This window comes from Enterobacter cloacae complex sp. 2024EL-00214 (genome assembly GCF_043945575.1).
Classification (GTDB): Bacteria; Pseudomonadota; Gammaproteobacteria; order Enterobacterales; family Enterobacteriaceae; genus Enterobacter; species Enterobacter cloacae_P.
This window is the reverse complement of the sequence record NZ_JBIMRC010000002.1, coordinates 57,672-115,342: the sequence shown is the minus strand read 5'-3', so window position 1 is coordinate 115,342 and position 57,671 is coordinate 57,672. Positions and strand designations below refer to the sequence as shown.

The 57,671-nt window shown below is 54.3% G+C and carries 49 protein-coding genes and 1 pseudogene (2 of these 50 cut by a window edge); 34 read left to right on the top strand and 16 right to left on the bottom strand.

The window, feature by feature from the left end; translation table 11 throughout:
• Nucleotides 1-1,097 carry the 5' portion of a mannitol dehydrogenase family protein gene (locus ACHHZ6_RS02875; RefSeq protein WP_182918687.1) on the bottom strand. 370 nt of this gene lie to the left of the window's left edge, so 1,097 of the gene's 1,467 nt are visible here — the first part of the coding sequence; it begins with the start codon at nt 1,095-1,097; its stop codon lies beyond the left edge, outside the window.
• A 204-nt stretch (nt 1,098-1,301) separates the two neighbouring features.
• Here ACHHZ6_RS02875 and uxuA point away from each other — a divergent pair, with 204 nt between their 5' ends.
• The gene (gene uxuA / locus ACHHZ6_RS02870) at nt 1,302-2,492 is read left to right on the top strand and encodes a mannonate dehydratase (protein WP_182918686.1); all 1,191 of its coding nucleotides are present in this window, start codon (nt 1,302-1,304) and stop codon (nt 2,490-2,492) included.
• 33 nt (nt 2,493-2,525) lie between these two features.
• Here the strand turns inward: uxuA and yeiP are convergent, their stop codons facing one another.
• Nucleotides 2,526-3,098 carry an elongation factor P-like protein YeiP gene (gene yeiP / locus ACHHZ6_RS02865; protein ID WP_003859355.1) on the bottom strand — a complete coding sequence of 191 codons (573 nt, stop codon included), beginning with the start codon at nt 3,096-3,098 and terminating at the stop codon, nt 2,526-2,528.
• A gap of 163 nt (nt 3,099-3,261) precedes the next feature.
• Here yeiP and ACHHZ6_RS02860 point away from each other — a divergent pair, with 163 nt between their 5' ends.
• On the top strand, nt 3,262-3,516 hold the full coding sequence (locus ACHHZ6_RS02860) for a YkgJ family cysteine cluster protein (protein ID WP_182272072.1): 255 nt from the start codon (nt 3,262-3,264) through the stop codon (nt 3,514-3,516).
• Here the strand turns inward: ACHHZ6_RS02860 and setB are convergent.
• Entirely contained in the window at nt 3,513-4,694 is a 1,182-nt protein-coding gene (gene setB / locus ACHHZ6_RS02855) for a sugar efflux transporter SetB (RefSeq protein ID WP_395121703.1), read from the bottom strand. The two genes, ACHHZ6_RS02860 and setB, sit on opposite strands and share 4 nt — an antisense overlap.
• Nucleotides 4,695-5,062: 368 nt before the next feature.
• Here setB and fruB point away from each other — a divergent pair, with 368 nt between their 5' ends.
• From fruB to fruA, 3 genes are read left to right on the top strand one after another with little or no spacing between them, the layout of a single operon-like run.
• Nucleotides 5,063-6,193: a fused PTS fructose transporter subunit IIA/HPr protein gene (gene fruB / locus ACHHZ6_RS02850; RefSeq protein ID WP_182918684.1), complete on the top strand. Its 1,131-nt coding sequence runs from the start codon at nt 5,063-5,065 to the stop codon at nt 6,191-6,193.
• A complete protein-coding gene (fruK, locus tag ACHHZ6_RS02845; protein WP_182272069.1) occupies nt 6,193-7,131 on the top strand; it encodes a 1-phosphofructokinase in 939 nt (312 codons plus the stop codon). The genes fruB and fruK overlap by 1 nt, the downstream gene beginning before the upstream one ends.
• A gap of 16 nt (nt 7,132-7,147) precedes the next feature.
• On the top strand, nt 7,148-8,836 hold the full coding sequence (fruA, locus tag ACHHZ6_RS02840; RefSeq protein WP_395121702.1) for a PTS fructose transporter subunit IIBC: 1,689 nt from the start codon (nt 7,148-7,150) through the stop codon (nt 8,834-8,836).
• A gap of 77 nt (nt 8,837-8,913) precedes the next feature.
• Here fruA and nfo read toward each other — a convergent pair whose 3' ends face one another.
• A complete protein-coding gene (gene nfo / locus ACHHZ6_RS02835) occupies nt 8,914-9,771 on the bottom strand; it encodes a deoxyribonuclease IV (RefSeq protein WP_182272067.1) in 858 nt (285 codons plus the stop codon).
• Between the two features lie 64 nt (nt 9,772-9,835).
• On the bottom strand, nt 9,836-10,882 hold the full coding sequence (locus ACHHZ6_RS02830) for a YeiH family protein (protein ID WP_182272066.1): 1,047 nt from the start codon (nt 10,880-10,882) through the stop codon (nt 9,836-9,838).
• A 98-nt stretch (nt 10,883-10,980) separates the two neighbouring features.
• Between ACHHZ6_RS02830 and yieE the strand changes: the two genes are divergently transcribed.
• From yieE to cirA, 3 genes are all read left to right on the top strand, one after another.
• On the top strand, nt 10,981-11,847 hold the full coding sequence (gene yieE / locus ACHHZ6_RS02825) for a DNA-binding transcriptional regulator YeiE (RefSeq protein ID WP_182272065.1): 867 nt from the start codon (nt 10,981-10,983) through the stop codon (nt 11,845-11,847).
• A 160-nt stretch (nt 11,848-12,007) separates the two neighbouring features.
• Nucleotides 12,008-13,477, top strand: a complete 1,470-nt coding sequence (locus ACHHZ6_RS02820) for an amino acid permease (protein ID WP_182272064.1) — start codon at nt 12,008-12,010, stop codon at nt 13,475-13,477.
• 224 nt (nt 13,478-13,701) lie between these two features.
• Nucleotides 13,702-15,672 (top strand): catecholate siderophore receptor CirA, encoded by a 1,971-nt coding sequence (gene cirA, locus ACHHZ6_RS02815; protein ID WP_182272063.1) that lies wholly within the window; start codon nt 13,702-13,704, stop codon nt 15,670-15,672.
• Nucleotides 15,673-15,748: 76 nt separating this feature from the next.
• Here cirA and fghA read toward each other — a convergent pair whose 3' ends face one another.
• Nucleotides 15,749-16,585: an S-formylglutathione hydrolase gene (gene fghA, locus ACHHZ6_RS02810; protein WP_182272061.1), complete on the bottom strand. Its 837-nt coding sequence runs from the start codon at nt 16,583-16,585 to the stop codon at nt 15,749-15,751.
• A gap of 138 nt (nt 16,586-16,723) precedes the next feature.
• Between fghA and ACHHZ6_RS02805 the strand changes: the two genes are divergently transcribed.
• The 7 genes from ACHHZ6_RS02805 to mglC all read left to right on the top strand — a co-directional run bounded on the left by ACHHZ6_RS02805 (nt 16,724) and on the right by mglC (nt 24,916).
• Nucleotides 16,724-17,872: a YbfB/YjiJ family MFS transporter gene (locus tag ACHHZ6_RS02805; protein ID WP_395121701.1), complete on the top strand. Its 1,149-nt coding sequence runs from the start codon at nt 16,724-16,726 to the stop codon at nt 17,870-17,872.
• Nucleotides 17,873-17,974: 102 nt separating this feature from the next.
• Nucleotides 17,975-18,643, top strand: coding sequence for a GTP cyclohydrolase I FolE (gene folE / locus ACHHZ6_RS02800; protein ID WP_182272059.1), 669 nt, complete (start codon nt 17,975-17,977; stop codon nt 18,641-18,643).
• Nucleotides 18,644-18,661: 18 nt separating this feature from the next.
• On the top strand, nt 18,662-19,819 hold the full coding sequence (yeiB, locus tag ACHHZ6_RS02795) for a DUF418 domain-containing protein YeiB (protein WP_395121700.1): 1,158 nt from the start codon (nt 18,662-18,664) through the stop codon (nt 19,817-19,819).
• Between the two features lie 155 nt (nt 19,820-19,974).
• Nucleotides 19,975-20,997 carry an HTH-type transcriptional regulator GalS gene (gene galS, locus ACHHZ6_RS02790; protein WP_182272057.1) on the top strand — a complete coding sequence of 341 codons (1,023 nt, stop codon included), beginning with the start codon at nt 19,975-19,977 and terminating at the stop codon, nt 20,995-20,997.
• 294 nt (nt 20,998-21,291) lie between these two features.
• Nucleotides 21,292-22,290 (top strand): galactose/glucose ABC transporter substrate-binding protein MglB, encoded by a 999-nt coding sequence (mglB, locus tag ACHHZ6_RS02785; protein ID WP_182272056.1) that lies wholly within the window; start codon nt 21,292-21,294, stop codon nt 22,288-22,290.
• 79 nt (nt 22,291-22,369) lie between these two features.
• Nucleotides 22,370-23,890, top strand: a complete 1,521-nt coding sequence (gene mglA, locus ACHHZ6_RS02780) for a galactose/methyl galactoside ABC transporter ATP-binding protein MglA (RefSeq protein ID WP_182272055.1) — start codon at nt 22,370-22,372, stop codon at nt 23,888-23,890.
• 15 nt (nt 23,891-23,905) lie between these two features.
• On the top strand, nt 23,906-24,916 hold the full coding sequence (gene mglC / locus ACHHZ6_RS02775) for a galactose/methyl galactoside ABC transporter permease MglC (RefSeq protein ID WP_182272054.1): 1,011 nt from the start codon (nt 23,906-23,908) through the stop codon (nt 24,914-24,916).
• A gap of 49 nt (nt 24,917-24,965) precedes the next feature.
• On the opposite strand, the gene ACHHZ6_RS02770 is transcribed toward mglC, so the two are convergent.
• From ACHHZ6_RS02770 to ACHHZ6_RS02750, 5 genes are all read right to left on the bottom strand, one after another.
• On the bottom strand, nt 24,966-26,354 hold the full coding sequence (locus ACHHZ6_RS02770; RefSeq protein ID WP_182274546.1) for a glutamine synthetase family protein: 1,389 nt from the start codon (nt 26,352-26,354) through the stop codon (nt 24,966-24,968).
• Between the two features lie 121 nt (nt 26,355-26,475).
• Nucleotides 26,476-27,195 (bottom strand): outer membrane permeability protein SanA, encoded by a 720-nt coding sequence (gene sanA / locus ACHHZ6_RS02765; RefSeq protein WP_196390241.1) that lies wholly within the window; start codon nt 27,193-27,195, stop codon nt 26,476-26,478.
• A 127-nt stretch (nt 27,196-27,322) separates the two neighbouring features.
• Nucleotides 27,323-28,207: a cytidine deaminase gene (gene cdd / locus ACHHZ6_RS02760; RefSeq protein WP_182918679.1), complete on the bottom strand. Its 885-nt coding sequence runs from the start codon at nt 28,205-28,207 to the stop codon at nt 27,323-27,325.
• A 129-nt stretch (nt 28,208-28,336) separates the two neighbouring features.
• Nucleotides 28,337-29,032, bottom strand: a complete 696-nt coding sequence (locus ACHHZ6_RS02755) for a CidB/LrgB family autolysis modulator (RefSeq protein WP_182272051.1) — start codon at nt 29,030-29,032, stop codon at nt 28,337-28,339.
• Complete coding sequence (locus tag ACHHZ6_RS02750; protein WP_182272050.1) at nt 29,029-29,427, bottom strand: CidA/LrgA family protein; 399 nt, start codon at nt 29,425-29,427, stop codon at nt 29,029-29,031. The genes ACHHZ6_RS02755 and ACHHZ6_RS02750 overlap by 4 nt, the downstream gene beginning before the upstream one ends.
• Nucleotides 29,428-29,605: 178 nt before the next feature.
• On the opposite strand from ACHHZ6_RS02750, the gene dusC reads away from it, so the two are divergent.
• The 6 genes and pseudogenes from dusC (at nt 29,606) to mdtQ (ending at nt 38,267) form a co-directional block, all read left to right on the top strand.
• On the top strand, nt 29,606-30,538 hold the full coding sequence (gene dusC / locus ACHHZ6_RS02745) for a tRNA dihydrouridine(16) synthase DusC (protein ID WP_182272049.1): 933 nt from the start codon (nt 29,606-29,608) through the stop codon (nt 30,536-30,538).
• Between the two features lie 352 nt (nt 30,539-30,890).
• Nucleotides 30,891-32,246, top strand: a complete 1,356-nt coding sequence (locus ACHHZ6_RS02740) for a carbohydrate porin (RefSeq protein WP_182272048.1) — start codon at nt 30,891-30,893, stop codon at nt 32,244-32,246.
• A 165-nt stretch (nt 32,247-32,411) separates the two neighbouring features.
• Nucleotides 32,412-33,245 carry a transcriptional antiterminator BglG gene (gene bglG, locus ACHHZ6_RS02735; RefSeq protein ID WP_182272047.1) on the top strand — a complete coding sequence of 278 codons (834 nt, stop codon included), beginning with the start codon at nt 32,412-32,414 and terminating at the stop codon, nt 33,243-33,245.
• A 25-nt stretch (nt 33,246-33,270) separates the two neighbouring features.
• A pseudogene (gene bglF / locus ACHHZ6_RS02730) lies at nt 33,271-35,239 on the top strand (PTS beta-glucoside transporter subunit IIABC).
• 15 nt (nt 35,240-35,254) lie between these two features.
• The gene (locus ACHHZ6_RS02725) at nt 35,255-36,649 is read left to right on the top strand and encodes a glycoside hydrolase family 1 protein (RefSeq protein WP_395121699.1); all 1,395 of its coding nucleotides are present in this window, start codon (nt 35,255-35,257) and stop codon (nt 36,647-36,649) included.
• A gap of 199 nt (nt 36,650-36,848) precedes the next feature.
• Nucleotides 36,849-38,267: a multidrug resistance outer membrane protein MdtQ gene (gene mdtQ, locus ACHHZ6_RS02720; RefSeq protein ID WP_395121698.1), complete on the top strand. Its 1,419-nt coding sequence runs from the start codon at nt 36,849-36,851 to the stop codon at nt 38,265-38,267.
• A gap of 68 nt (nt 38,268-38,335) precedes the next feature.
• Here the strand turns inward: mdtQ and ACHHZ6_RS02715 are convergent, their stop codons facing one another.
• Nucleotides 38,336-38,899 (bottom strand): DedA family protein, encoded by a 564-nt coding sequence (locus ACHHZ6_RS02715; protein ID WP_182918678.1) that lies wholly within the window; start codon nt 38,897-38,899, stop codon nt 38,336-38,338.
• Between the two features lie 165 nt (nt 38,900-39,064).
• Between ACHHZ6_RS02715 and ACHHZ6_RS02710 the strand changes: the two genes are divergently transcribed.
• Nucleotides 39,065-39,652, top strand: coding sequence for a Yip1 family protein (locus tag ACHHZ6_RS02710; protein ID WP_182272043.1), 588 nt, complete (start codon nt 39,065-39,067; stop codon nt 39,650-39,652).
• A gap of 167 nt (nt 39,653-39,819) precedes the next feature.
• Nucleotides 39,820-40,743, top strand: coding sequence for a D-alanyl-D-alanine endopeptidase (gene pbpG, locus ACHHZ6_RS02705; RefSeq protein WP_182918677.1), 924 nt, complete (start codon nt 39,820-39,822; stop codon nt 40,741-40,743).
• Nucleotides 40,744-40,839: 96 nt separating this feature from the next.
• Here the strand turns inward: pbpG and ACHHZ6_RS02700 are convergent, their stop codons facing one another.
• Together ACHHZ6_RS02700 and dld are read right to left on the bottom strand one after the other, a co-directional pair.
• Entirely contained in the window at nt 40,840-41,394 is a 555-nt protein-coding gene (locus ACHHZ6_RS02700) for a GNAT family N-acetyltransferase (RefSeq protein WP_182918676.1), read from the bottom strand.
• Nucleotides 41,395-41,518: 124 nt separating this feature from the next.
• Nucleotides 41,519-43,255: a D-lactate dehydrogenase gene (gene dld, locus ACHHZ6_RS02695; protein ID WP_395121697.1), complete on the bottom strand. Its 1,737-nt coding sequence runs from the start codon at nt 43,253-43,255 to the stop codon at nt 41,519-41,521.
• Between the two features lie 189 nt (nt 43,256-43,444).
• Here dld and bglX point away from each other — a divergent pair, with 189 nt between their 5' ends.
• From bglX to ACHHZ6_RS02655, 8 genes are all read left to right on the top strand, one after another.
• Nucleotides 43,445-45,742, top strand: coding sequence for a beta-glucosidase BglX (gene bglX / locus ACHHZ6_RS02690; RefSeq protein ID WP_182272039.1), 2,298 nt, complete (start codon nt 43,445-43,447; stop codon nt 45,740-45,742).
• A 349-nt stretch (nt 45,743-46,091) separates the two neighbouring features.
• Nucleotides 46,092-47,417 (top strand): glycoside hydrolase family 28 protein, encoded by a 1,326-nt coding sequence (locus ACHHZ6_RS02685; RefSeq protein ID WP_395121696.1) that lies wholly within the window; start codon nt 46,092-46,094, stop codon nt 47,415-47,417.
• A gap of 23 nt (nt 47,418-47,440) precedes the next feature.
• Nucleotides 47,441-49,000, top strand: a complete 1,560-nt coding sequence (locus ACHHZ6_RS02680) for an MFS transporter (RefSeq protein ID WP_182272037.1) — start codon at nt 47,441-47,443, stop codon at nt 48,998-49,000.
• A gap of 1 nt (nt 49,001) precedes the next feature.
• Nucleotides 49,002-50,237 (top strand): MFS transporter, encoded by a 1,236-nt coding sequence (locus ACHHZ6_RS02675; protein ID WP_395121695.1) that lies wholly within the window; start codon nt 49,002-49,004, stop codon nt 50,235-50,237.
• 69 nt (nt 50,238-50,306) lie between these two features.
• Nucleotides 50,307-51,224 carry an ABC transporter substrate-binding protein gene (locus tag ACHHZ6_RS02670; RefSeq protein ID WP_395121694.1) on the top strand — a complete coding sequence of 306 codons (918 nt, stop codon included), beginning with the start codon at nt 50,307-50,309 and terminating at the stop codon, nt 51,222-51,224.
• Nucleotides 51,225-51,236: 12 nt separating this feature from the next.
• On the top strand, nt 51,237-52,394 hold the full coding sequence (locus ACHHZ6_RS02665) for an ABC transporter permease (RefSeq protein WP_395121693.1): 1,158 nt from the start codon (nt 51,237-51,239) through the stop codon (nt 52,392-52,394).
• On the top strand, nt 52,387-53,337 hold the full coding sequence (locus ACHHZ6_RS02660; protein ID WP_182918673.1) for an ABC transporter ATP-binding protein: 951 nt from the start codon (nt 52,387-52,389) through the stop codon (nt 53,335-53,337). Before ACHHZ6_RS02665 ends, ACHHZ6_RS02660 begins: the two co-directional genes overlap by 8 nt.
• The gene (locus tag ACHHZ6_RS02655) at nt 53,321-54,058 is read left to right on the top strand and encodes an ABC transporter permease (RefSeq protein WP_395121692.1); all 738 of its coding nucleotides are present in this window, start codon (nt 53,321-53,323) and stop codon (nt 54,056-54,058) included. The genes ACHHZ6_RS02660 and ACHHZ6_RS02655 overlap by 17 nt, the downstream gene beginning before the upstream one ends.
• On the opposite strand, the gene ACHHZ6_RS02650 is transcribed toward ACHHZ6_RS02655, so the two are convergent.
• Both ACHHZ6_RS02650 and mlrA read right to left on the bottom strand, forming a co-directional pair.
• Complete coding sequence (locus ACHHZ6_RS02650; protein ID WP_182274544.1) at nt 54,033-54,146, bottom strand: protein YohO; 114 nt, start codon at nt 54,144-54,146, stop codon at nt 54,033-54,035. The genes ACHHZ6_RS02655 and ACHHZ6_RS02650 overlap by 26 nt on opposite strands.
• Before the next feature lie 69 nt (nt 54,147-54,215).
• Nucleotides 54,216-54,956 carry an HTH-type transcriptional regulator MlrA gene (gene mlrA / locus ACHHZ6_RS02645; RefSeq protein WP_395121818.1) on the bottom strand — a complete coding sequence of 247 codons (741 nt, stop codon included), beginning with the start codon at nt 54,954-54,956 and terminating at the stop codon, nt 54,216-54,218.
• A 218-nt stretch (nt 54,957-55,174) separates the two neighbouring features.
• On the opposite strand from mlrA, the gene ACHHZ6_RS02640 reads away from it, so the two are divergent.
• The 3 genes in view from ACHHZ6_RS02640 to ACHHZ6_RS02630 are tightly spaced (at most 47 nt apart) and all read left to right on the top strand, a layout consistent with a single transcriptional unit that may run on beyond the window.
• Nucleotides 55,175-56,860, top strand: a complete 1,686-nt coding sequence (locus ACHHZ6_RS02640) for a sensor histidine kinase (protein ID WP_182272033.1) — start codon at nt 55,175-55,177, stop codon at nt 56,858-56,860.
• Entirely contained in the window at nt 56,854-57,573 is a 720-nt protein-coding gene (btsR, locus tag ACHHZ6_RS02635; RefSeq protein WP_182272032.1) for a two-component system response regulator BtsR, read from the top strand. The genes ACHHZ6_RS02640 and btsR overlap by 7 nt, the downstream gene beginning before the upstream one ends.
• A 47-nt stretch (nt 57,574-57,620) precedes the next feature.
• Nucleotides 57,621-57,671 carry the 5' end (the start) of a DUF1456 family protein gene (locus ACHHZ6_RS02630; RefSeq protein ID WP_182272031.1) on the top strand. 420 nt of this gene lie beyond the right edge of the window, so only the first 51 of its 471 coding nucleotides appear in the window; the start codon lies at nt 57,621-57,623; its stop codon lies off the right edge, out of view.

Here is a 57,671-nt window from a genome sequence, read left to right as displayed (position 1 = left end):
GTACGGTGCCGGAGCGCCGGATTGGCAAAACGGTCGAGCAGGCTGTCGGCATACGCGGTGAGGTCGACGCCTGTGATACGTAGTGTGGGGGCTTGTTCATTGAGCATGAGCTGGCGTGCGGCTTCGCGGAAGCTGGCGTCCTGCATACATTCATTAATATGCGGATATCCGGCGAGATAACCCAGATACGCCAGGAAAGAGTGACTGCCGTTGAGCATCCGCAGTTTCATCTGTTCCCACGGTAAAACGTCCTGCACCAGCTGGACGCCCGCCACATCCCATTCCGGGCGTCCGGCGACAAAGTTATCTTCGACTACCCACTGAATAAACGGCTCGCAGCTGATGGCGCACGGATCTTCAACGCCGAGTTCCCGGGTAATTTCCGCAAGCGTTTCATCGGTGGCGGCGGGAACAATTCTGTCGACCATTGTCCCCGGGAAGCTCACGTGTGTGTCAATCCACCCGGCCAGCTCTGAGGAGCGTTTCTGGGCCATGCCGAGTACGGCGTTTTTCACCACGTGGCCGTTGTCAGGGATATTGTCGCAGGACAGAACGGTGAACGGTGCCAGGCCGCGCTCGCGGCGACGATGGAGCGCTTCGACCAGGATCCCCGGCGCAGAATGCGGTTCAGCCGGATTTTCCAGATCGTGAAGAATTCGGGCGTTTTGCATATCCAGCTTTCCGGTTGCGGGGTCGATGCAATAGCCTTTTTCGGTGATGGTGAGCGAAACGATGGCCACCTGGGGTTCGCAAAATTTCTCAATAATGGCGGCCAGCGAGTCCAGCTTTGCGTTCAGACATTCATGCACGGCACCAACAATAATCGGCTGATTTCCCTCCGCTCCTTTCTCCAGCACGGTGAACAGATGATCCTGCGCACGTAGCTGGCTCATCAGCACATCCCCGCTGAAGAGGCTAATCTCACAGATCCCCCAGTCGCCTCCTTTTGCATTTAGCACCCGGTTTGTTAACAACGCCTGATGCGCGCGGTGAAATGCACCAAACCCAAAGTGAACGATACGTGAGCGTAAAAGCTGGCGATCGTAGTGAGGTTGCTGGACGTGGGCAGGAAGCACGGTGGAGGCAATAGTCTTCATGAAATACACACCTGATTAACCATTAATTAACAATGGCAGTGTAAAGTTATATGACAACAAATTAAATTGGTAAGCCGTAAATATCCCCGTTCTGTGAGTTTGATCAATCAACGTGTGGCGGTGTATTGACCCTTCTGGTTAAACATGTATGGTAGTCGTCATCGTGATAGTGAGTATTGGTATAACAACTTAAGAGGTGGGCAAATGGAACAAACCTGGCGTTGGTACGGGCCGAACGATCCAGTTTCTCTTGATGACGTGCGTCAGGCTGGCGCAACGGGTGTCGTCACGGCGCTGCATCATATTCCTAACGGTCAGGTGTGGCCGGTAGACGAAATTCAAAAGCGTCAGGCAGTGCTGGCGGAAAAAGGTTTAACCTGGTCTGTCGTGGAAAGTATTCCGGTTCACGAAGACATCAAAACCCATTCAGGCGAGTATAAAACCTGGATTGCAAACTATCAGCAGAGCATTCGTAACCTGGCGGCCTGTGGCATTGATACGGTTTGCTATAACTTCATGCCAATCCTGGACTGGACGCGTACTGACCTTGAATATCAGATGGCAGACGGTTCAAAAGCGCTGCGTTTTGATCAAATTGCCTTTGCCGCATTTGAGCTGCACATTCTGAAGCGCCCGGGTGCTGAAGCCGATTACACCGCAGAAGAACAACAGCAGGCGCTTGCGTGGTTTAACGCGGCCAGTGAAGCCGATATCGAAAAGCTGACCCGCAATATTATTGCCGGCCTGCCGGGTGCCGAAGAGGGCTACACGCTGGATCAGTTCCGCGCGCGCCTGGCGGAATACGGTGAGATTGATAAAAACCAACTGCGCGAAAACATGGCGCACTTCCTGCGCGCCATCGTGCCGGTGGCAGAAGAGGCGGGCGTTCGCCTGGCCGTACATCCGGACGATCCTCCGCGTCCAATCCTCGGCCTGCCGCGTATCGTGTCCACCATTGAAGATATGCAGTGGCTGAAAGAGACGGTGGATAGCATCTATAACGGCTTTACTATGTGTACCGGTTCTTACGGTGTGCGTGCGGATAACGACCTGGTGCGGATGATTGAAACCTTTGGCGATCGCATCCACTTTACGCATTTGCGGGCAACCTGTCGTGAAGACAACCCAAAAACCTTCCATGAAGCAGCGCACCTGAACGGTGACGTGAATATGGTCGCGGTAGTGGATGCTATTCTGGCGGAAGAGGCACGTCGCAAGCGTGAGGGGGATTTACGTCCTATCCCGTTCCGTCCGGATCACGGGCACCAGATGCTGGACGATCTGCGTAAGAAAACCAACCCGGGCTATTCGGCGATTGGCCGTCTGAAAGGGATGGCAGAAGTGCGCGGCGTTGAACTGGCGCTGAAGATGACGAAGTATCCTGAACTGCTGTAAAAGAAAAACCCGGCGAAAGCCGGGTTTTTCTTTTTAGTCAGCACGACCCATATAGCGTTTTTCTTCGATATGGATGCGGATTTTCTCACCCGCGGACAGGTATTCAGGAACCTGTACAACCAGACCGGTGGTCAGCGTTGCTGGCTTGTTGCGGGCACTTGCAGATGCGCCTTTGATGCCAGGTGCTGTTTCAACGATTTCCAGATCAACAGTCTGCGGCAGTTCCAGCGCCAGCAGAACGCCATCCCAGGTCAGAACCTGCATGTCAGGCATACCGCCTTCAGGAATGAACAGCAGCTCTTCTTCAATCTGATCTTTAGTGAAGATATACGGGGTGTAATCTTCTTTATCCATGAACACGTATTCGTTGCCGTCGATGTAAGAGAAGTCGACATAGCGACGGGTCAGGGTTACGGTATCCACGATATCGTCGCCCTTAAAGCGCTCTTCAACCTTCAGGCCGGTACGAACGTCGGAGAAACGCATTTTGTACAGCGTTGCTGCACCACGGGCGCTAGGGGCCTGAATATCGATATCTTTCACAATCAGCAGTTTGCCGTTGTAATTCAGTACCATACCTTTCTTAATTTCGTTCGCTCTTGGCATTGCAGTAATCCTGTTTACGGGAGGTCAAAAATATCGCGCCAAATTACTCGCGCGCGGCCTTTCAGGCAAGTGGAATTCGTGGCTTTTGCTATCAATACGCAAAAGGTGTTACTGTGCGCGCGATGCCCGATTACGCGGGTATTTGTCACCGAAGAGAGCATTTATGGATTGTCGTCCAGATTGTGGCGCGTGCTGTACTGCACCGTCTATTTCCAGCCCCATTCCAGGAATGCCGGAAGGCAAGCCTGCCAACACCCGCTGTGTTCAGCTCTCTGAAACCAACCTGTGTATGATTTTTGGCTCGCCCCTGCGCCCGAAGGTGTGTTCCGGGCTTCAGCCTACGGGCGAAATGTGCGGCAGCACGCGAGCACAGGCAATGACGTATCTTCTTGAGCTGGAAACGCTCACCGCGCCTTAAACGTCTTTGATCCGTGCCAGACAGCCTATCGTCAGGGTACACATTACCAGAGCAATCCAGAACACCGTGTGATAGTTCCAGATCTCCGCAACCACCCCGGCCATTGAACCTGCAATGATCCAGCCCACGCGGGTGGTATTAGTATAAAGGGTGGTAGCTGAACCTGCCTGACCCGGCATCAGATCCTGGAAGTAGAGCATACCAATCCCGGCCAGTATGCCGATATAAATGGCGTTCAGCAGTTGTAAAGCCAGCAGCAACCCCGGCGTGTGTACCGTCAGCATACCGACATAGAAAAGCAGCCCGGCAACGGCGGCGATACGCATCAAAAAACGCTTCCCGAAGCGCTTCGCATAATAACCCGCAATCAACATGGTCGGGATTTCCAGGCCTGCCGCGGTGCCCATCATGATCCCCGCCAGCTTCTCCGGCAGGTGCAGCTCATCAATAATAAACAACGGCATATTGATGATATAAAGGCTATTCGTGCCCCACATTAGTGTGCAGATAATAAAGAGGAGTAGCGCGTCACGGCGATGGCGACGCGGAGCTTCCAGCGCACCTGTTGCCGCCTTCGGCTCTTTACGCATCGACGGCAGGAAGAACCACACCATTGTGCCACACACCACAAACGCGACAGCTGCGCTCAGGTACATTACCGTAAAGCCAAACCCCATCGCCAGCGCGTAGGCCAGCGGCGGGCCAATCACCCACGCCAGCGACACCTGAGCGCGCAGAATGGAGCTGAACATCACCGCTTCACGTCCGGTGTGGTCGGCATGTTCGCGGGCAAGGGCAAACATCTGCGGGTTCGCGGTTGAGCCAAAGCTGCTCAGGAACACCCCCACAAACAGCAGAATGAAGTAGTTTCGGTTCCAGGCAAACAGGATACAGGCGAACACGCCCAGCAGGCAGCAAAAGACGATCAGGCTTTTACGATCGCCTTTTCTGTCGGAACGGCCAGCCAGAAACTGGCTGACCAGGATGCCGATGATAGCGCTTCCGGTAAAGAAGAAACCCACCATAGCCGGACGGGCGTGGACTTCATTGGTCAGAAACAGACTGAGCGTGGGGGTCTGTAACGCACCGGCGATCCCGGTGAGGAAGGCAACAATCAAAAACGCCGATGACGTCAGATCAAAAGGCTTCGGTGAGGCGGCGGCGGGGGTGTTATGCATGTTCACTATCAGCAGTTCAGAAAGAGAGGCGGAGTTTACGCCGCGAGTCAGAAAATAAACAGAGATCGTGGTTAATTTAGACACGAAAAATCAAAATAGTATTTCAACTTACCCGTTCCAGCTGATGGGTGCTGAAGGTAGCTGAAATGGTGGTGCTGAACGTCAGCAAAAATCAGCTGAATGACAAAGAAATGTGGTGCATCTCTAAATTCTGAAATGAGAAATGTAACTTTCCTTGCAACACTTTGCAGAAAGAGCAAGACTTTTTGAAACGTTTCAGCGCTTTCTTGTTTTGACTGATGGAACAGGTTAGCGCATTTTTTCTCATATGAGCTGAAACGATTCAATTTCAGCAGGAGAGGAGAACCATGTTCCAGTTATCTGTACAGGATATTCATCCGGGCGCACAGGCCGGGAATAAAGAAGAGGCTATTCGCCAGGTTGCTGCTGCCCTCGTGCAGGCGGGCAACGTGGCTGACGGCTACGTTAACGGCATGCTGGCACGCGAGCAGCAAACCTCGACCTTCCTCGGCAATGGCATCGCGATCCCGCACGGTACGACGGACACCCGCGATCAGGTGCTGAAAACCGGCGTTCAGGTTTATCAGTTCCCGCAGGGCGTGCTGTGGGGCGACGGTCAGGTGGCGTACGTGGCCATCGGCATTGCTGCCAGCAGCGACGAGCACTTAGGTTTGCTGCGCCAGCTGACGCACGTACTGAGCGATGATTCGGTTGCTGAGCAGCTGAAATCGGCCACCACGTCTGAAGAGTTGCGTGCCTTGCTGATGGGCGAAAAACAGAGCGAAGCGCTGAAACTGGATAATGAAACACTGACACTGGATGTCGTTGCCTCCGATCTGGTGACGCTGCAGGCGCTGAACGCGGGTCGTCTGAAAGAAGCCGGTGCGGCAGACGCTGCATTTGTGGCAAGTGTGGTTAACGATAAACCGCTGAACCTGGGACAGGGTATCTGGCTGAACGACAGTGCTGAAGGCAACCTGTTCAGTGCTATCGCGGTCAGCCGTGCGGCCAGCGCATTTGACGTAGACGGTGATCGCGCAGCGATGCTCGTGACCGTCGCCATGACGGATGATCAACCGGTTTCCGTGCTGAAACGTCTGAGTGACATGCTGCTGAGCAACAAAGCTGAAAAATTGCTGAACGCTGATGCGGCGACGCTGCTGGCGTTGCTGACCAGCGACGACGCGCTGACGGATGACGTGCTGAATGCTGAGTTTGTCGTGCGTAACGAACACGGCCTGCATGCCCGTCCTGGCACGATGCTGGTTAATACCATTAAACAATTCGAAAGTGAGATCACCGTGGCTAATCTGGATGGCACAGGCAAACCGGCCAATGGGCGTAGCCTGATGAAAGTGGTCGCGCTGGGCGTGAAGAAAGGACACCGCCTGCGTTTTACCGCGCAGGGTGCAGATGCTGAACAGGCGCTGAAAGCGATTGGCGACGCCATCGCGGCGGGTCTGGGGGAGGGCGTATAATGAGCAGACGTGTTGCGACTATTACGCTGAACCCGGCTTATGACCTGGTGGGGTTTTGCCCGGAAATTGAGCGCGGCGAAGTAAACCTCGTGCGTACCACTGGCCTGCATGCTGCAGGCAAAGGGATTAACGTCGCGAAAGTGCTCAAGGATCTCGGTATCGATGTCACCGTAGGCGGATTCCTCGGCAAAGATAACCAGGATGGTTTCCAGCAGCTGTTCAGCGAGCTGGGGATTGCTAACCGTTTTCAGGTCGTTCAGGGCCGTACCCGTATCAACGTCAAACTGACGGAGAAAGACGGTGAAGTGACCGATCTGAACTTCTCTGGCTTCGAAGTGACGCCGTCTGACTGGGAGCGTTTTGTTAACGATTCCCTGACCTGGCTGGGTCAGTTCGACATGGTGTGCGTGAGCGGCAGTCTGCCGTCCGGTGTTAGCCCGGAAGCGTTCACCGACTGGATGACGCGCCTGCGTAGCCAGTGCCCATGTATTATTTTTGACAGTAGCCGTGATGCGCTGGTTGCCGGTCTGAAAGCGGCTCCGTGGCTGGTTAAACCTAATCGCCGCGAGCTGGAGATCTGGGCTGGCCGTAAGCTGCCAGAATTAAAAGACGTGATTGATGCTGCACATGCGCTGCGCGAGCAGGGTATTGCTCATGTGGTGATTTCTCTTGGTGCAGAAGGTGCGTTGTGGGTTAACGCTTCTGGCGAATGGATCGCCAAACCGCCATCGGTAGAGGTTGTCAGCACCGTTGGCGCAGGGGATTCAATGGTTGGTGGCCTGATCTATGGCCTGCTGATGCGCGAATCCAGTGAACATACTTTACGCCTTGCCACCGCCGTTGCTGCCCTGGCCGTGAGCCAGAGCAATGTCGGTATTACCGATCGTACCCAGTTGGCCGCGATGATGGCGCGCGTTGACTTAAAACCTTTTAACTAACAGCAGGAGAGGAATAATGAAAACGCTGCTGATCATTGACTCCGGTCTCGGACAGGCTCGTGCCTATATGGCGAAGACTTTGCTGGGAGCGGCGGCGAACAAAACACATCTGGAGATTACCGATAACCCGGGCGAAGCCGAACTGGCGATTGTTCTGGGCGATAAGCTCCCGGCTGATAGCGCGCTGAACGGCAAAAAAGTGTGGCTGGGCGATATTAATCGCGCAGTTGCGCATCCGGAACTGTTCCTGAGCGAAGCGAAAGGCCATGCGTCTGTCTATAGCGCACCTGTTGCTGCGGCTCCGTCTGCGGCTTCCGGCCCGAAACGCGTTGTGGCGGTAACGGCTTGCCCAACAGGCGTAGCCCATACCTTTATGGCGGCTGAAGCGATTGAAACCGAAGCGAAAAAACGTGGCTGGTGGGTAAAAGTTGAAACGCGCGGTTCCGTGGGCGCGGGTAATGCTATCACCCCTGAAGAAGTGGCTGAGGCCGATCTGGTGATTGTGGCGGCAGACATCGAAGTGGATCTGGCGAAATTCGCCGGTAAGCCGATGTACCGCACCTCTACCGGCCTGGCGCTGAAAAAGACGGCTCAGGAGTTTGATAAAGCACTGGCAGAAGCGAAGCCTTACCAGGCAACCGGTAGCGCTCAGGCGGCGACCGAAGGTAAGAAAGAGTCTGCGGGGGCTTACCGCCACCTGCTGACCGGCGTCTCCTACATGCTGCCGATGGTGGTGGCAGGTGGTCTGTGTATCGCACTTTCCTTCGCATTTGGTATTACGGCGTTTAAAGAACAAGGGACTCTGGCGGCGGCGTTAATGCAGATTGGTGGTGGCTCCGCGTTCGCGCTGATGGTGCCCGTACTGGCAGGTTTTATTGCGTTCTCCATCGCTGACCGTCCTGGCCTGACGCCGGGTCTGATCGGCGGTATGCTGGCAGTGAGCACCGGTTCCGGCTTTATCGGCGGGATTATTGCGGGCTTCCTGGCAGGTTACGTCGCGAAGCTTATCAGCTCGAAGCTGAAACTGCCGCAAAGTATGGAAGCGCTGAAACCGATCCTGATCATCCCGCTGATTTCCAGCCTGGTGGTCGGTCTGGCGATGATTTACCTGATTGGTAAACCGGTTGCGGGTATCCTGGCGGGTCTGACCCACTGGCTGCAAACGATGGGCACGGCGAACGCGGTTCTGCTGGGTGCAATCCTCGGTGGCATGATGTGTACCGATATGGGCGGCCCGGTAAACAAAGCGGCATACGCTTTTGGTGTCGGCCTGTTGAGTACCCAGACCTATGCACCGATGGCGGCCATCATGGCGGCAGGTATGGTGCCACCGCTGGCACTGGGGCTGGCCACTATCGTTGCGCGTCGTAAGTTTGACAAAGCGCAGCAGGAAGGGGGTAAAGCGGCGCTGGTGCTGGGTCTGTGCTTCATCACCGAAGGGGCGATTCCGTTCGCAGCACGTGACCCAATGCGTGTACTGCCTTGCTGTATCGTGGGTGGTGCGGTGACTGGTGCTATCTCGATGGCGATTGGCGCGAAACTGATGGCTCCGCACGGTGGTTTGTTTGTTCTGCTGATCCCTGGCGCAATTACCCCGGTACTGGGTTACCTGATGGCGATTGTTGCCGGTACGCTGGTGGCAGGTCTGTCTTACGCGGTGCTGAAGCGCCCGGAAGCAGAAGCGGTTGCTGCTAAAGCGGCTTAAAAGAAATGAATGTCGGGTAGCGGTGTCGCTTTACCCGACCGACAAAAAAGCCGGGTGCTTATGCAACCCGGCTTTTTTTATGCCATTTGTTCTGTGATTTGCTGCGCTTTCAGCCAGGCGATTTCTTCTGCCCAGATATCCGGATTGATGGTTTCCAGCACCATTGGAATACCGTCAAAGCGGGCGTCCTGCATGATAAAGCGGAAAGCATCATGGCCAATATTGCCCTCACCCAGGCTGTGGTGACGGTCTACACGGCTGCCAAAATCACTCTTTGCGTCGTTTAAGTGCATACCGCGCAGGTATTTAAAACCGACAATGCGTTCAAACTCGGCGAAGGTTTTTTTCGTCTCGTCGCGGGTACGCAGATCATAACCGGCGGCAAAGGCGTGGCAGGTATCAATACATACACCCACGCGGGATTTATCTTCCACGCCGTCGATGATGGCCGCCAGATGTTCGAACTTAAAGCCGAGGTTGCTGCCCTGACCGGCGGTATTTTCAATCACCGCCGTCACGCCTTTGGTTTTATCCAGGGTGATGTTGATGGACTCGGCAATACGAGCCAGACAAGCATCTTCGTCAATCTGCATCAGATGGCTGCCAGGATGGAAGTTCAGCAGCGTTAACCCCAGCTGTTCGCAGCGCTGGATTTCATCAAGAAAGGCTTCACGGGATTTCTCCAGAGCTTCTTCAACCGGATGACCGAGGTTAATCAGGTAGCTGTCGTGGGGAAGGATCTGGCCTGGTCCAAAATGGTATTTCTCACAGGCGGCTTTGAAATCATCAATCACTTCTGTGGTGAGCGGTGCCGCATGCCACTGGCGCTGATTTTTGGTGAACAGGGCGAAAGCGGTCGCCTCGATTTCGGCGGCGCGAATGGCGGCATTTGCAAGGCCACCTGCAGCGCTGACGTGCGCTCCAACATATTTCATAAAAGAACTCCTGTTAACCCTAAATGCTTATGATAGCGGGTTAACAGGAGAAGGATGTAGTGGTTTATGCCATCAGGCTGTGAACCGCGAGGTTAATCGCGCCACCGCCGACAATCAACCAGATGAAGAGTACCAGCGCCATCAGCAACGGCTTCGCACCGGCTTTTTTCAGCGCGCTGACATGAGTGGTTACCCCCAGCGCCGCCATCGCCATCGCCAGCAATACGGTATCCAGCGTGACCAGCATATCGACTACGGATTTCGGCAGCAGGTGGAAAGAGTTAAAGACCGCGACCACGATAAACAGGATCGCAAACCAGGGGATCGTGATTTTGCTTTTCTGGTTACTTCCTGCCGGAGCAAGCTGTTTCACCCGCGCGGCCAGGATAATCAGGAACGGGGCCAGCATCATGACGCGCAGCATTTTGGCAATAACAGCCGCGTTTTCCGCCTCGGGGTTAATGGCGTGACCTGCCGCGACCACCTGCGCCACTTCATGCATGGTCGAACCAATATAGATGCCGTAGGTTTCCGGGCTAAACCAGTGAGCAACCAGCGGGTACATGGCCGGGTAGAGGAAAATCGCCAGCGTACCGAAGATCACCACAGTCGCGACGGCCACTGTCACTTTGCTGGATTCCGCCTTCACGACAGGTTCAGTTGCCAGCACCGCCGCAGCCCCGCAGATACTGCTACCTGCACCAATCAACCAGCTGGTTTGTTTGTCCAGCCCGAACACTTTCTGGCCGATAAAGCACGCCAGTAAGAAGGTACTGGTCAGCGTCAGCACGTCGATGGCTATTCCGCTGATGCCGACATCCGCAATCTGCGAAAAGGTAAGGCGGAAGCCGTAAAGAATAATGCCCAGGCGCAGCAGATGTTGCTTGGCGAAAATCACACCGCCATCGCAGGATTTCCAGATGTGTGGGTAAACGGTGTTGCCGACGACCATGCCGAGCAAAATGGCCAGCGTTAAGGCGCTAAACCCTGCGCCTGCGATGGCCGGAATGCTGCCGCCCCATAATGCCACGCCCGTGACGACGGCGCTAAGCGCCAGACCCGGCACGAAGTGCCACACTGTTCGGTGATTCTGTAGGGTGAGTTCTGTCATAACCTTCTCCTTTCTCTGGCTAAAAGGTTACGGTGCTCTGGTTTAAAAATAAAATTGATTATATATTTATAATCAATCTTTATAAGTGGTAAGCAACCATGCACATTACATTGCGTCAGCTGGAAGTTTTTGCCGAAGTGCTGAAAAGCGGGTCGACGACCCAGGCCTCACTGATGCTGGCTCTCTCTCAGTCTGCGGTCAGCGCCGCCCTGACCGATCTCGAAGGGCAGCTGGGCGTGCAGCTTTTTGACAGGGTAGGGAAGCGTCTGGTGGTCAATGAACACGGTCGCTTGCTTTATCCACGTGCGCTGGCGCTGCTGGAGCAGGCCACTGAAATCGAACAGCTGTTTCGCGAAGACAACGGCGCAATCCGCGTTTATGCCAGTAGCACAATCGGTAACTACATTCTGCCGGAAGTGATTGCCCGCTATCGTCGTGACTTCCCGACCTTGCCGCTGGAGATGAGCGTCGGCAATAGCCAGGATGTGATCAATGCGGTGATCGATTTTCGCGTGGACATTGGTCTCATCGAAGGGCCGTGCCATAACGTGGATATCATTGCTGAACCCTGGCTGGAAGATGAGCTGGTGGTCTTTGCTTCTCCGGCCTCTTCTTTACTGCAGGGGGAGGTGACGCTTGAGCGCCTTTCACAGGCGCAGTGGATCCTGCGTGAGCAAGGTTCCGGCACGCGTGAAATTGTCGATTATGTGTTGCTGTCACATCTGCCTCATTTCCAGCTGGGTATGGAGCTGGGTAACTCTGAGGCAATCAAGCATGCGGTGCGTCATGGCCTGGGGATCAGCTGTCTTTCCCGGCGGGTGATTGCTGAACAGCTTGAAGCCGGTACGCTGGTTGAAATTGCGGTTCCACTGCCAAAGCTGGTACGCACGCTGTGGTGCATCCATCATCGTCAGAAACACCTTTCCAGTTCGCTGCAGCGTTTTTTACGTTATTGCGAGATCTGAGCACTTGCACAAAAGGGGAGAGGGGAAAGACCGAATTCATACTTTGCTTATAATCCTGGCCGAGTCATGAAGCTCTCTTATAACAGAGTATTTCTGCCAGAATGAACGCGTATCGTCTGCTACAATCGCGCCTCATTTATTAGATGGACAGCATTTTCACATGGTTTCAGAAATTAAAACCACAGAAGCGCCCACGTTACGTCGCGCACTTAAAGCGCGCCACCTGACGATGATCGCCATCGGCGGTTCAATCGGTACAGGTCTTTTCGTTGCCTCCGGTGCAACGATTTCAGCAGCTGGCCCGGGCGGGGCTCTTTTCTCTTATATCCTGATTGGCCTGATGGTGTACTTCCTGATGACCAGTCTGGGCGAACTGGCAGCATACATGCCAGTGTCGGGGTCGTTTTCGACCTACGGTCAAAAATACGTTGAAGAAGGTTTCGGTTTCGCACTGGGCTGGAACTACTGGTACAACTGGGCGGTGACTATCGCTGTTGACCTGGTCGCCGCACAGCTGGTGATGACCTGGTGGTTCCCGGATACCCCTGGCTGGATCTGGAGTGCGCTGTTCCTGGTGGTGATCTTCTTGCTGAACTACATCTCCGTGCGTGGCTTTGGTGAAGCAGAGTACTGGTTCTCGCTGATCAAAGTGGCGACGGTCATCATCTTTATCGTCGTTGGTGTGGCGATGATCGTGGGTATTTTCAAAGGTGCAGAGCCTGCGGGCTGGAGCAACTGGACGATAGGTGATGCCCCGTTTGCGGGTGGGCTTTCGGCGATGATTGGCGTGGCGATGATTGTCGGCTTCTCCTTCCAGGGGACAGAGCTTATCGGCATCGCCGCAGGTGAATCTGAAGATCCAGAGAAAAACATTCCGCGCGCGGTGCGTCAGGTGTTCTGGCGTATCCTGCTGTTCTATGTGTTCGCTATTCTGATTATCAGCCTGATCATTCCTTATACCGATCCGAGCCTGCTGCGTAATGATGTGAAAGACATCAGCGTGAGTCCGTTTACGCTGGTCTTCCAGCACGCGGGTCTGCTCTCTGCGGCGGCGGTGATGAACGCCGTTATCCTGACTGCGGTGCTGTCTGCGGGTAACTCCGGTATGTACGCCTCAACCCGTATGCTCTACACCCTGGCGTGCGACGGTAAAGCGCCGCGCATCTTCGCGAAATTGTCCCGTGGCGGCGTACCGCGTAACGCGCTGTATGCTACCACTGTGATTGCGGGTCTGTGCTTCCTGACCTCGATGTTCGGCAACCAGACAGTTTATCTGTGGCTGCTGAACACGTCGGGCATGACGGGCTTCATCGCCTGGCTGGGGATTGCTATCAGCCATTACCGCTTCCGTCGCGGTTATGTGATGCAGGGTCATGACCTTAACAACCTGCCGTATCGTTCAGGCTTCTTCCCGCTGGGACCTATTTTCGCCTTCATTCTGTGCCTGATTATTACCCTGGGGCAGAACTATGAAGCTTTCCTTGCGGACACCATTGACTGGGGTGCAGTAACGGCCACTTACATTGGTATTCCGCTGTTCCTGGTCATCTGGTTTGGCTACAAACTGACGAAAGGAACGCAATTCGTTCGCTACAGTGAAATGGAATTCCCGGAACGATTTAGAAAATAACCGCACTTCCTCTCTTTAGCCCGCTCATTTGAGCGGGCTTTTTTATCTCTGCAGTATGAAGAGCAGATATAATTTTTAACAATTTAATTGATAATAATTATCGTTTGCTTTATCGTTATCTAAAAATACGTTGTCCTCCGACCTGCCGAAGATGCGGGCGGACAGTAAGGCGCTGTGAGCAATCATTATTTGATTTAGTTGTATTTACCTCATGGAGATATGGAATGTTTAGGCTTAATCCCTTCGTCAGGGGAGGACTTTGTGCGTCCGCAATGTCCCTGGCACTGCCCGTCATTGCAGCGGAATCTGGTGACACTCTGGTTGTCACGGCATCCGCGACTGAGCAAAACCTGAAAGACGCACCGGCAAGCATCAGCGTCATTACCCAGGAAGACTTGCAGCGCAAACCCGTCCAGAACCTGAAAGATGTGCTACAGGACGTGCCAGGCGTACAGCTCACAAACGAAGGGGATAACCGTAAAGGGGTAAGTATTCGTGGTCTGGACAGCAGCTACACGCTGATCCTGGTTGACGGTAAACGCGTCAACTCCCGCAATGCGGTGTTCCGCCACAATGATTTTGACCTGAACTGGGTACCGGTCGATGCCATTGAGCGCATCGAAGTGGTACGTGGGCCGATGTCTTCACTCTACGGTTCTGATGCGCTGGGCGGCGTGGTGAACATTATCACCAAAAAAATTGGACAGAAGTGGACGGGAACCCTGAGCGCTGATTCCACCATTCAGGAACACCGCGATCGTGGTGACACATACAACGGCCAGTTCTATACCAGCGGCCCGCTGGTGGACGGCGTACTGGGGCTGAAAGCCTACGGTAGCCTCTCGAAGCGAGAAAAAGACGATCAGCAAAAATCTTCTACCACTGCCACAGGTGAAACGCCACGTATCGAGGGCTTCACCAGCCGTGATGCTAACGTCGAGTTCGCCTGGACACCAACGGAAGAGCATGATTTTACCGCGGGCTATGGTTTTGATCGTCAGGATCGTGACTCTGATTCCCTCGATAAAAACCGTCTTGAGCGCCAGAATTACTCTCTGAGCCACAATGGACGCTGGGGCGTGGGTAATAGCGAGCTGAAAGTCTACGGCGAGAAGGTTGATAACAAAAACCCGGGTAACAGTAACCCGATTACCTCCGAGAGCAACTCGGTTGACGGGAAATATGTGCTGCCACTGGGTGAAATCAACCAGCTCCTGACCTTCGGCGGTGAGTGGCGTCATGACAAGCTGAAAGATCCGGTTAACCTGACGGGTGGCTCCAGCAGCAACACCTCTGCAAGCCAGTACGCGCTCTTCCTCGAAGACGAATGGCGTATCTTTGAGCCGCTGGCGCTGACGACCGGTATCCGTATGGATGACCACGAAACTTACGGCGATCACTGGAGTCCGCGCGCCTATCTGGTCTACAACGCGACCGATACCGTGACGGTAAAAGGGGGCTGGGCAACCGCGTTTAAAGCCCCGTCGCTGCTGCAGCTTAGCCCGGACTGGGTCACCGGTTCGTGCCGTGGAGCCTGTGAAATTGTCGGTAATCCGGATCTAAAACCGGAAACCAGTGAAAGCTTCGAACTTGGCCTGTATTACAGCGGGGAAGAGGGCTGGTTAGAGGGCGTGCAGGCCAGTATTACCACTTTCCAGAACGATGTAGATGACCGTATCAGCATCAGCCGTACGGCTAACGTGAACCAGGCGCAGAGCTACCCGAACTATGTGGGCCTGAACGCTGACGGTGAACCTATTTTCCGTTATTACAACGTCAACAAGGCGCGTATTCGTGGCGTGGAGACAGAGCTGAAGTTCCCGGTGGCTGAAGACTGGAAAGTGACGCTGAACTACACCTACAACGATGGACGGGATATCAGCAACGGTGGCAATAAACCGCTGTCCGAACTGCCGTTCCATACCGCCAACGGTACCGTTGACTGGAAGGCGACCCAGGACTGGTCGTTCTACGTTCAGGGTAACTATACCGGTGAGAAACGTGCGCTTACTGCTGGCGCGGCAACGCCGGGTGGCTATGTGGTCTGGAATACCGGTGCCGCGTGGCAGGCAACGAAGAGCGTGAAGCTGCGCGCGGGCGTGCAAAACCTGCTGGATAAAGATCTGAGCCGCGACGACTACAGCTACACGGAAGATGGCCGCCGTTACTTTGTAGGTGTGGATTATAAGTTCTGATTTACTGACGTACCGTTTTTAATGTTTGTTCCCTCTCCCAGTGGGAGAGGGCCAGGGTAAGGGCATCAGACCGCACTTACCCGAACAAATGCTCCGCATGGAAGCGGAGATGATCCTCAATAAACGACGCAATAAAGTAATAGCTGTGGTCATGCCCCGGCTGAATACGCAGCGTTAGCGGCCAGTCTTTCTGGCGCGCGGCTTCAGCCAGTACCGCGGGTTGTAACTGCCCGGCGAGGAACTGATCTGCATCACCCTGATCGATAAGCGTCGGGATCGCATCTTCCGCCTGGCTTGCCAGCATCAGCACACTGCTATCCCATTCCTGCCATTTTTGGGCATCATTACCCAGATAATGGGTAAATGCTTTCTGCCCCCACGGTACCAGGGTTGGGGTCACAATCGGCGCAAAGGCCGACACGCTGGTGTATTTCCCCGGGTTTTTCAGCGCCATTATTAACGCTCCGTGTCCACCCATTGAATGCCCGCTAATGGCACTTCGGTCACTGACCTCAAATTCAGCCTGAATCAGTGCGGGTAGCTCGTCACGAATGTAATCATACATGCGGTAATGACTCGCCCACGGTTGTTCCGTGGCGTTCAGATAAAACCCTGCACCTTTGCCCAAATCGTATCCGGCATCGTCCGCGACATCATCCCCACGCGGGCTGGTGTCCGGCATCACCAGCGCGATACCCAGTTCGGCGGCAATACGCTGCGCACCCGCTTTGGTGGTGAAGTTTTCATCATTGCAGGTTAAACCTGACAGCCAGAACAGCACAGGAGGCTTCACGTCGCCATTTGTCGGTGGCAGGAAAATGCTGAACGTCATGGCACAGTTCAGTACGGCGGAGTCATGCCGCCAGCGCTGCTGTCGACCTTCAAAACAACGATGCTCTTCGAGCAGTTCCATGCAGGGCTCCTTAATGCGAATTGCTATTCATAAAATCCATAATACAGAGTTTTCATCGACCTGTGAGTAACTTTCACTTCCGCCTGGCGGTCAGATACTGCATCATGATTTTACTTATTTTTAACAATTGGGGCGGTCATGGCGCTGCGTATTGCATTCAGCGGATTTGTGGTTCTGGTGGTGGCAATGGGAATAGGGCGCTTTGCCTTTACGCCCCAGGTACCGCTGATGATGACCGCCGGACAACTCACGCTCACCAGTGCGGGTCTGGTGGCGGCGATGAACTATCTGGGGTATCTGGTAGGCGCATGGGATGCGATGCGCGCTCACCGCTTCGTTGAAACACGCCTCTGGCTGGGGATTTTTGGTGCCGTTGCGCTCACGCTGCTTTCTGCCGCAGCAGATAATGCGATCGTTCACGGTCTGCTGCGCTTTGCTATTGGCTGCATGAGCGGTTGGTCAATGGTGTTGATTGCCGCGTGGACCAACGAACGTCTGGGGCAACTGGGGAAACCGGGTCTCAGCGCCGCGGTGTTTGCCGGACCGGGGGCGGGTATCGCCCTGAGCGGGTTGCTTGCCGTCTGTATTCAGGCGAAGTCGCTGTCTGCCGGGGCAGCATGGCAGATTTATGGCGTGCTGGCGCTGGTGCTCGTCGCACTGGTGGCGCGGTATCTGCCTCGAGCGGGTCAGCTTCATCGGCCTGGAACCGCGCCGGAACCTCTCGTTCTGACGACGAATTTAAAACGTCTGGTCTGGAGCTATAGCCTGGCCGGGTTTGGTTATATCCTGCCGGCGACCTTTTTATCACAAATGGCAGCCGTGCGGTTCCCCGGCAGCCTGTTTGCCCAGTTTGTCTGGCCGATATTCGGTGTTGCATCCGTTGTGGGTATCGCACTCAGTATCGTTTTGCGCCACACTTCAACGTCCAACCGCAGGCTGGCTATCGTGCTGTGGCTGCAGGGAACCGGTGTGCTGGCAGCCTGGCTGTTGCCTGGAATTGGTGGCCTGCTGATTGGTGGGCTGCTGGTGGGGGGCGGTTTTTTGTGCGCCGTACAGCTCTCTTTACTGTATGGTCGGGAACTTGCACCGAATTATACCCGTTATATGGCAGGCCTTCTGACCACTGGCTATGCGATTGGGCAACTGATTGGCCCGATGACCTCGGCGCTGTCGACCTGGCTCACGCATCAGCTGGAGCCAGCGTTAGGGTTGGCTGGTCTGGCATTGTTCGTCGGCGGTGCGTTAGTGTGGAACCGTCAGGCTGAAAGGCAACAACAATTGCAATAATTATCGTCGTGAATACTGGATTATGTGCGTCGCCTCACGCACAATGAACGCACACTTTTGCCACTACGAGGGCGAAAGACGCCACACCTGCAGGAGAAAAGAATGTCATCACTCAGTAAAGAAGCTGCCCTGGTCCATGAAGCGTTGGTTGCGCGCGGCCTTGAAACGCCACTGCGTCCGCCAGTTCATGCAATGGATAATGAAACACGTAAGCGTCTGATTTCCGGGCACATGACCGAGATCATGCAACTGCTGAACCTCGATCTGAGCGACGACAGTCTGATGGAGACGCCGAACCGTATTGCCAAAATGTACGTCGACGAAATTTTCTCCGGTCTTGATTACGCCAACTTCCCGAAAATCACCGTCATCGAAAATAAGATGAAGGTTGATGAGATGGTAACGGTACGCGATATCACACTCACCAGCACCTGTGAGCATCACTTCGTGACCATCGATGGCAAAGCGACGGTGGCTTATATTCCAAAAGATATGGTGATTGGTCTGTCCAAGATCAACCGCATTGTGCAGTTCTTCGCGCAGCGCCCTCAGGTGCAGGAGCGTCTGACGCAGCAGATCCTGACCGCGCTGCAAACGCTGCTGGGCACCAATAACGTGGCGGTATCCATCGACGCGGTTCACTACTGCGTGAAAGCGCGCGGCGTCCGTGATGCCACCAGTGCAACCACCACGACATCGCTGGGCGGTCTGTTTAAATCCAGCCAGAACACCCGCCAGGAGTTCCTGCGCGCCGTGCGTCACCACAACTAATCAGACAGGGCAGGGTACATGGAGCGAAACGTCACGCTCGATTTTGTTCGCGGCGTCGCCATTCTCGGTATCCTGCTGCTTAACATCTGCGCCTTTGGCTTGCCAAAGGCCGCCTATCTCAACCCAGCCTGGTATGGTGAGATTACCCGTAGCGATGCCTGGACATGGGCGATCCTCGATCTCCTCGCGCAGGTGAAATTCCTTACGTTATTTGCACTGCTGTTTGGCGCGGGTCTGCAGCTTCTGCTCAGGTGCGGTACGCGCTGGATCCAGTCACGTCTGACGCTGCTGGTGATCTTCGGATTCATTCACGGTTTACTCTTCTGGGATGGCGATATTCTGCTGGCCTATGGTCTGGTGGGGCTGATCTGCTGGCGGCTTATCCGCGATGCACACAGCGTAAAAAGCCTGTTTAACACCGGTGTGATGCTCTATGTCATGGGCGTTGGCGTACTGGTATTGCTGGGGATGATTTCCGGTGAGGCGACGAACCGCTCATGGATACCGGATGCCGCCAACCTCCAGTATGAACAGTACTGGAAGCTTAAAGGCGGTACTGAAGCCATCAGCAACCGGGCGGATATGCTCGGGGACAACCTTCTTGCGCTGGGCGCACAATACGGCTGGCAGCTGGCGGGAATGATGCTGATGGGGGCGTCGCTGATGCGTACCGGCTGGCTGAAAGGTGAATTCAGTCTTCGCCACTACCGTCTGGTAGGGGCGGGGCTGTTACTGCTCGGCATACTGATCAATCTTCCGGCGGTTATGCTGCAGTGGCATTTGCACTGGAACTACCGCTGGTGTGCTTTCCTGCTTCAGGCTCCCCGGGAACTGAGCGCACCATTCCAGACCATTGGCTACGCGGCGCTGATTTATGGCTTCTGGCCGCAGATCTGCCGCCTGTGGCTGGTGAGCGCCATCGCCTGCGTTGGCCGTATGGCATTAAGCAATTACATTCTGCAGACGCTGATTTGCACCACGCTTTTCTATCAATTTGGCCTGTTTATGAAATTCGACCGGTTTACGCTGTTGGCGTTTGTTATTCCTGTCTGGGTTGTTAACGTGGCATTTTCTGTTATCTGGCTGCGCTATTTCCGCCAGGGGCCACTGGAGTGGGGGTGGCGGCAATTAACCGCACATGCTTCGGGTGTATCATTGACTAATACATCCAGATAACGATCTGGATCACAATCATTAACAAAACGGATGTAAGCGTTTTCATTCGTGTGAGCTTCTTCACGTAGTCCCCTTTCTCTCGCTGCCAAAATAGCCTCCTTGCTAAACACAGGGGGTGTCTGTGAGTTGCTGCAATCCTTTGAAGGATGGTGAATATGATCACCATTCGTGACGTCGCCCGTCAGGCGGGTGTTTCTGTTGCTACCGTCTCCCGTGTGCTGAACAACAGCGCACTGGTCAGCCCTGAAACCCGTGAAACCGTAATGAAAGCTGTCACCCAACTGGGATACCGGCCTAATGCCAATGCGCAGGCGCTTGCGACTCAGGTCAGTGACACCATTGGCGTAGTAGTGATGGATGTCTCGGATGCATTTTTCGGTGCGTTGGTCAAAGCGGTGGATGTTGTCGCCCAGCAGCACCAGAAATATGTGCTGATCGGCAACAGTTACCATGAGGCTGAAAAAGAACGTCATGCTATCGAAGTGCTGATCCGCCAGCGTTGTAATGCCTTGATTGTCCACTCAAAAGCACTGAGCGATGAAGAGCTTGCCGGGTTTATGGAGCAGATCCCGGGTATGGTGCTGATCAACCGAATTGTGCCTGGCTACGCCCACCGCTGCGTCGGGCTGGATAACGTCAGCGGTGCAATGATGGCGACGCGAATGCTCATCAACAATGGTCATCAGCGCATCGGTTTCCTTGCTTCCAGCCACCATATTGAAGATGACGAGATGCGCCGCGAAGGGTGGCAAAACGCGCTGAAAGAGCACGGCATTGTGCCGCCGGAAAGCTGGGTGGGAACCGGAACGCCGGACATGCAGGGCGGTGAGGCCGCGATGGTGGAGTTACTGGGCCGCAATCTGCAACTTTCAGCGGTCTTTGCCTATAACGACAGCATGGCGGCGGGAGCACTTACTGCACTGAAAGATAACGGTATTGCTGTGCCACAGCATTTGTCGTTGATTGGTTTTGATGACATCCCGATTGCCCGTTACACCGACCCACAGCTGACGACGGTGCGTTACCCGATTGCATCCATGGCAAAACTGGCGACTGAGCTGGCGTTACAGGGGGCTGCAGGGCTGCTGGATCCGGGGGCAACGCACTGTTTCATGCCGACTTTAGTGCGTCGCCATTCCGTATCTATTCGGCAAATTGTGGTTCCGATCACTAACTGATTACTTGGCTTGATGTAACCGTTTTCAATCTGTGAGTAAATTCACAGTATCTTAACAAGGTGCTGACTATGATGTCAGCGTTTTAGGGACTGAAACGCTATGTAACGGTGATTAATCACTTTCATCATAGCCAACGTGCCGCAAACAACCAATAAAACGCATTTCTGGAGCGTTACCGAACACGGAAGATAGAAATTTTATAAGTGAACTTCGGCTGTCAGTAACGTTTTATTAACACCTGCCCGCCGACCGTTATTCACAAGAACTACCCTGCATAAAAAAACCGGAGATACCATGAATAAGAAGGTGTTGACTCTGTCTGCTGTTATGGCAAGTATGCTTTTTGGTGCAGCAGCGCACGCTGCGGATACCCGTATTGGCGTGACTATCTATAAATACGACGACAACTTCATGTCTGTTGTGCGTAAAGCTATCGAGAAAGACGCTAAAGCAGCGCCAGACGTTCAGCTGCTGATGAATGACTCCCAGAACGACCAGTCCAAACAGAACGACCAGATTGACGTTCTGCTGGCAAAAGGCGTGAAAGCACTGGCCATCAACCTGGTTGACCCGGCTGCAGCAGGCACAGTTATTGAGAAAGCGCGTGGCCAGAACGTGCCAATCGTCTTCTTCAACAAAGAACCTTCTCGTAAAGCGCTGGATAGCTACGACAAAGCGTACTATGTGGGTACTGACTCCAAAGAGTCCGGTATTATCCAGGGCGATCTGATTGCTAAACACTGGGCGGCTAACCCGAACTGGGACCTGAACAAAGATGGTCAGGTTCAGTTCGTTCTGCTGAAAGGCGAACCAGGCCACCCGGATGCTGAAGCACGTACCACTTACGTTATCAAAGAGCTGAACGACAAAGGTCTGAAAACCCAGCAACTGGCGTTAGATACCGCAATGTGGGATACCGCTCAGGCGAAAGATAAGATGGACGCATGGCTGTCTGGCCCGAACGCTAACAAAATCGAAGTGGTTATCGCCAACAACGATGCGATGGCAATGGGTGCAGTAGAAGCGCTGAAAGCACACAACAAATCTTCCATTCCTGTGTTCGGTGTGGATGCTCTGCCAGAAGCGCTGGCTCTGGTTAAGTCTGGCGCAATGGCCGGTACCGTGCTGAACGATGCCAACAACCAGGCGAAAGCGACCTTCGATCTGGCGAAAAACCTGGCCGACGGTAAAGGTGCAGCTGATGGCACCAACTGGAAAATCGACAACAAAATCGTTCGCGTACCTTACGTGGGCGTAGACCAGTCCAACCTGGCTGAGTTCATCGGCAAATAAGTTAGTCGTCATGTCTTCACTGGGCGCAATTCGTTGCGCCCTTTTATAACGCGATATGCGAGGCCAACAAGGTATAATTATGGTCAGCACAACTACTCAGTCGTCCGGTGAATACTTGTTGGAAATGACAGGTGTCAACAAGTCTTTTCCCGGTGTTAAGGCACTCGATAATGTTAATTTAAAAGTCCGTCCCCACTCTATTCATGCATTAATGGGTGAAAACGGTGCGGGTAAATCAACATTATTAAAATGTCTTTTTGGGATCTATCAAAAAGATTCTGGCAGCATTCTTTTTCAGGGGAAAGAGATCGATTTCCATTCAGCTAAAGAAGCACTGGAAAACGGTATCTCAATGGTTCACCAGGAATTGAACCTGGTACTGCAACGCTCGGTTATGGATAATATGTGGCTGGGGCGTTACCCAACCAAAGGTGTCTTTGTCGATCAAGATAAAATGTATCGTGACACCAAAGCAATTTTCGATGAGCTGGATATTGATATCGATCCACGCGCTCGCGTCGGGACATTATCAGTTTCCCAGATGCAGATGATCGAAATTGCGAAAGCGTTCTCCTATGATGCGAAAATTGTCATCATGGACGAACCGACATCGTCATTAACGGAAAAAGAGGTTAACCACCTTTTTACCATTATTCGCAAACTGAAAGAACGCGGCTGCGGCATTGTATATATCTCCCATAAGATGGAAGAGATCTTCCAGCTGTGTGATGAAATTACCATCCTGCGTGACGGTCAGTGGATTGCCACTCAGCCTCTGGAAGGGCTGGACATGGACAAGATCATTGCCATGATGGTTGGCCGTTCGCTGAATCAGCGTTTCCCGGATCGTGAAAACAAACCGGGTGAGGTGATCCTTGAGGTGCGTAACCTGACCTCGCTGCGTCAGCCATCGATTCGCGACGTCTCCTTCGACCTGCACAAAGGCGAAATTCTGGGGATTGCGGGGCTGGTGGGTGCCAAACGTACCGATATCGTGGAAACCCTGTTTGGTATTCGTGAGAAAGCCGAGGGGACCATTACACTGCACGGTAAGAAAATTAATAACCACAATGCCAACGAAGCCATTAACCACGGTTTTGCGCTGGTGACGGAAGAGCGACGCTCTACCGGTATTTATGCCTATCTCGATATTAACTTTAACTCGTTAATTTCGAATATTCGTAACTACAAAAACAAAATCGGCCTGCTGGATAATTCTCGTATGAAAAGCGATACCCAATGGGTGATCGACTCCATGCGCGTGAAAACGCCTGGCCACCGTACACAAATTGGTTCGCTCTCGGGGGGGAACCAGCAAAAAGTCATTATCGGTCGCTGGTTATTAACTCAGCCTGAAATTCTGATGCTGGATGAACCAACCCGTGGTATTGATGTGGGTGCAAAATTTGAAATTTATCAGCTGATTGCTGAGCTGGCGAAAAAGAATAAAGGGATCATTATTATTTCTTCCGAAATGCCGGAATTGTTAGGGATCACAGATCGTATTCTGGTTATGAGCAATGGTCTCGTTGCCGGTATTGTTGACACCAAAACGACAACGCAAAACGAAATTCTGCGTCTTGCGTCTTTGCACCTTTAAGATCAGGGGCTCCTCATGAGTGCGTTAAATAAAAAAAGTTTTCTCACTTATCTGAAAGAAGGCGGTATTTACGTTGTTCTTTTAGTGTTACTGGCCATCATTATTTTCCAGGATCCTACGTTCTTAAGTCTGCTGAACCTGAGTAACATTCTGACCCAATCTTCCGTGCGTATTATCATCGCACTGGGCGTAGCGGGTCTTATCGTCACCCAGGGTACTGACCTTTCGGCGGGGCGTCAGGTGGGGCTGGCGGCGGTTATCGCGGCAACGATGTTGCAGTCGATGGAAAATGCCAACAAAGTGTTCCCGGAAATGGCGACCATGCCGATTTTCGTGGTGATCCTGATTGTCTGCGTCATCGGTGCGGTAATTGGTCTGATTAACGGCATCATCATTGCTTACCTGAACGTGACGCCATTTATCACCACGTTGGGTACGATGATCATCGTTTACGGTATCAACTCCCTGTACTACGACTTCGTCGGTGCGTCCCCAATCTCGGGTTTTGACAGTGGCTTCTCGACCTTCACGCAAGGGTTTATCGCGCTGGGCAGTTTCCGCCTGTCGTACATCACCTTCTATGCGTTGATTGCAGTGTCCTTCGTCTGGATCCTGTGGAACAAAACTCGCTTCGGTAAAAATATCTTCGCTATCGGTGGTAACCCGGAAGCGGCAAAAGTGTCTGGCGTTAACGTTGCGCTGAACCTGCTGATGATTTATGCCCTGTCCGGCGTGTTCTATGCCTTCGGTGGGATGCTGGAAGCCGGTCGTATCGGTTCTGCAACCAACAACCTTGGTTTTATGTACGAACTGGATGCGATTGCTGCGTGTGTGGTAGGTGGTGTTTCCTTCAGCGGCGGTGTTGGTACCGTGCTTGGCGTGGTAACCGGTGTCATCATCTTCACCGTTATCAACTACGGTCTGACCTACATCGGTGTGAACCCGTACTGGCAGTACATCATCAAAGGCGCAATCATCATCTTCGCGGTTGCCCTGGATTCACTGAAATACGCGCGTAAGAAATAATGGCTTCATGCCTGACCAGGCCCGCTCATTGAGCGGGCTTTTTTGTTTTTCACGTCAGCGCGGATTCTTGTTCGGTGACGATACTTTCAAACCAGTCCAGCTCTGAGAGCTTGCAGGCAACCCACTGTTGGGAAAAGGCTTCGCCAAGGCTGTCGGTGAGATATTGGTTGCGGGAAAATACCTCAATGGCCTGCTGCTGGAACAGCGGCAATACAGGTTCATCCTGTTGCGGTTCAGGTAAATCATCCTCATCGAAATTTTCCAGACCATACAACATGCCCGTGAGGATTGTGGCGACCACCAGATACGGGTTGGCATCCGCACCCGCCAGACGATACTCAATACGACGGTTGTTCTCATCCGAGCAGGGAATACGCAGCGCGGCGGAGCGGGTGTTATAGCCCCAGGAGTTAAATAGTGGCTCATTGAGGTTTTTACGCAGGCGGCGGAAAGCGTTAACACCCGGGGCCAGAATGGCGACGGACGCGGGCATCAGTGCCAGCTGGCCCGCGATACACAGGCGCATCATGCTATTGAGCTCATCCACCGGTGAGGCGAACATGTTTTCGCCGTGAATATTATTCAGGCTGAAATGGAAATGCAGACCGCTGCCGGACTGAAGGCTGAAGGGTTTGGCCATAAAGCTGGCCTGGAGCCCGTGTTTCTCTGCAACGTATCGGGTTAAGCGCCGCAGAGCCAGTACGTTATCGCATACCTCAATAACCCGATGGCTGTGCTTCAGGTTCAACTCGTACTGACCGGGTTCGGCTTCTGCCACGATCCCGGTCAGTGGAATGTGCTGGTGTTGCGCCAGCTGCTCCAGTTCGTCAAACAATGCCGCGTGCGCCGTCGACGTATCCATATGAAAGCAACCCTGATTCTGCGGATCCTGAGAATCTGACCCCGTCAGATAGAACTCAATCTCTGGTGCAATCACCGGGAAAAGCCCATGCTGGTGGAAGCGAGCAAGGACGTTTTGCAATATCACGCGTGGCTCAAGCGGACAGGATTTTCCATCGCTGTCATTCATGGTCAACAGGATCTGCGCGTTATGCTCAGGAGCCTGGGGCGAAGGGCACAGGGAACCGGGAACGGGTACGCAAAGCCGGTCTGGCTCATCATGAAGTGATGCGGCAATCTTTCCTTTTTGATCCATCGAGTAGACCGAAAGGGGAAAATAGCAGCCTTTCTCAAGATTCAGCATGCTTTCCACTGAGAGCCGTTTGCCACGCATAATGCCATTGATGTCGTTCAGGTAAACGTCAATGTGTTTAGTCTGCGGATAACGTGCCAGATAATCCGTCACTTCCGCTGACAAATTCTGTTTCATGGCTGCAATTTTCTCATCGAGATACAGGCCTGAATTGAGAGCGGTCGGGAGCGATAATCCCGGGAAGTTAAAATACGGGCGGATATTTTTCAGGAAAAAAGCATTCATTATTGAGTTCATAGTCATTCTTCAATGAAGCCGTAGCGGCAATGAACTCAGCTTAAAAGGGCGAGAGTAAAGGGCGGATAAAAAGAGTGATGCCCGACGTAAAGAAAGTATAAAAGCGGGGCTATTTTTTCTCTTTTTTCTGCATATCCAGCAGTTGTTCAGGCGTCACTGCCGGGTAACCCTGCGCATCTTCTGGCACTTCATGCATCGCCGGAATTGGCACCAGTGGGCCTAAAAAGCGTGGTTCTCGTTTGAAGATGTACAGGTCAGCCAGCGCACCAAAACGGGCACCGAACTCGCGTACGCGCACGCTCAGCATGTCTTTTGGCGATGGCACCGCGTAGCACTGGGCCTGAATACCCATATGCAACGCAATAAACAATGCCCGTTCGCAGTGGAAGCGCTGGGTAATGATGATGAAATCGTTGGTGTCGAACACTTTACGGGTACGCACGATGGAGTCCAGGGTGCGGAATCCGGCGTAGTCGAGCACGATATCGGCCGGGTCGACCCCTGCGGCAATCAAATCCTTACGCATCGTCACCGGTTCGTTATAGCTTTGCAGCGCGTTATCGCCGCTCAACAGCAGGTAATTCACCTTTCCGCTGTTATAGGCGTTTAGCGCCCCCTGAATACGATAACGGTAATACTGATTGATGACGCCGGTACGGTAATATTTGGCGGTACCGAGTACCACACCAACCTGACGATAGGGGAGATCCTGCAGGTCATCAAAGATGTAGGGCGCTGTTTTCCAGCTTATCCAGCGGTCGAGGCCAAGCACAGTCAACAGCAGTATGCCGAGCAGGACAGACAGGCTGTAAAAAACGCGCTTTAACATGCAGATGGCTCGTACCAAAGGTGAAATTTAACTCAGGCTACTTTACCCGCATGGTTAGCGCAAGAAACAGCGAATCAACTGAGGGGTTTTTCATCACACTGGCGGGCATTCCTGCCCGCCGGAAGGATTACGCAAGCAGCACGCGTTCAATCGATGAACAGCCCAGCGCTTTCAGCGTGGCGGCGGTAGCATCCCACTGAATCAGCGGTGCATCGGCAATTTCTGCCAGAATAGCGCGCTGAATATCCGGGTAGTCATAACCGTTCAGGTTCAGCAGATTCAGTGCGCCCTGCAGCGGTGGCAGCGTTGGGTTAAATGCGGCATTTTCCGCATAGCTGCCGCTGAAGATACGGCCATCACGGCACTGTAGCGCTACGCCACTAGGTGATTTGCTGTACGGGGTGTGGCTCTTGTTGGCGGCGGTGATAGCGGCCTGGCTCAGGTCATCGCCGGACAGGGCGAAGCCGTGATCCTGCTCATCCATCAGCAGCGTTTTGATATCCAGATCTTTCGGGCCGAAAGCGTCAGGCAGGTAATCACCCAGCGTGTGTGGTGCACGACCTGGCAGGTTGATGCGCAATTGCAGTCCGCTGTTCAGCTCGTTCATAAACTGACGACAGTGGCCACAAGGGGTGTAGTTAACGGTAATGGCGCTTAGCGCTTTTTCGCCGCGCAGCCAGGCGTGGCTGATGGCGCTTTGTTCCGCGTGGACAGTTTGCTGCATCGTCGCACCCAGGAACTCCATGTTACCGCCAAAGTACCAGGTTCCGCTTACACCGCGTGCAATCGCCCCTACATTGAAGTGGGAGAGGTCAGCGCGTGCGCAGGCGGCGGCCAGCGGCAGCAGTGCGAAAGCCAGCGCGTCTTCGTCCAGTCCTGTTGCCTGTTGAAGCAGAGTGACCTGCTCAGCCGTCAGCAGGGCGGGGAAATGCTCATCCGCCAGAACCGGGGCCAGGGCTGATTGCAAATTCTCTGCAAGCTGGGCGAAAGCAGCTTGAAAACGTGGATGCATGGCGTTTGCCTCATAAAGGTTAATGGATCGGTAGTGTACGGAGCCATTACGGCTTTATATGTGATCCACTTCTCATTACTTATGCAACTTATGAAAACAAAATGAAATTTGCGCGACGTATCGCAAATTTTAGCCCACAACTGCCAGAATGATCGGGAACAGGAACGGCGCGATCAGAGAGGTCATGATCCCACAGATGACCAGTGCCAGCGAGCTGAATGCCCCTTCCTGATAATCCAGCTCAGCGCAACGTGCGGTACCCAGGGCGTGTGAAGCCGTCCCCATCGCCAGACCACGCGCGGCTTTGGTATGAATGCGCATAGCATTCAACAGGGTATGGCCAAATACCGCACCAAGAATACCCACGAAAATTACGCATACGGCGCTGATGGCCGGTATACCGCCGATGCTGCCGCCCACCGCCATCGCGATTGGCGTGGTGACGGATTTTGGCAGAATAGAGGCGGCAATCTGCGGAGAGGCTCCCATCAACAGTGCGACCGACGTTCCGGTAATCATCGCCACCAGACTCCCCACAAAACAGATAGTAATGATGGACTTCCAGCGGGCACGGATCTGGTGCAACTGTTCATATAAAGGAAAGGCGAGCGCCACAACGGCAGGCTGCAGCAGATCGTTTAAAATCTTGCTCCCGGCAAAGTAGCGTTCGTAAGGAATGCCGGTGAGAAGCAGGAAAGGAATGATCACCACCATCGCCACCAGCAGAGGGTTGAGCAATGGCATTCTGAAACGTACGGCAAGTTTACGCGCGGCGAAGAACACCACCAGGGTTAACGGCAGCGACCACCAGATATTCTCCATCATTGCTTTGTTCCTTTTTGCCCAATCACTTTACGTTCGCCATGCACCAGATGCGAACTCCAGCTCACCACCAGGAAAACCACCAGCGTACTGACCGCGCAGGAGACGACAATGGGGCCGAACTGTGCTTTGAGCAAATCGTAATATTGCATGACCCCGACGCCGATGGGGACAAACAGTAGCGCCATGTAGCGAATGAGAACGAAGCAGCCAGGGTTGACCCACTTTGCAGGCAAAACCTGCAGTGCCAGCAGCACAAACAGGATCAGCATACCGATAATGCTGCCGGGAATGGTGATAGGTAACAGGGACGCGATGAAAATCCCGGCGTACAGACAGGCGTAAATCAGGACGAATGCGCGCAGGTATTGCCAGATAGTATTCAATGATTTGCTCATGGTGAAAGTCCTTGATGAAACGCATTCATCATACAATTAAACCCTGAAATGTGCTACGGATCACATCATGAATTTTGAGCATACCAGACATTCCTGAATGGAACGTCTGACATTGCCACAAATGGACAGTCTTAAGTTTAAATGCAACTATAGCGCGTCTTTTTTTACAGGTACTGATATGCGTGTTTTACTGGCCCCAATGGAAGGCGTGCTCGACTCCCTCGTGCGCGAGCTTCTGACCGAGGTGAATGATTACGATCTCTGCGTGACGGAATTTTTACGCGTGGTCGATATGTTATTGCCGGTAAAATCTTTTCACAGGCTCTGCCCGGAGCTGCACAACCAGAGCCGAACAACATCCGGCACGCTGGTGCGCATTCAGTTGCTGGGCCAGTATCCGCAATGGCTGGCGGAAAATGCTGCCCGTGCGGTGGATCTTGGTTCTTACGGGGTCGATCTCAACTGCGGCTGCCCGTCGAAACTGGTCAACGGCAGCGGCGGTGGGGCAACATTGCTGAAAGATCCTGAGCTGATTTATCGCGGTGCAAAAGCCATGCGTGAAGCTGTACCGTCGCATTTACCGGTGACGGTGAAGGTGCGACTGGGCTGGGACAGCGATGCGCGACAGTTTGAAATAGCCGATGCGGTACAGCAGGCGGGTGCAACAGAGTTAGTCGTGCATGGCCGTACCAAAGAGGATGGTTATAAGGCCGATCGCATCAACTGGCAGGCGATTGGCGAGATCCGCAAACGACTCTCTATTCCCGTGATTGCGAATGGCGAAATCTGGGATTACGAGAGCGCACAGGCCTGTCTGAAAGAGACTGGCTGCGATGCGGTAATGATTGGCCGTGGGGCGTTGAATGTGCCGAATCTCAGCCGGATGGTGAAATATAACGAACCGCGCATGCCGTGGGCTGAGGTGGTGACGCTACTGCAAAAATACAGCCGTCTGGAAAAGCAGGGGGATACCGGCTTGTATCATGTTGCACGTATTAAGCAGTGGCTCAGTTATTTGCGCAAAGAGTACAGCGAAGCGTTAGGATTATTCCAGGAGATCCGTACGTTACAGACTTCCGCGGATATTGCGCGGGTGATTCAGTCAAAATAATAAGCGTTAATTTGCTCACACTTTATTAAAATATAAAACAATGCAGGTTTTCAACGTGGCACGACGGTGTTAAGGTGCCACTGTTTTCAACGCAGGATTGTTACTGGCTAACAGGCAAAACCTAAGCGTTCTACAGCATTAATCGCTGTGGAGTGCTTAGGTTTTTTTTTTGCCTGTAATTTACGCAGGAGAGAAATTTGACTTAATTTTTTTATTGAAATTAATCAGGGCGCATTTTGTGGTTATTGATAACCGCAGGGGCGACTATTACCAAAAATAAATGATATGACAGGAAATAGATAAATTTCCTGCGACCAGTTACGCACTAAATACTCAATCACAGGTTGTTATTATGGCATATAAAAATATTCACTATAAGCTGTGCGCGCTCGCCTTATTGACGATTTCCCCTTTGTCGATGGCTCAGGACTGGAACGGGACGGCGCTAGGATTTGAAGCGCCACCGGATCCAATCCTTGGCGATATGCTCGGTATTCGTAAGATCCTTAACGATAACGGGTTCACCTGGAATCTCGGCTACCTGAATGAAATTGGCTGGAACGGTGGCGGTGGCTATAATCACGATTCTCACGTGGCCTATATCGACCAGTTTGCGCTGACCTTCAACCAGGATCTGGAGCGCTGGACGGGCATTCCGGATGCTCGTATTGAAGGGAATATCGTCAACCGTAACCACAATGACGATCTCACCACCAAACGCGTTCAGGATCCGCGCGTTAACTTTAATGATCTGACTCAGGAAAGCTGGGGCGGGCAATCTATCACCCGTCTGGGCTGGCTGACGTTTGCCCGTAGCTTTGATGACCGACGCCTCACCTGGCGCATCGGGATGATGAACAAAGTACAAACTTTCGACCAGATCATCCCGTGTGACTTCCAGATGCTCTCGCAGTGCGGAGGGAAATCGGCCAACTCGCTAACCTGGAACAACTGGAACGTCCATACCTGGGGTACCACGCTGGAGTATAAGGTAACGCCAACCGTGACCCTGAAAGGCGGTGTGATGGAACAAAACCCGGATGCCTCCAGCCGAAACCATGCGTGGAGCTGGTCGACGAAGGGTAGCAAAGGTGTATTACTGCCGGTTGAGATCGAAGCACGTCCGTTGATAGGTGGTCTGCCTGGAGCATATAACCTGGGCGTGGTGTATACCAATGCACCGCAAACTGACCTTTACCGTGGCGTATCTGGTGGTGCGGGTGCAACCGATCCGGAGGGATACGAGAAGCATAACCGTACATGGTTTATGTACGCCGGGCTTAACCAGCAGCTCACACAACACAAGGACGATCCGAATCGTGGCTTAAGCACCTCCATCAGCATGAGTCTCGCCGATCAGAACTCCAACTATATGCATCAGGTCTACGCCGCCTCGCTACGCTACCGTGGGCTGTTTGATGCTCGTCCGGAAGACTGGATTGGCTTTGGTCTGACCTGGATCGATATGAGCAACCAGTATGCGCGTAACCAGCGTTACATGAATACGCTGAATGGGGTGTCTGACTATAACGATCCGGCGTATCGCCCGGTGCCAGGTCATTCACTGAATGGCGAGTTTTACTATCGCTTCCGTCCTGTGTCGTGGCTTGAGCTGCAGCCAGGTATTCAGTACTGGCACCATCCTGGCGGGGTCGACCGAACTCAGGATGCATGGGTAACCGAGCTAAAAACCGTGGTGACCTTCTGATATAACCGTAGCAAGTACGATCTGCGTCACGTTTTTACTCGCGACAGATTGAGGCTATGAATGAAACTGATAGAGTGCCAGAACTGGATTGTTACTGCTTAGGCAGGCAAAACCTGATTTTCTGGCTTCTGCCGGAGGTCAGGTTTTTTTGTTTCTGGGGTTCCGATGAAAATCGCCAAAATTCTTAATAATAATGTGGTGGTTGTTCAGGATGGGCGCGGGCGCGAACAGGTCGTGATGGGCCGAGGGCTGGCTTTCCAGAAGCGCGTCGGTGAAGAGCTGGATACCACGCTGATTGAAAAGGTGTTTGCGTTACAAAGCGATGAACTGGTTCGTCGGCTGGGGGAGCTGCTTAGCCAGATCCCGCTGGAGGTGATGACCACCTGCGACCTCATCATTGGGCTGGCGTCGCAGCGGCTGGGGAAATTGCAGGAGAGTTTGTATATCACCTTGACTGACCACTGCTACTTTGCGATTGAACGGCAGAAGAAAGCGCTGGCAATCAAAAACGTGCTGTTGTGGGATATCAAACGCCTGTATCCGAAGGAGTTCGAACTGGGGCAGGAGGCGAGGGCCATTATCGCCAAACGCCTGAATGTCGAACTGGCGGAGGATGAGGCCGGGTTTATCGCGCTGCATCTGGTCACCGCGCAACTGAACAGCGAGATGCCGGAAGTGATGCACGTCACCCGGGTCATGCAGGAGATCCTGCAACTGGTGAAGTACCAGCTGCAGCTTGAGTATGATGAAGAATCGCTCAGCTATCAGCGTTTTGTCACCCATCTGAAGTTTTTTGCCCAGCGGATGCTCACTCGAACTGTGGTGGACGATGACGATGTTTCGCTGCATACGGCGGTGAAAGACAACTACGCGAAAGCGTGGAAATGTGCTGAGAAAATCGCGCAGCATCTGAATAAAAGCTATCAGCGTGATCTGACAACTGAAGAAATTATGTTCCTCGCCATTCATATTGAACGGGTGAGAAAAGAGGGGCGTTAAGCCCCACAAACTGGATTGTTACTGCATAACGCAGGCAAAACCTGAGCGCGGCCTTCGAAAGGAGGACGCTCTCGGGTTTTTTTATTTTTATACTCAGTCAACAGGTGTCTGCGGGCATCGGATGTAAGGAAATCGAGATGGAATACCAGGCATTAGCGAAGGATATTCTCGGCCACGTTGGCGGAAAAGAGAACATCGTCAGTCTTGTCCACTGCGCTACCCGGCTTCGCTTCAAACTGAAAGAGAATCAAAAAGCGGATGCGGAAGGGCTGAAGAAAAACCCGGGCGTGATTATGGTGGTTGAAAGCGGTGGTCAGTTCCAGGTGGTTATTGGCAACCATGTGAATAGCGTCTGGAAGGCGGTGCGTAGCGAGGCGGGACTGACGGATGAGACACCCGCAGTGGAAGAGAAGGGCGAAAAAGGGAATCTGCTGGGCCGCCTGATCGACATCGTTTCCGGGATTTTCACGCCGTTTATCGGCATTCTGGCGGCCTCCGGTATCCTGAAAGGGTTGCTGGCGCTGGCCGTCGTCTGTGGCTGGCTGACCCCTGAAAGCGGTACCTATAAAATCTGGTTCGCGGCGAGTGATGCACTGTTCTTCTTCTTCCCTCTGGTGCTGGGCTACACCGCCGGGAAAAAATTTGGCGGCAACCCGTTTATCACTATGGTGATCGGTGGTGCGCTTACCCATCCGATGATGATTGCAGCGTTTAATGCCAGCCAGCAGCCGGGTGCGACTGCCGAGGCATTTCTCGGTATTCCCGTCACCTGGTTCAACTACAGCTCATCGGTGATCCCGATCATTCTCGCCGCGTGGGTGAGTTGCTGGCTGGAAAAACAGAGTACAAAGCTGTTGCCATCGTCGATGAAAAACTTCTTTGCACCGCTCATCTGCTTAGGCGTTACCGTGCCGCTGACCTTCCTGGTGATTGGTCCGCTGGCAACCTGGCTCAGCCAGCTATTGGCAAACGGCTACCAGTGGATTTACGTTCTTGCCCCGTGGATTGCGGGTGCGGCTATTGGCGCACTGTGGCAGGTTTGCGTGATTTTTGGCCTGCACTGGGGGCTGGTACCGCTGATGATTAACAACCTGGCGGTGTTGGGCCATGACTCCATGCTGCCGATGCTGCTGCCAGCGGTGTTTGGTCAGGTGGGGGCTGCGTTTGGGATCTTCCTGCGTACCCGCGATGCTCGCCAGAAAATGCTGGCCGGTTCGTCCGTCACGGCAGGAATTTTTGGGATCACTGAACCGGCGGTGTACGGTGTTAACCTGCCGCTGCGTCGTCCGTTTATCTTTGGCTGTGTGGCTGGAGCCATCGGGGGGGCGATTGTCGGCTTTAGCGATACCCACGTGTACTCCTTTGGTTTCGCCAATATCTTTACCATCGCACAGATGATCCCGCCTGGTGGCGTGAACGCCACGCTGTGGGGCGGCATTATCGGTACCATCGTCGCGCTGGTGCTCAGCTGCGGCCTGACGCTGGTCGCCGGTATGCCAGTGCGTTCAACACAAGATGCCGTGGTGCCTACAACTGTCGGCGATAACGACGTGCTGTCCCCGATGACGGGCACTGTCCTTGCGCTTGACCAGGTGCCGGATACCACCTTTGCCAGCGGACTGCTGGGCAACGGCGCGGCCATTATTCCCTCTGATAACAAGGTCATTGCCCCTTTTGCCGGTGAAGTAGCCTCTCTGTTCCAGACTAAACATGCCATCGGGCTGCTCAGCACCAGCGGTATTGAAGTGTTGATCCATGTTGGGATCGACACCGTGAAGCTTGACGGTAAGCCGTTTACTGCTCATGTGAAAGTGGGTGACAAAGTACAGCCGGGCGACCTACTGCTGGAGTTTGATCGTCAGGCCATTCTTGATGCCGGATACGACCTGGCGACCCCGATTATTATCAGTAACAGCGACGAGTATCGTGAAGTGTCGACCGTGGCGGCAACGTCCGTTCACGCAGGCTCACCGTTACTTAGCGTAAGCCATTAATAACAGGAGAACGTGATGAAAACTTTCCCGGATGATTTTTTATGGGGCGGTGCAGTTGCCGCGAACCAGGTAGAAGGCGCTTATCTGGCGGATGGCAAAGGGCTGTCCACCTCTGACGTCCAGCCGCAGGGGGTCTTTGGTCCGGTGGTGGAGCGTGTGGTGGGTGACAGCGGCATCAAGGATGTCGCCATCGACTTCTATCACCGCTATCCGGAGGACATCAAACTGTTTGCCGAAATGGGCTTTAGTTGTCTGCGTGTCTCGATTGCCTGGACGCGTATCTTCCCGTACGGGGATGAACAACAGCCAAACGAAGCAGGCCTGGCGTTTTACGACAAGCTGTTTGATGAACTGGCGGCGCACAACATCACACCGCTGGTCACCCTGTCGCACTATGAAATGCCGTGGGGACTGGTGAAGCAATATGGTGGCTGGGGCAGCCGTCAGGTCATTGGTTTCTTCGAGCGTTACGCCCGTACCGTATTTGCACGCTACAAAGGGAAGGTGAAGCTGTGGCTGACCTTTAACGAAATCAACATGTCTCTGCATGCCCCCATGACCGGCGTCGGTCTGCCGGGAACCAGCAGTAAGGGCGAGGTGTATCAGGCGATCCACCATCAGCTGGTGGCCAGTGCGCTGGCGGTAAAAGCCTGTCACGAGATTATCCCGGATGCCAAAATTGGCAACATGTTGCTGGGCGGCCTGATGTACCCGCTGACCTGCAAGCCAGAGGATGTGCTGGAAGCGTTGCAGGAAAACCGCGCGTGGCAGTTCTTTGGCGACGTACAGTGTCGTGGTGCGTATCCGGGCTACATGCTGCGCTTCTTCCGCGATAACGGGATTCAGTTGGAGATCACTGATGCCGATCGCGAGGCGCTGAAATCGACCATCGATTTTATCTCGTTCAGCTACTACATGACGGGCTGCGTCACCACCGATGAAGAGCTGAACCAACAGGCGCGCGGCAATATCCTGAGTATGGTGCCGAACCCGCACCTCGCAAGCTCCGAATGGGGTTGGCAGATTGATCCCATCGGTCTGCGTACGCTGCTGAACGTGCTGTGGGATCGCTATCAGAAGCCACTGTTTATCGTTGAAAACGGTCTGGGTGCGAAGGATAAACCGGACGCTGACGGTATAGTGCAGGATGATTACCGCATCAGCTACCTGAACGATCACCTGGTGCAGGTGCGTGAAGCCATTGACGATGGTGTCGAGGTAATGGGGTACACCAGTTGGGGGCCGATCGATCTGGTTAGCGCCTCTAAAGCAGAGCTGTCCAAGCGCTATGGTTTTATTTATGTTGACCGTGATGACAGCGGAAAGGGTACCCTGGCACGTCGCCGTAAGAAAAGTTTCCACTGGTATAAAGAGGTGATCGCAACGAAAGGGGCAGCACTGAAAGGGTAATGAAAATATTAACCCGATGGTGGGTTTATCTCTGTCGGGTTAATAATTGGGTATATAGATAATTATATTTAATTGATTCTTGTGGTGAATATTTTTCTGATTGTTTAAATGTATAACAATTTGCAGATTGCCACGCGTTACTAAAAAAACGAACAGTATCAAGCGTAATTTGCGCCTTTATTTTTGAGTGAATGGCGTAATGAAACGTTCCTTTATTTTATCTCTGAGTGCTCCCCTCGTCTTTATTCTGGCCGCCTGTGCGCCAGAACATTCCACAGTATCGCCTGTTAAAACACAAACCACAGTGGCTTCGGTAAATACGCATTTACGTCGTACTGACTGGCCGAAAAATGAATGGTGGAAAGACTATAACGATCCCGAGCTTAATTCGCTGATTGCGAAAGCATTAAATGATGCGCCGGATATGCAAATTGCCCGGCAGCGCATTACGCTGGCAGAAGCTCAGGCAAAAGCCACGATGGCTGCCGACGGCCCACAAATTGATTTTTCAGCCGATGCGGAACGCCAGAAAATGTCGGCTGAGGGGTTAATGGGGCCATTTGCCATCACCGACCCGGCCGCAGGCACCACCGGGCCGTGGTACACCAACGGGACATTTGGCCTGACTGCTGGCTGGGATCTTGATCTGTGGGGCAAAAACCGTGCGCAGGTTGAAGCCCGTATTGGCAAGGTGAATGCGCAAAATGCAGAGATGGAACAAACGCGTCAACTGCTTGCCAGCAGCGTCGCGCGGCTGTACTGGGAGTGGCAAACTCAGGCCGCCGTGGGAGATGTCCTCGCAGATATCAAACAAGAGCAGGAGAATATTATTGGTGCCGACCGCGAGCTCTACCAGCACGGGATAAACTCCTCCGTGGAAGGGGTCGAAACGGACATTAACGCCAGCAAAACCGAGGAACAGCTGGCGGAAGTAAAGGGAAAAATGAAAGCCGTTGAGGCGCGTCTGGAAGCGTTAACCAACAGCACCTCAATGACGCTCACCCGCCATGCATTACCTGCACCAGAGGCTGCGCTGCCGACGATGCTGGGTTATGAACTGCTGGCGCGTCGACCCGATCTCCAGGCCGCTCACTGGTATATCGAAGCGTCCATGAGCGAGGTGGATGCTGCCAGAGCGGCTTTCTATCCCGATGTGAATCTGATGGCGTTCTTACAACAGGATGCCCTGCATCTGAGCGATCTGTTCCGCTCTTCGGCTCAGCAAATGGGCGTGACAGCCGGACTGACGTTGCCGATTTTTGACAGCGGCAGGCTGAACGCGAACCTGGATATTGCCCAGGCGCAGAATAATCTCTCCATCGCGAACTACAACAAAGCGGTGGTAGATGCCGTCAACCAGGTGGCGCGAACTGCCAGTGAAGTTGAAACCCTGACGGCGAAAAACCAGCACCAGCAGCAGGTCGAAAAAGATGCTGCGCGTGTTGTGGCGCTGGCACAGGCACGCTTTAGCGCCGGTATCATTGCCGGCTCCCGCGTCAGTGAAGCAAAAATCCCGGCGTTCAGGGAACACATCGCCGGGTTGATGCTGCAAGGGCAATATGTGGACGCCACGCTGCAACTGACGTCGGCACTGGGCGGTGGCTACCATCACGGCTAAAGCGCCCATGATCTGTACTTACCTGCTGGTTGATTGTCAGGAGGTGAGTACGACCCGAATAGTGCGCGCTAACGCTTCGAATCCCGGTGTTTCAGCCACAGCCGAACCGCAATGACTGCCACCACCACCAGAATCAACCATGCCCAGTGCTTCACATGCTGGTCGAGAGTATGCAACCACGGACCAATCACTTCTCCACCAACGTAACCTAGCGTGGTAAAGATCAGCGCCCAGGCAACCGCGCCAAAAATATTCAGCGGCAGGAAAATTTTCGGTGGCAAACGGCTCGCGCCAATCAGGATGGGGCCGATTATCCGAAAACCGTACATAAAACGGGTACCAATCACGAACAGGTAAGGGTGACGCTGGATCAGTCTCTGCGCCTGACGGATTTTCTTGCGATGCTTAGGAAAACGCAGCAGGAGTGCGGGCCCGAAACGTAGCCCCAGAAAGTAGAGCAACTGGTCGCCAATCATGCCACCCAGCGCAACTGCAGTCACGACCAGCGGGAAACGCAGCAGCCCCTGATGTGCCGCCACTCCTCCGAGCAGGGTGATGGTTTCACCTTCTGCCACGCTACCGATGACCAACGCGATATACCCATATTGTTCGATCAGACTATTGATATCCATAAACTCAGCCGGGTTTCCTTGCGAATGCCTGCATTTATCATATACCTCATGAATGAATAATGCGGCAATGAAGGCGAAATGGCATTTTTAAGGTTGCTCATAAAATAATCTAAAGCCTGCATTATACTTAAGGTATCGCTGACGGGCCGACAACAAGGGGGCGCTATGAACCATGTCTGGGGACTCTTCTCCCATCCCGACCGTGAAATGCATGTCATCAGAAACGAGAACGAAACGGTCGCGCACCATTACACGCACCATGTGCTGCTGATGGCAGCGGTGCCGGTGATCTGCGCGTTTATCGGTACAACACAAATCGGCTGGAACTTTGGTGATGGCACCGTGGTTCAGCTGTCGTGGTCTACCGGGCTTTACCTTGCCATTATCTTCTACGGCCTGATGCTGGCAGGGGTGGCGGTGATGGGGCGCGTCATTCACTGGATGGCACGTAACTATCCGCAACGTCCGTCCCTGGCGCACTGTATGGTCTTTGCCGGATATGTCGCGACCCCGCTGTTCTTAAGCGGCATTGTTGCGCTCTATCCACTGGTCTGGTTGTGCGCGCTGATCGGTACGATTGCCCTCTTTTACACCGGTTATCTGCTGTATCTGGGGGTTCCAACCTTCCTGAATATCAATAAAGAAGAGGGCCTGAACTTCTCCAGTTCAACGCTGGCTATCGGCGTGCTGGTGCTGGAGGCGTTACTGGCGCTGACGGTGATTCTTTGGGGTTACGGATACCGTCTCTTTTAAGTTCACTGCATTGCTGGCGTAAATGCCAGCAATGCAGCATCTGTTCATGATTCTTCGCTGGCGACATTCCACGGTGACCGCTATGATGCCGGAGCCAGCCTGTGTTTATCCGTTAGCACAGGCGGTGTACGTCATGACGTGCGTGAATAATTATCAGAAATCTCACCATGCTGAAATTCCGAGTCTCTTTACTTAGCCTGGCACTGTTGCTGGGTGCGTCCGTTGCCGTGCCAGCGATCGCCAAAACGCCTGCGGTGACCACTGCTGCTGCCCAACCGCAAATTGCGTCCGGCAGTGCGATGATTGTCGATCTGAATACCAATCAGGTGATCTACGCCAGCCATCCGGATCTGGTGCGACCGATCGCCTCGATTACCAAATTAATGACCGCGATGGTGGTGCTTGATGCCCATCTGCCGCTGGACGAAAAACTGAAAGTGGATATCAGCCACACGCCGGAGATGAAAGGGATTTATTCCCGCGTGCGTCTGAACAGCGAAATCAGCCGTAAGAATATGCTACTGCTGGCGCTGATGGCTTCTGAAAACCGTGCAGCGGCGAGCCTGGCGCACCACTATCCGGGCGGTTATGACGCATTCATTCGTGCAATGAATGCAAAGGCCAAATCACTGGGTATGAGCAATACGCATTATGTGGAACCGACAGGTTTGTCGATTCATAACGTCTCCACGGCGCGTGATTTGACGAAACTGCTGATTGCCAGCAAACAGTATCCGCTGATTGGGCAGCTCAGTACCACGCGTGAAGAGACGGCCACGTTTGCGAACCCGGCGTATACGCTGCCGTTCCGCAATACTAACCATCTGGTCTACCGTGATAACTGGAACATCCAGTTAACGAAAACGGGTTTTACCAATGCGGCGGGTCACTGTCTGGCGATGCGTACCGTATTTAACGGGAAACCGGTGGCGCTGGTGGTGATGGATGCTTTTGGTAAATACACCCACTTCGCGGATGCAAGCCGACTGCGCACCTGGATTGAGACGGGGAAAGCCCAACCGGTTCCGGCCGCGGCACTCAGCTATAAAAAGCAAAAAGCGGAACAGATGGCGACCGCGCAGAACGATTAGGTAAATGCAAAACGGTAACTCAGGTTACCGTTTTTTATGTTTTCTCCCTTTCCCTGTGGGAAACGGCCGGGGTGAGGGCACCAGACCGCACGGCTTTTATTCGGGCAGCGTCCAGTCACCGTCGTTGAGTGGGCGTTGCATAATCAGCGTATCCCGCCAGTCACCTTTTTTGTAGCCGACGCTGCGTAGCTGACCGACAATCTCGAAGCCGTGTTTTTTATGCAGCCGTAATGAGCCCGCATTATTATTTCCGTCGCCCACAACCGCGATCATCTGCCGCCACGGTCCTTGCTCGCAGCGTTCAATCAACGCGTCCATGAGCGCTGAACCAAACCCGCGTCCGGTGGTACTGGCATCCACGTAGATCGATTCTTCAAGGGTATAACGGTAGGCATGTCGTGGACGATACAAGGTCGCATAGCAATACCCCACGACGATGCCACGATACAACGCGACCAGCCACGGTAGGCCGCTCTCGGCGACGTTTTTCATCCGCTGGCGCATTTCATCGATGGTAGGGGGGACTTCCTCGAACGATGCGCGCCCGTGAAGCACATGCCAGGCATAGATGGCCGTAATGGCATGCACATCGTCAGGAAGGGCGTCGCGTACGTCCACTTCGGTTTCAGGGTAAATATCAACAGCCGACATGGTATGCCTGCTCCTCGTCTTACAAAGCCGGAGAAACGGTTCTCCGGCGACAGATATTTACTCTAGTACGTTTGAGGAGCGCTTCACAATCTCTCAAATATGGCTGTAGACGCGATTCAGAGGCTTACGCGTCGTGCTGCTCCGTTTCGGCGCTCTCTTTCCAGTATTTCTTCCGCGTTGTTTTACCAATACCGGGATTCATACTGTTTGTAGGGTCATTCTCGCGATAAAACTGCTTTAATGCATCCGGGGCTTTGTAAAGATGCCCGACGTTGTGTTCCGCAGGATATTGTGCGCCGCGCTCGCGCAGCAGGGTGAGCATCTGTTCTTTCAGTTCATGCGCATCGACGCCTTTTTTGACGATGTAATCCTGGTGGAATACATAGCACATAAAGTGGCCGTAATAGAGTTTGTGTACCAGCTTGCTGTCAATTTCCGGCGGCAGATGTTCAAACCATTCGGTATCGTTGCGTCGCAAGGCAATATCCAGTGCCAGAATATCCTCCACCTCTTCGGAGTGAACCGCCTGGTAACGAATGGCGGCACCCGCTGCGGCGAAGCGGTGCAGGAAGGCTTTGCTGCCTTCTTCCGGCGTACAGGCGAAGAAATCACCTTCGGCGGTTTTGAAGAATTCAGTCAACCAGGTTTGTGCCTCGGTAATGCCATCACCGGCCATTTTCAGCAGCAGGTGGTGCTCATACTTATCGCGCCAGGTCTTCATTCGCTCCGGTAAATGCGCCGGGAAGACATGACCCAGTTTCTGCATAAAGCGGTCGGTGAAATGTGGCTTAAACAGCGACACTTTATCCAGCATCGCGTCGGTGCGGCCCTTCATGGTGAAGAAGAACGGCATCTTGTCGGTACCAAGCTTGTCGATCATCAGGAAGGTGTCTTTGCCGTAACGTTCGGCGATGTCGTAAATATCACGGTGCATATACTCGCCTGCCACTGGCAGGTGGGTGAACTCACCCAGAATATGACGGCGGATTTCGGTCAACACGTCTGGCTGGTTGGTACCGATGTAAAAGACCTGCTGTTTTTTCTCTGCCGGGAAGGTATCAAGGCGGACCGCAAAGACGGCCAGCTTGCCCGCGCAGCCGGAGGATTCGAATAACCGGTCAGGATCGGCGTTATAGCGCGCCGGGGTATCGGCCCCGATATCACGCACGCGGGTGACATAATCATGGTCGTGAGCATACCGTCCATCGTGCTGAACGTCTTCATCCTTCACGCGGTCGTCATCGAGTTTGCTGAGGATCTGCTCTGGCGTTGCCCCCAGATCAATTCCCAAATGGTTGACCAGCGTCAGCTTGCCGTTTTCGTCGATGCGGGCATACAGCGACATCTCGGTGTACGCGGGGCCACGCTGCACCAGCGAACCGCCAGAGTTATTGCAAATCCCGCCAATTACGGAGGCACCAATACAGGATGAACCAATCACCGAATGGGGTTCACGTCCCAGAGGCTTAAGCGCTTTTTCCAGTGAATAGAGGGTCGTCCCGGGGAAGGCCAGTACCTGTTCACCTTTGTCCAGCAGGTGCAGTTTGTCGAGACGCAGGGTGCTGATGATCACGATGTCACGATCGTAATCGTTGCCGTTCGGCGTAGAACCTTCGGTCAGGCCGGTGTTGGCGGCCTGCATCAGAATAATTTTGTCGGCGACGACGCAGGCGCTCAGTACGCGCCACAGTTCCAGCAGCGTGCCGGGGAACACCACCGCCAGCGCGTCGCCCTGGCCGGAGCGAAAACCTTTGCGGTAGCGGGCGGTTTTTGCCGGGTCGGTAAGCAGGTGAGAGTGACCAACCAGGCGCGACAGTTCGTTAATAAAAGTGTTGTTATCGTCAGTTCGAACAGAAGACATCTTCCACTCCTTGTGGTGGGGCAAATTTCTCGTTGTAAAGCATAGCGCGATTAACTGTTAAGCGGTCGAGTATTCACGAGAAAAATCAGAGAATAACCCTGCAAGGTTCAGAGGGTTTGTGGCACACTGCGCTTTTCGCACGGTTTGGCCGAGATCTTCCGGCGGTTATTGATGAGAGAGTAAAACGACATGAAATGGCTATGTTCTGTAGGTGTCGCCGTCAGCCTGGCGCTGCAACCTGCGCTGGCAGAGGATTTGTTTGGTAATCACCCGCTTACGCCTGAAGCCCGGGACGCGTTTGTTACCCAATTGCTTAAGAAGATGACGGTCGATGAGAAGATAGGCCAGCTGCGTCTTATCAGCGTCGGTCCGGATAACCCGAAAGAGGCCATCCGTGAGATGATTAAAGAGAGCCAGGTTGGGGCAATCTTTAACACCGTCACTCGCCAGGATATCCGCAAAATGCAGGATCAGGCGATGGAACTCAGCCGTCTGAAAATTCCTCTGTTCTTCGCCTATGACGTGCTGCACGGTCAGCGTACCGTCTTCCCGATTAGCCTCGGTTTAGCCTCCTCCTTTAACCTTGATGCGGTCAAAACCGTGGGGCGCGTTTCTGCATATGAAGCGGCAGACGACGGCCTGAACATGACCTGGGCTCCGATGGTGGACGTCTCCCGCGATCCGCGCTGGGGCCGCGCCTCAGAAGGTTTCGGGGAAGATACATATTTAACGTCGATAATGGGTAAAACCATGGTGGAAGCGATGCAGGGTAAAAGCCCGGCGGATCGCTACTCTGTCATGACCAGCGTTAAGCACTTTGCGGCCTACGGTGCTGTTGAGGGTGGTAAAGAGTACAACACCGTGGACATGAGCCCACAGCGCCTGTTCAACGACTATATGCCTCCGTACAAAGCGGGCCTGGATGCGGGCAGCGGTGCGGTGATGGTGGCGCTGAACTCACTCAACGGCACGCCTGCGACCTCTGATTCCTGGCTGCTGAAAGATGTACTGCGCGACCAGTGGGGCTTTAAGGGCATCACCGTCTCCGATCACGGCGCTATCAAGGAACTGATCAAACACGGAACGGCTTCCGACCCGGAAGATGCAGTGCGCGTGGCGCTCAAGTCCGGCATCAACATGAGCATGAGTGACGAATACTACAGCAAATACCTGCCGGGGCTGGTGAAGAGCGGTAAGGTAACGATGGCGGAACTGGATGACGCTACCCGTCACGTGCTGAATGTGAAATACGACATGGGGCTGTTTAACGATCCGTACAGTCACCTGGGCGCGAAAGATTCAGACCCGGCAGACACCAACGCTGAAAGCCGCCTGCACCGTAAAGATGCACGTGACGTTGCGCGTGAAAGCCTGGTGCTGCTGAAAAACCGTCTGGAAACGCTGCCGCTGAAAAAGTCCGCTACGATCGCCGTGGTTGGCCCGCTGGCCGACAGCAAGCGTGACGTCATGGGGAGCTGGTCAGCCGCTGGCGTGGCCGATCAATCCGTGACTGTACTGACCGGCATTAAAAACGCGGTCGGTGAAAACGGCAAAGTGGTGTACGCCAAAGGGGCGAACGTCACCAGTGATAAAGACATTGTTGCCTTCCTCAACCAGTACGAAGAGGCGGTGAAAGTGGATCCACGTTCACCGAAAGCGATGATTGACGAAGCGGTTAATGCGGCGAAGCAGTCCGACGTGGTGGTTGCTGTCGTTGGTGAAGCGCAGGGTATGGCGCATGAGGCCTCCAGCCGTACCGACATCACTATTCCGCAGAGTCAGCGCGACCTGATCGCCGCCCTGAAAGCGACCGGTAAGCCGTTGGTGCTGGTGCTGATGAACGGCCGTCCTCTGGCGCTGGTGAAAGAAGATCAGCAGGCAGACGCAATTCTGGAAACCTGGTTTGCCGGTACTGAAGGCGGTAACGCCATTGCCGATGTGCTGTTTGGCGATTACAACCCGTCAGGCAAACTGCCGATGTCCTTCCCGCGCTCTGTGGGGCAGATCCCGGTGTATTACAGCCATCTGAACACTGGTCGTCCGTACAATGCCGACAAACCGAACAAGTACACGTCACGCTACTTCGACGAAGCTAACGGCCCGCTGTACCCGTTTGGTTATGGCCTGAGCTACACCACCTTTAAGGTTTCTGACGTGAAAATGTCAGCACCGACCATGAAGCGTGACGGCAAAGTCACTGCCAGCGTGGAGGTTACCAACACGGGTAAACGCGAAGGGGCAACGGTGATCCAGATGTACGTTCAGGATGTCACTGCGTCCATGAGCCGTCCGGTGAAACAGCTGCGTGGTTTTGAGAAGATTGCCCTCAAGCCTGGCGAAACCCAAACCGTCAGCTTCCCGATCGACGTGGACGCGCTGAAGTTCTGGAACCAGCAGATGAAATACGCTGCGGAGCCTGGCAAATTCAACGTGTTTATCGGCGTGGATTCTGCCCGCGTGAATAAAGGCGAGTTCGAGCTGCAGTAATGTTGTTTCCCTCTCCCTACAAGGAGAGGGTTAGGGTGAGGGGGATACAATCCCCCCATCCCTGATAATCCGCTCAATCCGTGACCCACAACGCAACTTTTCGTCCTTCTCTGGCGAAAAACCCTTCATCCGCGCTTTTTCTTCCATCGAACTACTCTGAAATGTGACATTTTTCACACTTCATTTTTGCATGTCAGCTGAAAACGTGAACAGCATCAAAAGTCCCCTTATTGCCATAACGTCGCCGTGATGGCCTTCACTCTTCATGTAAATATCCCCTGAAAGTACCGCGAGCCACCGCGCAAATGCCCGTTTAATGCCGGTTAGTTCAATTCTGACGGGCAACAACATGAAACTCTCATTAGACAATGTCGATCTTGACCGTAGCGGGGCGTCGCGGGTGACGGCGACACTACAGGGATTAATCGATACGCTGGCACGTGCAGGCGGCGGTACGCTGGTGGTGACGCCAGGCATCTACCTGACGGGGACGCTGGTACTGCCATCTCACTTTACGTTGCACCTGGAAGCGGGCGCGCGTCTGCTTGCCAGCCAGCACGAAGCCGATTACCAGACCGCCGAAACGCAAAGTATGGCGGAGCTTTCACGTATGGCGCTGCTCTACGCCCGTGATGCACATGCTGTAACGCTCAGTGGTGCGGGGTGCATTGACGGTAACGCCACGGCCTGGTTTGCCGAACAGGTCGATGCCCAGGGTTATCGTCAACCGAAAACACATCGCCCTCGCCTGGTGGTATTTGAAGGCTGCGAGCAGGTGCGTATCAGTGACATCACCTTGTATGACTCGCCGATGTGGACTGCCCATCTGGTGAGCTGTAATCACGTCTTTATCCGTAACCTCACTGTCGACAACGATCTCACTCTTTCGAATACCGATGCGCTGGATATCGACAGTTGCCAGCACGTTCATATCAGCGACAGTTACTTCAGTGCCGCTGATGACGGTATCTGTCTGAAAACGACGGACAAAGCCCCTGAGCTGCAGCAGCCAATCTATAACGTCACGGTCAGCAACTGCATTATCCGTTCCAAAAGCTGTGCCATTAAGGTCGGGACAGAGACCTTTGCAGACATTCGCCACGTTGCGGTGACGAATTGCACGATCTTTGAATCCAACCGTGGCATTGGCCTGGTGTCCCGTGATGGTGGCGCATTTAGCCAGATGGTGTTCGGCAACATTCTCTTCGATTGTCGCCACGGCGACCCGTGCCACTGGGGAAAAGCCGATCCCGTTTTCATCTCTCTGCGCCATCGTGCGCCGGACGTCCGGCCGGGGGATATCAGTCAGGTTACCTTCTCCAGCCTGAATGGCGTGGGCGAGGGGGCCATCAATCTGCACAGTGAGATTGACGGTGCGGTTCGCGATATCACTTTCAACGGGCTGACCTTCACTCAGATCCACAGCCCGTCCGGTGAGCAGGGTTGTTACGACGTGCGCCCACCGTGTAACCCGGAACGACCTACCGGCATGGGACTGGACAACGCTTACCGGGTGGATCCGCAGACAGGGCGTGCGCACGGCGTCGGGCGTTACCCGCACGGGCTACCTGCCATCTTTGCTTGCGGTATCTGTGGGCTGCATCTGAATGAGTTACATATCACACGTCCTTCGCCGCTGCCTGCGGACTGGGATGTCGAGAGTATCCGGGTTTAACACGGCCACTTCAGGGGATAACAATGATAAAAAAAGTGCGAGAAATTAAGCTGCGTAACTATGTCTGTTACGGACTGGCAGATGTGATAGGTTCCGGGGCCTTTACGCTGGTCAGTGCCTGGCTACTGTTTTTCCTGACCACGTTTTGCGGCCTGACGCCTATCCAGGCCGGGTCGCTTTTTGCCGTGGCAAGAATTGTCGATGTGATTATGTGCCCGGTGATTGGGTACGTTTCTGATAACTTCCATAAAACCCGGCTCGGGCGACGCTTTGGTCGCCGCCGTTTCTTCCTGCTGGCCAGTATTCCGCTGGTGTCTGTTTACAGTCTGCTGTGGGTGGAAGGGTTTAACTACTGGATGTACCTGCTGTTTTATATTCTGTTTGAGGTCGTCTACACCATGATCATCATTCCTTACGATACCCTGTCGGCGGAGATGACCTCGGATTTCAAAAAGCGCTCAAAGCTCACCAGTGCGCGTATGTACATTGCCCAGTTGGCCGGTTTTGCTGCGGCATTTCTGCCCGGGCGTCTGGTGTCGTATTTCGGCCCCGAATCGTCGGATTCGTTCTTCTACACCGGGGCGATTTTTACCGTGTCGTTTATGATTGTGCTGTTCTTCGTCTACTTCGGTACCTGGGAGCGGTCGCTGGAGGAGATCCAGCAAAACGAGCACCACGACGCGGAAGAGGAAAAAGAGCCGTTTACCACGCGCGTGTTCCATATCTACTACGATTTTGTCTCGACGCTGAAAATCAAAACCTTCCGCTCGCATCTGGGAATGTACCTTGGTGGATCTGTAGCGCAGGACATCTTCAACTCGGTATTTACCTATTTTGTGGTCTTCGCAATGATGACCTCGTCGGTGGTGGCCTCTAACCTGCTGGGGGTGATTAACGGCCTGCAGTTCTTTGGGGTTGGTATTGCAACCTGGTTGACGCTGCGTTTTTCACCGTCCCGTGCGTTTGCTACCCAGGCCACAATGGCGCTGCTGGCCTTTGCGCTGTTTGTCTCGGCTTACCTGAGCGGGGTGGGGGGTATGAGCGTGCTCTATGTCGGTGCGGCGGTTGCGGGCCTGGCGCGCGGCGGGATCTACGCCATTCCGTGGAATAACTACACCTTCGTGGCCGACGTGGATGAGATCCTGACCGGTAGCCGTCGTGAGGGGATCTTCGCCGGGTTTATGAGCCTGCTGCGCAAAGCGTCTCAGGCACTCTCCATTTTCCTGGTCGGGGTGGCGTTACAAATGTCGGGCTTCGTCTCCGGGCAGAGTTCGCAGCCACAGTCGGCTGTCAATATGATCCTGGTAATCATGATTGCCCTGCCGGTTGCCCTGACCCTGTGGGGGATCTGGTCTGCCTTCCAGTTTAAGGTGAACAGCCGCACGCACGCGATCCTGAACGAAGAGGTGGCGCGTCTGAAACTGGGCGGCAGTAAGGCGACCGTGAGCGCCGAAAACCGGGCGGTGATCGAAAGCCTGACCGGCATGCCATACGAAAACTGCTGGGGTGAAAACACCGTCGGCTATCTCAACCGCAAGCGTATGCAGGCGCGTAAGTTCAGCGGCCTGTTGAAGACCCACTGAGATGACAGAGCAGAGCATTATTATTCAGCAGGGCGTATGGGCCCGGCTGGGATTACCCCGGGAACTTTGCTGGGGCTTTATGGGGATTTTCCTGTTTATTACCGGCGCGACGATTGAGCAGAGCTGGCTTGCCTCTTTGCTACAGCAGCGCGGATTTGATGCAGTGCATATCAGCTTACTCTCATCGGTTTTTGGCCTGTGCGTGGCGCTGGTGTCGTGGTTTTCTGGTATCGGCGCAGGCGTGCTGGGGTTACGGCGGCTGATGTGGGCCGCGACGGTGATTTATTTTATCGGCTCGGTTCCGTTCATTGCGTGGGCGCTGCCACAGGGCCATTACCCGCTGATGGTGGCGAGTTATGCGCTGCGTGGGGTGGCGTATCCGCTGTTTGCCTATTCATTTCTGGTGTGGGTCAACCAGCGCTGCGAGCCTGTCATTCTTGGGCGTGCCGTCTCGTGGTTCTGGATCGCCTTTGGTGTGGGGATGACCATTGTCGGGCCGTGGTTCTCCGGCATGATGATCCCGGCGTTTGGCGAAACCACCACGCTGCTCAGCGGCTTTATTTTCGTGGCGCTGGGGGCCGGTTGTGCGCTGGTACTCAACCGTGATCGCCCGCAGTGGCAACGCGAGGGCAACCTGGGGGATGCCCTGGCTGAAGGGCTGCGGGTGCTGGTGCGTGAACCCAGGATGCGCCTGGCGGTACTCGTGAAGACCATCAACGACATCGGCAAGTTTTCACTGGTGATCCTGATGCCCGTTTATTTGCCGCGTTTTGGCTTTAGCATCGCCCAGTGGCTGGCTATCTGGGGGCTGGTGAACGTGATGAATATTTTCGCGAACTACTTCTTTGGCTGGCTGGGCGATACCATCGGCTGGCGAAACACGGTGGTCTGGTTCTCCGGCACGCTGTGCGGGCTGGGGATGCTGGCCGTCTGCTATACCCCGGTGTGGTTCGGCGACAGTGAAACCATGTTGTTTCTGGCGCTGGCTTTATATGCCGTGGGGCTGGGGGCTTTTGGCCCGCTGAGTGCGCTGATCCCCTCACTGCTGCCGCACAACAAAGGGGCGGCGATCTCGTGCCTGAATCTGGGTTCCGGGCTGAGCAATTTCGTCGGGCCGGTGATTGTCACGCTTTGTGTGGCCCCATTGGGTATCGAAGGGACGCTATGGGTGATTGCCATTCTCTACTTCGCCGCCAGCCTGCTTAGCGTGCCGCTGACCCTACCCGAAGAAGGATGAATTCAGGTTTTTAGGCTACGCTTTTCTCTCAAGCCTCTGATAAAGGCCGTAAAAAATGAGGAAAGCTGCATGACGATGACAAAGGGGATGATGGGTTCAGCGCTGCTGCTGGCAGCGCTGAGCTTGCCGTTACAGGCGGCAGAGCCGGTGAAAGTGGGCTCAAAGATTGATACCGAGGGTGCGCTGCTCGGCAATATCATCTTACAGGTGCTCGAAAGCCACGGGGTCAAAACTGTCAATAAAGTCCAGCTCGGCACCACACCCGTGGTGCGTGGCGCTATTACCTCTGGCGAGCTGGATATCTACCCGGAATACACCGGCAACGGGGCGTTCTTCTTCAAAGATGAAACCGACCCGGCCTGGAAAAATGCCAAAGCCGGATATGAAAAAGTCAAAAAACTGGATGCAGAGCAGAACAAGCTGGTCTGGCTGACGCCAGCTCCGGCCAACAACACCTGGACTATTGCGGTGCGTAAAGACATCGCGGAGAAAGGTAAGTTAACCTCGCTTGAAGATCTCAGCCGCTACCTGAAAGAGAAGGGCGAATTTAAGCTTGCGGCGTCTGCTGAGTTTATCGAGCGTCCGGATGCGCTACCTGCTTTTGAAAAAGCCTATAACTTTAAGCTCGACCAGGCTCAGTTGCTCTCTCTGGCGGGCGGCGATACGGCAGTGACCATCAAAGCAGCGGCGCAGAATACCTCTGGGGTTAATGCGGCAATGGCCTATGGCACCGACGGCCCGGTTGCGGCACTGGGGCTGCAAACGCTGACCGATCCGAAAGGCGTTCAGCCGATTTATGCCCCCACGCCGGTGGTGCGCGAAGCGGTGCTGAAAGCCTACCCGGATATTGCCAAATGGTTAAAACCGGTCTTTGAAAAGCTGGATGAAAAAACGCTGCAACAGCTGAACGCCAGCATTGCCGTTGAAGGACTGGATGCCAAAAAAGTGGCGGCTGATTTCCTGAAGCAACAAGGGCTGGTGAAGTAACAGGACAGGGCTGTGCCAATAAAATGTCATAACCGCGTACTGCTGCTGTTGGCCTGCGTGGCCATCGCAGCGGTTGCGTTACCGTTTGTGAATGTTGCACCTAACCGCCTGGTGTCGGGGGAAGGGCGTACGCTCTGGCAGGTCTGGCCGTTTACACCGCTGCTGATGGTAGCGGCGCTGGGTGCGGTTGTCGCGCTATCGCTCTGGCAGGGACGCACCGCGCAGTGGCTGACGCTATTCCTCTGTGAAGGGTTCTTTATTGTACTGTTCTGGTGTGCAGGGCTTGCGGCAACACACATGGCCTCGGCGGAAAGTCCACTGGCGCGCACGTCTGTCGGCAGTGGCCTGTGGCTGTGGCTGGCACTGTGCCTGTTGGCCTGTAGCGATGCCATTCGCCGTCTGATACCGACGTCTGCCTGGCGCTGGGTACTCAATGCGCAAATCTGGTGTATTCCGCTATTGCTGCTGTTCAGCGGCGAACTGAATAACCTCTCGCTGTTAAAAGAATACGCCAACCGTCAGGAGGTGTTTGATGATGCGCTGGCGCAACATCTGACCATCCTCTTCGGCACACTCTTTCCGGCGTTACTGCTGGGAGTACCGCTGGGCATGTGGTGCTATCGCCACCCTTCACGGCAGGGTGTGGTGTTTACCGTGCTCAATGTGATCCAGACCATACCCTCCGTTGCGTTGTTTGGCCTGCTGATTGCACCGCTGGCGGGCCTGGTGAAGTCGTTTCCCGTCCTGGGAGCGATGGGGATAGCCGGAACCGGGTTAACACCGGCCCTGATCGCACTGGTGCTGTATGCGCTGTTACCGCTGGTACGCGGCGTCGTGGCGGGTTTAAACCAGGTCGCGCCGGACGTGCTGGAAAGCGCCCATGCAATGGGGATGAGCGTGCGGCAGTGTTTCTGGCAGATACAGCTGCCACTGGCGTTACCTCTGCTGCTGCGCAGCCTGCGGGTGGTGGCCGTGCAAACCGTTGGCATGGCGGTGATCGCTGCGCTAATCGGCGCGGGTGGTTTTGGTGCGCTGGTGTTTCAGGGATTGTTGAGCAGCGCGCTGGATCTGGTGTTATTAGGCGTGGTTCCCACGATTGCGCTGGCGGTCGTCGTCGACGCGCTGTTTGCCTTATGGCTTGCGTTGCTCAGGGGGAGAGACAATGATTGAATTTCACGATGTCAGTAAAAGCTTCGCGGGGCGTCCGGCGGTGAGCCACCTGAATTTGCATTTCGAGGAGGGCGCTTTTTCCGTGCTGATTGGTACCTCGGGGTCGGGAAAATCAACCACCCTGAAGATGATCAACCGGCTGGTGGAACACGACAGCGGCCTGATTCGCTTCGCCGGGGAAGAGATCCGCAGCCTGCCGGTGCTGGAGCTGCGGCGTCGCATGGGATATGCCATTCAGTCCATCGGCCTGTTTCCTCACTGGACGGTGGCGCAGAACATCGCCACCGTCCTGCAGCTGGAAAAGCGGTCACGTGAAACCATTGCTGACAGGGTTGATGAGCTGATGGCGTTGCTCGGGTTAGAGCCTCTGCTGCGTGACCGCTATCCGCACCAGCTTTCCGGTGGACAACAGCAGCGGGTTGGGGTGGCGCGTGCGCTGGCCGCTAACCCGCAGGTGTTGTTGATGGATGAACCGTTTGGCGCGCTGGATCCGGTCACGCGCGGAGCGCTTCAGGCGGAAATGACCCGCATTCACCGTATTCTGGGGCGCACAATAATCCTGGTGACTCACGATATTGATGAGGCGCTGCGGCTGGCTGACCATCTGGTGTTGATGGATCATGGCGAGGTGGTGCAGCAGGGCACGCCGCTGGAACTGTTGACCCACCCGGCAAACGACTTTGTACGCGAATTTTTTGGCCGCAGCGAGCTGGGCGTCAGGTTGCTCTCCCTGCGAACCGTTGGTGACTATATGCGCCGACAGGAGGCTCCGGTAAGCGGTGAACCGTTACAGGAGCAGATGAACCTGCGGGATGCACTTTCCGCTTTTGTGGCGCGCCAGTGTGAGGTGCTGCCCGTTTCCGATGCCCGGGGCGCACCGTGTGGCACGCTTCATTTTCGCGATCTGTTGTCCGGGGAGGTGATGCGTGAAGGGAATGCGTGATCCGCTGTTCTGGCTGGTGGTGCTCTTTGTTGCCCTCCTTTTTTTGATGCCACACAGCGCGGCATTGTTTAGCACGCTCTTTCCCGGCCTGCCGAGGCCAGTGTATCAGCAGGAGAGTTTTGTTAATCTCGCCCTGGCGCACGCCTGGCTGGTGGCGCTCTCAAGCGTAATGGCCATTGTGCTGGGCGTTGGGGCGGGTATCGCGGTGACACGAACATCGGGCAGGGAGTTTCGCCCGCTGGTGGAGACGATTGCGGCGATCGGACAAACCTTTCCGCCGGTGGCGGTGCTGGCAATTGCGGTGCCGGTGATGGGGTTTGGTCAGCAACCTGCCATTATTGCGCTGATTTTATATGGGGTGCTGCCGATCCTGCAGGGCACGCTGGCCGGTATTGCGGCAGTGCCAGCGTCGGTGCTGAGCGTGGCTGAAGGGATGGGAATGAGCGTCTGGCAGCGGCTGATTAAGGTTGAGCTGCCGCTAGCGGCACCGGTGATCATCGCGGGTGTTCGTACGTCGGTCATTATTAACATCGGGACGGCGACCATCGCCTCAACGGTGGGAGCCAATACGCTGGGAACGCCCATTATTATCGGCTTAAGCGGTTTTAATACGGCCTACATTGTGCAGGGGGCGGTTCTGGTTGCGCTGGCGGCAATCGTGGTTGATCGCATGTTTGAGCGCCTGGCGCTCTGGCTCAGCCGACACCGCCACGAACAATAAACGAATAACCTGCCAGCATTACGCCGCCGATACCGCCCACGGCCATCAGAACAAAAAGGGTAATTACGGCCAGTTTGGTTGCCTTCATCATGTGCTCCTGTTGTTAACGGAACAATTATACGGTGAAGCGCAGCTGTTAATGAACCATTAAATGCCGTTACGGTTCATTTGGGCTTAGTGGGTAAACCGGATAACCATGCTCACGCCATTCCGTCAGCAGCTGTTGCTGCGAGGCGGACGGCACTTCTCCGCACCAGACCAGCAGGGTCTGGCCGTCAAACAACTCGGGCTTCAGCTGAGCCAGCGAGTGTGCCAGGACATCAACGCGCCAGCCCTGCTGAGTGGCGATCCAGGCTTCCAGCCACAGGCGCGTGGTATCGTGAACGTTCCAGCCGACCACCAGTGCATCTTTGCTGTTCTTGCTCCTCGCCGAGGCAAGACAAACGGAGATGTAATTGATGAGCACACCGTCGAGTATGCTGAGCAGCGCCTGCAACGTCGATTGCGGACACTGCAGGCGACGACGGAGCGGGATGAAAAGGTGGGTGATCAACGTTTGCGCAGGATAGTCGCGTCCCTGCTCTTTGATCCACGACCGCAGGCGCTGCAGGTTTCCTGCCTGCAGGAGCCGCAACAGGGTTTCCTGTTGTTCGCGCCAGATATGTTGAGTGTCAGGATCGTCATGGCTGAGCAATGACTTCACTTTCCCGACCTGTACGCCGTTATCGATCCAGCTTTTTATTTCGCGGATCCGGTCGATATCGGCATCATGAAAAAGACGATGTCCACCGTCCGTTCTCTGTGGTTTGAGTAATCCATACCGTCGTTGCCATGCTCGTAGCGTAACGGGATTGATATCACAAAGGAGTGCCACTTCACCTATCGTGTAAAGCGCCATTTTCGCCCCCTGGCTCACGCGTTCCCAGTTTAACTGTAGACCCACTTTGACGAACCAGGAAGGATTGACGATTTTTTGAACGAATAATGTGCGACTGATGCGATGCCCGATAAAAGGTGTGATGATGAACACGATTTACAGCTTTTTTGGAGTGCCTCAAAGAAAGTTTACTGCCTTCAGTGTATGTTACGCGTTTTTAGAATGTGCGGTTTGTGAGTATGTACGAGTTTAATCTGGTGCTGTTGTTGCTTCAGCAGATGTGTGTGTTTCTGGTCATTGCCTGGCTGATGAGTAAAACGCGCCTGTTCATTCCGCTGATGCAGGTCACCGTTCGTCTGCCGCACAAACTGCTCTGCTACGTCACTTTCTCTATTTTCTGCATTATGGGGACGTATTTTGGTCTCCATATCGAAGACTCAATTGCCAATACGCGCGCCATTGGTGCGGTGATGGGTGGCCTGCTCGGTGGCCCCGTCGTCGGGGGGCTGGTCGGGCTAACCGGTGGCCTGCACCGCTATTCGATGGGCGGGATGACGGCGCTCAGCTGTATGATCTCGACAATTGTCGAAGGGTTACTCGGTGGCCTGGTTCACAGTTACATGATCAAACGCGGTCGACCGGATAAAGTTTTCAGCCCGATCACCGCAGGCGCAATTACCTTTGTGGCGGAAATGGCGCAGATGGCGATCATCCTGCTGATTGCCCGACCGTTTGAAGATGCACTCCATCTGGTCAGCAGCATTGCCGCCCCGATGATGGTGACGAATACCGTGGGTGCGGCGCTGTTTATGCGTATTTTGCTCGACAAGCGCGCCATGTTCGAAAAGTACACCTCGGCGTTTTCCGCAACAGCACTGAAGGTTGCCGCCTCAACGGAGGGGATCCTGCGCCAGGGCTTTAACGAAGAAAATAGCATGAAGGTGGCGCAGGTGCTCTATCAGGAGCTGGATATTGGCGCGGTGGCGATAACCGACCGGGAGCGGTTACTGGCCTTTACCGGTACCGGCGACGACCACCATCTGCCGGGCAAACCGATCTCCTCTGCGTATACCCTGCGCGCCATTGAAACCGGTGAAGTGGTCTATGCCGACGGTAACGAAGTCCCTTACCGCTGTTCGCTGCACCCGCAGTGCAAGCTCGGCTCGACGCTGGTCATTCCACTGCGCGGCGAAAACCAGCGGGTAATGGGCACCATTAAACTCTACGAAGCGAAAAACCGCCTGTTCAGCTCCATTAACCGCACGCTGGGGGAGGGGATTGCCCAGCTGCTTTCTGCGCAGATCCTCGCCGGGCAATATGAACGCCAGAAAGCGTTGCTGACGCAGTCGGAAATTAAGCTCCTGCATGCCCAGGTGAACCCGCATTTTCTGTTTAACGCGCTCAATACGCTGAAAGCGGTGATCCGCCGCGACAGCGATCAGGCCGCGCAGCTGGTGCAATTCCTGTCGACATTTTTCCGCAAGAACCTTAAGCGGCCATCAGAAATTGTCACCCTGGCCGATGAGATTGAACACGTTAATGCCTACCTGCAAATTGAGAAAGCGCGATTCCAGTCGCGTTTACAGGTGTCGTTATCCGTTCCTGACGAGCTGGCATATCAGCATTTACCGGCGTTTACCCTGCAACCCATTGTGGAAAATGCCATCAAGCACGGCACGTCCCAACTGCTGGGAACCGGGGTGATCACCATTTCCGCCAGCCGGTTTAACCATCACCTGGTGCTGGATATTGAAGACAATGCCGGGCTTTATGTCCCTGCCGCTTCAGGCGGGTTAGGAATGAGCCTGGTGGATAAACGTCTGCGCGCCCACTTTGGTGATGACTGTGGCATCACTGTTGCCTGTGAGCCAGACCGATTTACCCGTATCACGTTACGACTGCCGCTGGAGGAAAACGCATGCTGAGAGTGCTGATTGTGGATGATGAGCCGCTGGCACGGGAAAACCTGCGCGTCCTGCTGCAGGAGCAGAGTGATATCGAGATTGTGGGGGAGTGTGCAAACGCCATTGAGGCTATTGGTGCCGTTCACAAACTGCACCCGGACGTGCTGTTCCTTGATATTCAGATGCCACGTATCAGTGGGCTGGAAATGGTCGGGATGCTCGACCCGGAACACCGTCCGTACATTGTGTTTCTGACGGCGTTTGATGAATACGCGGTAAAAGCCTTCGAGGAACACGCGTTCGATTACCTGCTGAAGCCGATTGAAGAGAAACGGCTGGAAAAAACGCTGACCCGTTTACGCCAGGAGCGCACCGTGCAGGATGTCACGCTCCTGCCGGAAAACCAGCAGCCGCTGAAATTTATTCCCTGCACCGGACACAGCCGGATTTACCTTCTGCAAATGGACGACGTGGCGTTTGTCAGCAGCCGCCTGAGCGGGGTGTTTGTCACCAGCGCTGAGGGTAACGAAGGGTTTACTGAACTGACGCTGCGCACGCTGGAGAGCCGTACGCCGCTGATCCGTTGCCACCGCCAGTACCTGGTGAACATGGCACACCTGAAAGAGATCCGTCTGGAAGATAACGGCCAGGCCGAGCTGGTGTTGCGTGCCGGACAAACGGTACCCGTCAGCCGCCGCTACCTGAAAAGTTTGAAAGAGGCGATTGGGCTGTAAAACTGGTACACTGCGCGCCATTGCAACATCGACAGTTAAAGGCACTCATGCTTAGTAATGACATTCTTCGTAGCCTGCGCTACACCCTGAAAGCGAAC

Bases quoted from the DNA above. Each gene is read 5' to 3' on its own strand.
- uxuA (WP_182918686.1), top strand. From the start codon at position 1,302: ATGGAACAAACCTGGCGTTGGTACGGGCCGAACGATCCAGTTTCTCTT.
- yeiP (WP_003859355.1), bottom strand. From the start codon at position 3,098: ATGCCAAGAGCGAACGAAATTAAGAAAGGTATGGTACTGAATTACAAC.
- ACHHZ6_RS02860 (WP_182272072.1), top strand. From the start codon at position 3,262: ATGGATTGTCGTCCAGATTGTGGCGCGTGCTGTACTGCACCGTCTATT.
- setB (WP_395121703.1), bottom strand. From the start codon at position 4,694: ATGCATAACACCCCCGCCGCCGCCTCACCGAAGCCTTTTGATCTGACG.
- fruB (WP_182918684.1), top strand. From the start codon at position 5,063: ATGTTCCAGTTATCTGTACAGGATATTCATCCGGGCGCACAGGCCGGG.
- fruK (WP_182272069.1), top strand. From the start codon at position 6,193: ATGAGCAGACGTGTTGCGACTATTACGCTGAACCCGGCTTATGACCTG.
- fruA (WP_395121702.1), top strand. From the start codon at position 7,148: ATGAAAACGCTGCTGATCATTGACTCCGGTCTCGGACAGGCTCGTGCC.
- nfo (WP_182272067.1), bottom strand. From the start codon at position 9,771: ATGAAATATGTTGGAGCGCACGTCAGCGCTGCAGGTGGCCTTGCAAAT.
- ACHHZ6_RS02830 (WP_182272066.1), bottom strand. From the start codon at position 10,882: ATGACAGAACTCACCCTACAGAATCACCGAACAGTGTGGCACTTCGTG.
- yieE (WP_182272065.1), top strand. From the start codon at position 10,981: ATGCACATTACATTGCGTCAGCTGGAAGTTTTTGCCGAAGTGCTGAAA.
- ACHHZ6_RS02820 (WP_182272064.1), top strand. From the start codon at position 12,008: ATGGTTTCAGAAATTAAAACCACAGAAGCGCCCACGTTACGTCGCGCA.
- cirA (WP_182272063.1), top strand. From the start codon at position 13,702: ATGTTTAGGCTTAATCCCTTCGTCAGGGGAGGACTTTGTGCGTCCGCA.
- fghA (WP_182272061.1), bottom strand. From the start codon at position 16,585: ATGGAACTGCTCGAAGAGCATCGTTGTTTTGAAGGTCGACAGCAGCGC.
- ACHHZ6_RS02805 (WP_395121701.1), top strand. From the start codon at position 16,724: ATGGCGCTGCGTATTGCATTCAGCGGATTTGTGGTTCTGGTGGTGGCA.
- folE (WP_182272059.1), top strand. From the start codon at position 17,975: ATGTCATCACTCAGTAAAGAAGCTGCCCTGGTCCATGAAGCGTTGGTT.
- yeiB (WP_395121700.1), top strand. From the start codon at position 18,662: ATGGAGCGAAACGTCACGCTCGATTTTGTTCGCGGCGTCGCCATTCTC.
- galS (WP_182272057.1), top strand. From the start codon at position 19,975: ATGATCACCATTCGTGACGTCGCCCGTCAGGCGGGTGTTTCTGTTGCT.
- mglB (WP_182272056.1), top strand. From the start codon at position 21,292: ATGAATAAGAAGGTGTTGACTCTGTCTGCTGTTATGGCAAGTATGCTT.
- mglA (WP_182272055.1), top strand. From the start codon at position 22,370: ATGGTCAGCACAACTACTCAGTCGTCCGGTGAATACTTGTTGGAAATG.
- mglC (WP_182272054.1), top strand. From the start codon at position 23,906: ATGAGTGCGTTAAATAAAAAAAGTTTTCTCACTTATCTGAAAGAAGGC.
- ACHHZ6_RS02770 (WP_182274546.1), bottom strand. From the start codon at position 26,354: ATGAATGCTTTTTTCCTGAAAAATATCCGCCCGTATTTTAACTTCCCG.
- sanA (WP_196390241.1), bottom strand. From the start codon at position 27,195: ATGTTAAAGCGCGTTTTTTACAGCCTGTCTGTCCTGCTCGGCATACTG.
- cdd (WP_182918679.1), bottom strand. From the start codon at position 28,207: ATGCATCCACGTTTTCAAGCTGCTTTCGCCCAGCTTGCAGAGAATTTG.
- ACHHZ6_RS02755 (WP_182272051.1), bottom strand. From the start codon at position 29,032: ATGATGGAGAATATCTGGTGGTCGCTGCCGTTAACCCTGGTGGTGTTC.
- ACHHZ6_RS02750 (WP_182272050.1), bottom strand. From the start codon at position 29,427: ATGAGCAAATCATTGAATACTATCTGGCAATACCTGCGCGCATTCGTC.
- dusC (WP_182272049.1), top strand. From the start codon at position 29,606: ATGCGTGTTTTACTGGCCCCAATGGAAGGCGTGCTCGACTCCCTCGTG.
- ACHHZ6_RS02740 (WP_182272048.1), top strand. From the start codon at position 30,891: ATGGCATATAAAAATATTCACTATAAGCTGTGCGCGCTCGCCTTATTG.
- bglG (WP_182272047.1), top strand. From the start codon at position 32,412: ATGAAAATCGCCAAAATTCTTAATAATAATGTGGTGGTTGTTCAGGAT.
- ACHHZ6_RS02725 (WP_395121699.1), top strand. From the start codon at position 35,255: ATGAAAACTTTCCCGGATGATTTTTTATGGGGCGGTGCAGTTGCCGCG.
- mdtQ (WP_395121698.1), top strand. From the start codon at position 36,849: ATGAAACGTTCCTTTATTTTATCTCTGAGTGCTCCCCTCGTCTTTATT.
- ACHHZ6_RS02715 (WP_182918678.1), bottom strand. From the start codon at position 38,899: ATGGATATCAATAGTCTGATCGAACAATATGGGTATATCGCGTTGGTC.
- ACHHZ6_RS02710 (WP_182272043.1), top strand. From the start codon at position 39,065: ATGAACCATGTCTGGGGACTCTTCTCCCATCCCGACCGTGAAATGCAT.
- pbpG (WP_182918677.1), top strand. From the start codon at position 39,820: ATGCTGAAATTCCGAGTCTCTTTACTTAGCCTGGCACTGTTGCTGGGT.
- ACHHZ6_RS02700 (WP_182918676.1), bottom strand. From the start codon at position 41,394: ATGTCGGCTGTTGATATTTACCCTGAAACCGAAGTGGACGTACGCGAC.
- dld (WP_395121697.1), bottom strand. From the start codon at position 43,255: ATGTCTTCTGTTCGAACTGACGATAACAACACTTTTATTAACGAACTG.
- bglX (WP_182272039.1), top strand. From the start codon at position 43,445: ATGAAATGGCTATGTTCTGTAGGTGTCGCCGTCAGCCTGGCGCTGCAA.
- ACHHZ6_RS02685 (WP_395121696.1), top strand. From the start codon at position 46,092: ATGAAACTCTCATTAGACAATGTCGATCTTGACCGTAGCGGGGCGTCG.
- ACHHZ6_RS02680 (WP_182272037.1), top strand. From the start codon at position 47,441: ATGATAAAAAAAGTGCGAGAAATTAAGCTGCGTAACTATGTCTGTTAC.
- ACHHZ6_RS02675 (WP_395121695.1), top strand. From the start codon at position 49,002: ATGACAGAGCAGAGCATTATTATTCAGCAGGGCGTATGGGCCCGGCTG.
- ACHHZ6_RS02670 (WP_395121694.1), top strand. From the start codon at position 50,307: ATGACGATGACAAAGGGGATGATGGGTTCAGCGCTGCTGCTGGCAGCG.
- ACHHZ6_RS02660 (WP_182918673.1), top strand. From the start codon at position 52,387: ATGATTGAATTTCACGATGTCAGTAAAAGCTTCGCGGGGCGTCCGGCG.
- ACHHZ6_RS02650 (WP_182274544.1), bottom strand. From the start codon at position 54,146: ATGAAGGCAACCAAACTGGCCGTAATTACCCTTTTTGTTCTGATGGCC.
- mlrA (WP_395121818.1), bottom strand. From the start codon at position 54,956: ATGGCGCTTTACACGATAGGTGAAGTGGCACTCCTTTGTGATATCAAT.
- ACHHZ6_RS02640 (WP_182272033.1), top strand. From the start codon at position 55,175: ATGTACGAGTTTAATCTGGTGCTGTTGTTGCTTCAGCAGATGTGTGTG.
- btsR (WP_182272032.1), top strand. From the start codon at position 56,854: ATGCTGAGAGTGCTGATTGTGGATGATGAGCCGCTGGCACGGGAAAAC.